Consider the following 57,671-nt stretch of genomic DNA (forward strand, 5'->3'; position numbering starts at 1 on the left):
ATTCCACCCGGCTCGGTGTGCGACTCCAGCCGCAGACCTGGGATATACCGGAGGAGGAACTACTCTGGCGCGTTAACCAAATTCCAGAGGTCAAAGCTGCTGGTACAGTCACCATAGATACGCAGGCAACGCGTCCACAAGTCAACAGGCCGGGGCATGAGGGCCAGCAAACGCTCCTCGCAGTCGTTTCAGAAGCAGGTTTGAAAGCACGAGGTGCGCACATTGTCGAAGGGCACTTTTCGGAGCCTGCCCGCGAGCGTCGCGGTGAGCCTACCGTCTATCTGGGTGTTGCCCTCGCGAAAGAGCTAGGGGTCAGTACTGAGCCCGGGCGGAATATGATTGAGGTCAACGGAATGCGAGCCTATGTGCTCGGCATTATCCGTGACGGCGGCAAAAACGCTGCTCTCAGTAGCGCTCTTATTCTGCCGACCACCTCCACTTTCTTGCCGCAAGCCCACACCCTGCAACGCGGTATGGACGTCATCGTGAATCCAGGAAGCGCAGATACGGTCGCGGAACAGCTCAAGCAGGTACTAGATCCGCAACGCGCCCCCGTTGATACAAACATTGAGATTCCACCTTCACCGGTGACTCTTCGTGCTTCTTTGACGAAAGACAGTCGAACTCTTACAACCATCATCCTGGTGGTTCTTATCGTCTCGACAAGCTTCGGCATTGTGATGACCATGCAGATTTCAGTCTGGGAACGCCGCCGGGAAATCGGCATCAACCGTGCATTAGGGTTGGGACGGCGAGATGTGGCGGTGAGTTTCCTCGCGGAGGCGGCCCTCCTCGGGGCTCTAGGCGCTCTTGGAGGCTTCATCCTCGGTATTCTCGGTTCCTGGGTTGTGTGCCTTCTCAACGGTTGGGTACTATCTCTACCACCCCTTATCTTAGGGATTCCTTTCCTCGGCTTGGCTGTGGGCATCGTGGCGGGTGCACTGCCCGCCTACGCGGCAACGAAGGTTCAGCCGCTTGAGCTCCTGCAATAAGTGCCCAGCGAATAAGGGCGGTGCCCCGGAAGGTCATTCTTCCGGGGCACCGCCCTTTAGCTATGTGGGGTTATGGGGTTGAGTGGCACATCCTAGCCGCGGTGCGCGTCTTCACCATGTACGTTCTCGCGGCACAAATCCTCGTGCAGAATATCCTGCGCCGGATGCTGCCGTGCCCGCTCTTCCGCAGCACGGTCAGACAGCGAATAAAACCACGTAATATGCTCACACACACGCTCATAGGCTGCCTGCTCATCGTGAGAGGTAATCGCCTCAATAATGCCGTAATGCTGCTGCTGCAACGTGCGCTTGACCGCCTCCCAGTCCTTCAAGAAAGGAACCGCCTCCTGCACATAACTCATCGTCGCCATGTGCAGAGAGTCAATTACCGTATCAAGAACAATATTGCCGCCGAGCTTCGACAGCTCATAGTGAAAACGCGTATCGCAGAAATGGAAACGCTCATTACTGATCTTCTTATCCATCTCTGCCAGATGCACGCGCGCCCGATCCAGCGCCGCTGCACGCTCCGGAGTGTCCGGCGCCGCTGCCGCCGCACGGGCCGCAGGGCCCTCCAACAGCAGGCGGGTTGAGACAACGTCCTTCACCGGCAGGCTACGGGTCGCAATGTGCATGCGTAGCGCCCAGCTGAGTGCATCCGACGGCTCCGAAATGATAATCGCACCGGACTTCGGGCCTGAACCGGTGCTGGAGCGAATCAGACCCAGCGCGTTCAGAACCCTCAAACCTTCACGGACTGAGGGTCGGGAAATGCCGTGTCGTGCGGCAAGTTCACGTTCGGAGGGGAGCTTATCGCCCACACGCAACTCACCCAGGCGCAGGCGCCGCTCAAAGTTCTCCAGGATGATGCTGTAGCTGCGGTCTGCCAGAATCGGTTGGCGGTCAACCGCAGGGGGCGCTTTAGCAGGCTGGGTATCGTCATGAGAATGAGGCATGGTCTCTCCTGATAACGAGGCGGATAACGAAAAAGACATACTCTGCGCCTGAGATATCTCCGAGATATTTCGGGCTATTCGTTGAGTGGTCAGGGCATAAAAAGCGGGGCGGCGGAACCGAGAAGGTTCGCCGCCCCGCCATGGCCTCCGGAAAATACCGGAGCGAATGTCCTATGGTCCTTGAGGTTTTCACCTCGAGAACTCTCTAAGGGGTGAGCCTCAGATTAGGGAACCAGGAAGGACAGCACGTTGGTCTGCAGGAAGACCAAGATGCAGACGACCACGAGCATACCGAAGGACCAGGGGAGGACAGCCTTGAGGATGTCGGATTCCTTGCCTTCCATGTCCACGGAGGTAGCAGCAATAGCCAGCGACTGCGGGGAGATCATCTTACCGACCACACCACCGGTGGTGTTAGCAGCCAACATGAGCTCGGGGGTTGCGCCGTGGATACCTGCGTGCTGCAGGTTCTCAGCAGCAGACACCTGCAGCTTGGAGAACAGTGCGTTCGCGCTGGTATCCGAACCGGTCACAGCGGTACCGATCCAGCCCAGAGCCGGTGCGAGGAACGCGTAGACGGTGCCCAGGCCAGCCAGGAAGGTACCCATAGCAATGGTCTGACCGGAGAAGTTCATGACGTATGCCAGCGCCAGAACCGAAGCAATGGTCAGGATGGACCAGCGCATGCGGTAGACAACCGAACCGAACTCGGTGAAGATTGCCGGGAACTTGAAGGCGTAGCGGCCCTTCTCGTTGAAGAAGAAGTAGACGACAGCAACAACCAGACCGGAGATAACCAGCAGGGTGCCGGGGTTGGACATCCAAGCGAAGTTGTAGACAGCGTCCTTGACGGGCTTGCCGTCAGCGGTGACGAGGCGGGAGCTCAGAGCCTGGATGTCAATCTTGATGACGAAGCTCTTCAGCCATGCCTTCAGGCCGGCGTGCAGGTTAGCAATACCGAAGATCGCGACAACGATGACGTAGGGCAGCAGTGCCATCCAGACGCGAACGGCGGGCAGAGCTTCCTTCTCTTCGGTCTGCGCGGGCAGGCCGTAGCGCTCACGAACGCCTGCGACGCCGCGGGGCTTCCAGAACTGCAGGAAGATAACAGCAACACCCATGGAAACGATGGAAGCAACAACGTCGGTCAGGTTGAATGCGGGGGTAGCAGCGGTGATCCACTGTGCGATTGCGAAGGAAACACCGATGACCAGTGCGGGCAGCCAAGCGTCCTTCAGGCCCTTTACGCCGTCGAGGATGACCAGCAGGATGAGGGGAACGAGCATTGCCAGGAACGGAGCCTGGTGACCAACGATGGTTGCAATAGTCATGGCGTCCTTGCCGCCAACGTCAGCTGCGGTGGTAATCGGGACAGCAACTGCGCCGAATGCCACGGGTGCGGTGTTAGCGAGCAGAACGATGATAGCAGCTTTGAGGGGCTTAACGCCCAGGGCGAGAATCATGGTTGCGGTAATTGCAACGGGAGCGCCGAAGCCAGCCAGTGCCTCGAGCAGACCGCCGAAGCAGAATGCGATGAGGATAGCCTGGATGCGCAGGTCGCCGCCGCCGAGGCGGTCGAAGACGCGACGGAGATCTTCAAAGCGGCCGGAGAGGACGGTGAGCTGGTAGAACCAGATTGCACCGAGAATAACCCAGCAGATGACCAGGCCGTAGATGCCACCGCGGACGGCGCCCAGACCGGCGAGGTCAGCGGGCATATGGAAGCCCAGGACTGCTACGAGGATAGATGCTGCCAATGCCACGAGTGCGGACCAGTGAGCGCGTGCCTTAACGCCCAGTAGCATCACAAAGAAGGTGAGGAGGGGAATGGTTGCCACGAGTGCGCTGAGGCCGAGGCTACCTCCCACTGCATTGGTTACAGCGGTATAAGTTTCCACTGGAACTCCTTTGGTTCAGGGTGTGTCTTGTGTGTGGTCAGACCATAGATAAGCCCCTTGGGGGAACGAGTCATTGTTTCCCATACGGGGATGTGGTCAGACCATTGATCGCATGTTTAGAAGGGTACCGGATAGTGCGGTGTTTCACCAAAAGTGACCTGACTCATTTTCGTATCAAAGGGATGCTTAGCGGGTTTGTATCCCGTGAATTTACCGAAATATTGCGACTCTGATAGTTAATTCCAGCTTCTGAAACTCGGATATTTCTGAAGGCGTAAAGAACTGGGTGCACGAGTGGCTACCTTGTCCAGCGGGGATTCTTCAGATGTCGGCACATTCTTGAAAAGAATGTTGCATTAAAGAGGAGTTGTCCCACAAAACAATCATAAATTCTTCAGAAAGGTGGATTTCTAGTCGGGTTTGTCTAGTGAAGGTGTGTGTTTGATAAACGTTCAATGGATAAAGAGGGGTGGGGGTAAAAAGTAGATGAGGTCATATATATCGAAAGGCGGGAAAGCATACCTTAAGGTCAGGGTAACCTAACCGATTATTTAACAAGGAAAGTATGCGCTATTTCGACTAGAGAAAAGCCGCACAACGGTGTTAAATGGCAAGGAAGATAAAAGACATCACCACGGTTTCTGATCCCACCGCATCCCACCTCCACTTGGGGCGCGCACACCAGCCGGAACCTACCGGCCCAGCTTCCCCGACTCAAAACATCTGAGTCGATTCTTCTGGAAGACCGAACGTGTTCGGACTGTGCCCCGCCTGCCCCAGACGCAGGCGGTGAGACCGAGAAACTCTGAACACAGAGGAAAGGACGGACAAGTCATGCGCATTGCACTCTTCTCCACGTGCATCGTTGACGGCATGTACCCCCGCGTAGCACGCGCCACCGTCGAAATTCTTGAGCGCCTGGGCCACGAGGTTGTCTTCCCCCCGAACCAGACCTGCTGCTCCCAGATGCACGTCAACTCCGGCTACTTCGATGACGGCTACGAAGTCATCAAGAACCACGTTGAAGCTTTCGACTCTTGGGACTGGGACGTTGCTGTTGCACCTTCCGGCTCCTGTGTTGGCTCCCTGCGTCACCAGCAGGCAATGGTTGCACGTAGCCGCGGCGACGAAGCACTGGCTCTGAAAGCAGAGCAGATCGCTTCCCGCACCTTCGAGCTCTCCCAGCTGCTGATCGACATCCTCGGTATCACCAATGCCGCTGAGCAGCTCGGCTCCTACTTCCCCGAGCACGTCACCTACCACAGCTCCTGCCACGGTATGCGTATGCTCGGCCTGGGCACCCGCCAGCAGGACCTGGTCCGCACCGTTGAGGGCATCAAGTACACCCAACTTGAGGGCATGGACCAGTGCTGCGGTTTCGGCGGTACCTTCTCCTTCAAGAACGCTGACGTCTCCGGCGCAATGGTCAACGACAAGGCAAACAACGTTGAAGCAACCGGTGCATCCGTCTGCACCGGCGGCGACTGCTCCTGCTTGATGAACATCGGCGGTGCGCTAATGCGTCGCGACTCGAACGTGCAGACCATCCACTTCGCAGAGATTCTCGCATCCACCAAGGAAAACCCGCTCAAGATTAGCTCTGAGCGCGTCGAGCTCTCGATCGCCTAAGGAAAGATAAGACCTCATGACTGCTATTCAGCTTGGTATGCCCAAGGTCGTTCACTACGGCGAGGGCAACATTTTCGAAGAAACCCCCTTCCCCAAGTACGCGAAGGAAGAGCTCAAGAACGAGCAGCTGCGCGCCAACCTGCGCTTCGTGACCCACGCGATCCGTAACAAGCGTGCCAACGTCACCAGCGAACTGCCCGACTGGCAGGAACTGCGCAACACCGGTGAGTCCGTCAAGAACTACGTTCTGGCGAACCTGCCCGAGCTGCTCGAACAGTTTGAGCGTAACTTCACCGCCGCAGGCGGTCACGTGCACTGGGCACGTAACGCCACCGAGGCAAACCAGATTGCTCTGGACCTGATCCGCGAGCAGGGCGTGGACGAAATCATCAAGATTAAGTCCATGGCAACCGCAGAGACCGGCCTGAACGAATTCCTCGAAGAAAACGGTATCAACGCTATCGAGACCGACCTCGCGGAAGAAATCGTCCAGCTCGGCCACGACCGTCCCTCGCACATTCTGGTGCCCGCAATTCACCGCAATCGTCGCGAAATCCGTGACATCTTCCTGCGCGAAATTGAGGGTATCAACCCGGACATCACCGATGAGCCGGCAGAACTGGCAGAGGCATCGCGTTACCGTCTGCGCAATAAGTTCCTGAACACCACCGTGGCAGTCTCCGGCACCAACTTTGGTATTGCCGAGACCGGTACCCTGACCATCGTGGAGTCTGAGGGTAACGGCCGTATGTGCCTGACCCTGCCCGACACCCTCATTACCTTCATGGGTATTGAGAAGATTCTGCCCACCTTCCAGGACTACGAGGCATTCCTCCAGCTGCTGCCCCGTTCCTCCACCGGTGAGCGCATGAACCCCTATACCTCCATGTGGACCGGTGTGACCCCCGGTGACGGCCCGCAGAACTTGCACGTCATCCTCATCGACAACGGCCGTACCGCCGTTCTGTCCGACGAGCTCGGTCGCCAGGCACTGCGTTGCATCCGTTGCTCCGCATGCATGAACGTGTGCCCCGTGTACGAGCGCGCAGGTGGTCACGCCTACGGCTCCACCTACCCGGGCCCCATCGGTGCAATCCTGTCTCCGCAGCTCTCCGGTATTGAGGCAGCAGAGAACAACTCCCTACCGTACGCATCCTCCCTCTGCGGCGCTTGCTACGAGGTCTGCCCCGTGAAGATCAACTTCCCCGAGGTCCTCGTGCACCTGCGCGCTAAGGATGTTGAGTCCAAGCACGCTGTCCGCGAGTTCGAGGGCAACAAGAAGGCTCCCTTCTCGCAGATGGACGGCATGATGCTCGGCGCGAAGAAGCTCTTCACCTCCGGTAAGATGATGTCGATTGCAGAGCGTGGTTTGCCCATGTCCCGCCTTATCAGCGGCCGCAAGCACAAGATCACCGCTGTTCCCGGTATCGTCGGCGGCTGGACCGCTTACCGCGACATCCCTGAGCCCCCCAAGGAATCCTTCCGCAACTGGTGGAAGAAGGAAAAGGGTCAGGTTCCGGCACGCGATAACGCTGAGCGCGTTGACATTCAGGCCCTCATCGAGGCAAACAAGGGTAAGGTCGCTGAGGCGGCAGCAAACGCCAAGGCAGCTATGGACGCCCAGGCAGCCCGTGAAGCTAAGGAGAACAACTAATGTCCTCTGCTAAGGAAGATATCCTCGCACGTATCCGCTCGTCTCTGGCTGACGCACCCGTCGCACCCGAGCCCGTACGTAACTACCGCCGCGTCAGTGAGCTGAACGAAGAACAGACCATTGAGATGCTCGTCGACCGCCTCATTGACTACAAGGCAAACGTGTTCCACGCGAACAAGGAGAACATCTCCGAGGTCATCGCAGAGCGCCTGGGTGAAAAGTCCACCTACGTGGTTCCAGAGGGCCTGAACATGGAGTGGCTGCCGGCTGACACCGCTGACCGCAAGCGTGTCACCGACTCCGGTAGCACCCTCAAGCCCGGCTGCCTGAGTCTGAAGGAACTGGATGCAGTCGACGCTGTGGTCACCGGTTCGACCGTCTCCTGCGCAGAGACCGGCACGATCTTCTTGAACACCAACCCTGACGAGGGTCGCCGAGCCATTACCCTGGTGCCCGACCACCACATCTGCGTGGTGCCCCGTTCCACCGTGGTGGAGCTGGTTCCCGAGTCGATTGAGCGTATCACCTACATCCGTCCCGTGACCATGATTTCCGGTCCGTCGGCAACCAGTGATATTGAGCTGATTCGTGTGGAGGGCGTGCACGGCCCCCGTACCCTGGACGTCATCATCTACGACGCCTAAGGTGCAGCGCCAGAAGGCAAATCTCTAAAGAAACCGCCCGAGAGCTAAAGCTCCCGGGCGGTTTCTTTATGCCCTCGCGGCTCTAGTCTTCTGAAGCATATGCATAAGTCATGAGGGTACAAAAACGGTGGCGGGCCCATGTTCCCGCCACCGTTCGGTGCTTTATATGGTTGCTTATCGATGCGTTACCTAGCGGAGTGCTGAAGGCTCTACTGTAGCGATGCCTCCGCGTGGGTGCTTAGGCTCGTGCGTCGAAGTGCTGCAGACCGGAGTCCTCGCGGCTACCGCCCTGGCCATCGCCAACATCGCGGTAATCCTTAATCCACTCAATCTTCTGAACCCACTTAACCATCTTGTAGCCGTGCATAGAGTCCGCACGCAGACGGAGCGGGCCACCGTACACATCCGGCAGAGGCTTATCATTCATGCCCCAAGCCAGGATGGTCTCATCCTCCATAGCCATGGAGATATCCAGGCACTCATAGTACGGTTCGGTCGGTCGGCCGTCGTAGGTGTGGCCCACGTGGCCGAAGGAAGTCACCATGACATAACGAGCGTCATCAGTCTTCTCAACCAGTGCGAGAACGTCGCGCAGACGCACACCCTCCCACTTGGCGATACCGGTCCAACCCTGCATGCAGGTGTGCATGGTGATGTTAACTTCCTTGCCCAACTGCTTGAGATCGTCAAGGCTCAGGGACTTGGATTCCTTCACCAGACCGCCCAGCTCCAGGCGGTAGTCAACGAACTCGTGCTCCTTCAGGAGGTTCCACTCGGTGCTCTCACGCTCTGTCGGCGGGCGAGTGTTAACCCAGTGGAAGGGAGAAATATCTGCATCGGTGAAGGTCTTCTTCTGCACCTGACGTGAGGAAATACGATCCAGCAGGACATTACGAATCGGCTGGGTCAGACCCCAAATGAAGGTCTGGGTGAATCGCAGGTCGCGCAGGGACCAGTACGAAGCAAAGAGCCACAGAGCGACGGCAAAGACAATACCGCCAATGAGCATGGTGACTGCCTGAGCGAACTGTGCTGCATCCACCTCGTTATAGGGCTTGTTAAGCATCATGTGAGCGATGTTGTACTGGGGGTGAACCACAAACACCAGAGCCACGTGAATAACAGTGAATACGCAGTAGAAGGCCATGCCCAGGAAGTGGATGGAACGTGCGGTCTGGCGGTTACGGAAGAGGCGCACGTAGCCGGGGAAGCGGCCGCAGAATGCCGGGCTCATAATCGGGCCGGTTGCAATCATCAGCGGTGCCACAATGAACACCACGGTGAAGTACATAATCTGCTGCAGAGCATCGTACGGCTGGAAATGCTCAATGGAGGGAATCTGGAAGCCAGCATAAATCTGGATGGATTCCCACGCCTGTGGGATGATGTCCCAGCTGGTTGGGACAATGCGGCGCCACTGGCCGGTCAGGAACAGCAAGGAGACGTAGACGAGACCGTTAGCAATCCAGATAAAAGTCACAAGAGCGTGCCATGCACGACCCAGACCAATCTGGCCGTTACCAGGTAGGGAGATAAGCGGCGACAGTCGACGCTGGTCGTCGCGGGCAGTGAACTCACCGGGGACAGTCGAAACCTTGTCCTTGGTGAACTTGAGCCATTCGGAACCCGGGGTGCAGTGGTTGTTCCAGTACAGACGGGGGTGAGAGGCGAGAACTTCCCAACCTGAACGAATCAGGAAGCCCATCATAATGAAGTTGATGAAGTGCGTAATTCGGAGCCATGACGGGAAGTCCAGCTCTACGCCACCAGTGCTCGCGGTGAGGAGTAGTTGGTGCATGATGTTTCCTTCAGAGATGACTGTGTGTGCAGACAATCGATAGGATTCAGTGCGAGGCCTTAAGATGTGAGGTTAGAAATAATTACCTTTCTGACCCATATGATCCTCCTCCGTGGTTGGGAGCCGCCGGGGTATCGTCGCGGATACTCCCGAAAGGGGCACCTCCCGTGTGTGAGGGGGAGATGCACCAGCTCCCGCTGGGGCGGAAGCGGCTCTGTGCATGTATGTTGGTTTATGTGTGTTTTAGGGAAATACCCTGTGTGCTTTCAATTTTATAGGACAAAGTGTCAGTCGAGAAAGCTAAGACACGTCATCTTCTGGAATATTTGCATAAAAAATCCGAATTTAAGGAAATTTTTTGTGCCTCCCCTATTTTATAAGGAGATTCAGAGGCAAAAACTCGCCATACCCTACGGTGAGGGCATGGCGAGTTTTGAGCCTATTTGTGGGATGCCTTGTGAAATTGAATAGCGTAGCTGCCTGTTATTATGTGGTTTTTGTCGGGGCAATCCCACATAAAGTCGATGTGACTGTATGCGGGGCACCTGCTCAAACTATTTCATTCTATGAAAGACCGAACCACCACATAGCCGCAGCTACTTCTGCGCAGCATCTGTATTCTTTACAGAGCCCCTGTGCTTCTTTGCTGCATCCCGAGACGCAGTACAGGAATCAGCCGAAGCAACCTCAACCTCGGCAGAATCAGATTCAGAATCAGCCTGAGACTTCAAACGAACCACCGGAATCATACCCGTAGTCAGCTTCGTCTGCGCATTACGCTGAGCCTTCAGAGCATTCATCTGCTCCTTACGGCTAGGGGCCTCCTGAACCGGCTCTGCATCACCAAATGCCTGACGAATGCCCAACGCCCACAGCGGGAACAACAACACCGTCAGGGCGCCGCCTGCAACCAGCAGCGAAGCTGTCGACTCCTCCAGAAGACCCGAACTGGTCGCAACCTCCGTCACCGCCACAATAATCGGCAGACCCGCAGCCGAATACAACGCTAACTGCGCCTTCTGTGCGCGAGTGGTCAACCCCGAACGGGTATCGAAGAAATGCTCCGCCAAAAGCACCGGAACACCACGGCACAGCAGAATACCCACCACCACGGCAAACAGACCCAAAGGCTTAGCCACCACAGCAGACACATCAATACCCATCCCGCTGACCACAAAGAACAGCGGAATCATGAACGTAAAACCAACCACCTCAAGGCGGTGAGTCATCATGTGCAAAGCCGCCGGAGGGGTCAGAGTACGCAGAATCAGACCCGCCGCAAAAGCACCGAGCACCGCATCCAAATCAAAAAGGGCGGTGCACATAATCAAGGTCGCCAGCAGGAACATCGCAAGACGCAAAATGGTCTGGCCGGTCGTATTCGCCTCCGCAGCCATAATCTGACGCAGACCCGGCACATGCGCAAACAGACGGTGAGGAATCAGCGCCACAATCACCGCAACCACCATAAACGCCAGCAACACCACAAATGCCATGCCCGGCGAACGCGAAGACAGCAGCAACGAAATAGCGAAAATCGGCAGAAGCTCACCCACAGCACCGTGCACCAGCACTGCATTACCCACCGGCGTACCGGCAGCACCGTGAGACTTCAACATCGGCAGCAGAGTACCCAACGCCGTGGAACTCAACGCCACACCCACCGCAATATACGTATTCATCTCGCGCGAGAACGACGTAATAACCGCCGCACCCGCCATACCCAGGGCAAAGCACACCACCCAGGTGGCAATAGCGCTATAGCCCTGACGGCTACGCAACGAGGACACGTTAATCTCAAAGCCCGCAATCAAAAAGAGCATGCCCAGACCAAGCTCCTTCAGCAGCGGGATACCGCCCTCACTGCTGGCAAGGTTGAGCATATTCGGGCCAATCAGCAGACCAAAAATGAGCAGGAAAACCACATCCGGGATCTTCTTACCCGTCAGCCGCGAAAGAATCGGCGACAGCAACGCAACCAACGTAATCCAGAAAATAGACACAAACTGGCCGCTATCGTGGCTCGACCCTTCCGACAGAGTCGTACCCGAAGCAAGAAGAGCACCAGACGCCCTCAAATCCGTCAAGAAAAGCGGGGAAAAAGTCGAAAACATAAAACCTCAACGTGGTGTGTGCAGGTGGGGCGCGTTTGGGACAGTAAAAGGAGCGAAATTATGCTCCCGCGGGATTGCCCCACCTTTAAGAACGTACCAATGGTACACACCCAACCTCGTGCAATAACACTTGAACAGCACTCACCAATAGGGCAAGAAGCTCCAGCCAGCAGCCGACAGAGAGGCAGCATGAGAGCAAAACCTCGGCGCCACCGCCGGACCAGACACAGCTTCCACCGTTACACTTAACACCTATGCCAGAGCATCCGGCACACACCACCGGATGCGGCAGATACCCTGGCAGCGCACATCCCCTGGCAGGGCACACACCACCGGCAGGGCGCACAGACTCTCAAACACGGCACTACAAGGAGCGAGGACATGGCAGCAGGGCGCACACAACCCATCCCCACCGTCAGCAGCGGGGCACGTGCCGCCTCCCTCGGAGGCACCCGACGTGACCTCGGGCTCGACCTCGCCCGCGCCTTCGCCGTGCTCAGCCTGCTCATCCCCTTCGGATACTGGCTGCAACTGATCCCGGTGTCCTGGAAGTTCTGGATCCCGCAGACCCTCGTACCGGCAGAGCCGCTCTTCGCCGCAATTCTGGGCGCAGCCGCCTGGCATTACGCACGCACCGCGAACTTCCCGCAACTCTTCGCCGGAACCATCGTGCGATTCCTCGCGCTGCTTCTGCTGGGTGTGGCACTCATGCAGGGTGCTACCTACCTGCCGCAAGCCGGCGTGACCGTACCGGCGCAGGGCTTCGCATACTCTCTGCCCTTCGACATGCTCGTGCACCTGGCGCTGCTTACCCTGCTAACCCTATTCGTCGTGCACCTGCCCCTGTGGGCGGTCGCCGTGCTGGCGGTGGTCACCAGCCCCTTCATCACCTGGACCTACACCCTCCTCATGGACGTAGCTGCACACGCCGATCAGTGGACCGCCATGCAGCTGCCGTTCCTCGCAAACCACGGCGTCAACCACGCGCAGAGCGCGCAACTCATCTGGGTCATGTGCCTGGGCATCGTGCTCGTGCGCCTCTACGACAACCTGCAGGCAAAGCTCGCAATCCCCGTAGTACTCGCTGTACTGGCGCTCGCCGTCTACCGCACCTTCAACCCCTACACCGAGCTCGGCTTCCTCAACAGCCCGCAGGTGCTGCTGACCCTAAACCTGGCGGCAACCCTGTACTTCTGGGCTGAATGCGCGCGCCTGCTCTCCGCGCAGGCCGGAATGCTCACCCCCATCGCCCGCCTGGGCCAGATGTCGCTGAGCGCCTCCATTGTGCTGAGCGGAATCATTATTTACGCAGGCCCCACCGTCAAGGCTCTCACCGCGGGCGAGCACTACGTCGCCACCGGAGGCTGGGGCACCGCCGTGTACTGGAGCGCCTTCCTGCTGCTCGGCGCTGTTATCGCCCTGGGCTTCTGCACCCTCTGGTCGCGCATGGTGCGCTTCATTGCCGGACGTGGCCCTCTGGAGGCAGTACTCGCCCTCATCTCCGGACGAGGCTAAGCGGCTGAAAACCAACAATCTAGAAAGCGGCCCCTCTGCCTGCGTATCTGCGCGGATAGAGGGTTGCTTCTATGCACTCAGCATCTGCAACAGAATCAGCTTGAGGGACATGCAGCATAAATACTGCGGGTACGACAAAGCCCCGGTCCAATGGACCGGGGCTAGTTGTCGGGATGACAGGATTTGAACCTGCGACCTCGTCGTCCCGAACGACGCGCGCTACCAAGCTGCGCCACATCCCGATGTTAACCTATCAGCAAATACCGTAGGCAACTCACCTAGGATAACCCAAAAAAAATTAGAACGCAACACAACGGCACGCCACCGGTTGGAGAGGGGCAGATAAAGTTTCTAGGCTTCAGTCTCCTGAACCTGATTCAGCTCATCCCAGGAGGCGTGCATCGCCGCAAAACGACCACCGGAGGCAATCAGGTGCTGCGGGGAACCATCCTCCACCACGGAGCCTTCATGAATCACCAACACACGATCAGCGCCCAGAACCGTCGAGAGGCGATGCGCAATCACCAGCGCCGTACGCCCCGCCAATACGGTTCGCAGTGCCGCCTGCACCGCGCGCTCACTCGGAATATCCAGCGAAGCCGTTGCCTCATCCAGAATCAGCACCCGTGGATTCGCCAAGAACACGCGAGCAAAGGACACCAGCTGACGCTGACCCGCCGACAGGGTAATACCGCCGCGACCCAGCTGCGACTCGTAGCCGTTACGCAGACGCTTAATGAACGCATCAGCTCCCACCGCCTTCGCGGCAGCCTTCACCTGCTCATCGCAGGCCTGCGGGTTACCCATGCGGATATTCTCCAGAATCGACGCGGAGAACAGGAACACCTCCTGGGTCAGCATGAGCACCTCATGGCGTAGCTGCACATCTGCCAGCTGACGAACATCCACGCCGTCAATACGCACCTGACCGGCTGAAACATCGTAGAAACGAGCTACTAGCTTAGCGATAGTCGACTTACCGGCACCCGTAGCACCCACCAGCGCCACGGTTGTACCCGGCTCAATGCGCAGGCTGGTCTCCTTCAATGCGTGACGATCCGACGTGTACCCAAAGACAGCTGAATCTAGCTCCACCAGGGCACCGTGAACCGTGCCGCTCATGCCACCAGAAACACCAGGAACAGACTCGGCTGCAGGCTCTACAGCGCGCTCATGCGGATGTTGCGGCTCAGCAACCTCCGGCTCCTCAGCCAAGAACGACGACAGCTTCTCCAGCGCGGACATCGCCGACTGGAACATGTTGTAAAACTCAGAGAGCTGCATGACCGGCTCAAACACGCGGTTCGCGTAAATCACCAGTGCCAACAGGGTACCAATCTGCATGGTGCCGCCCAGCACCGCATAACCACCCAGCACCAGCGCGCCGGCAATAAACACATTGCCCAAAAGCATCAGCACGGGCGAGTAGATGCCGAAAATCTTAATCGAATCCATCACCGCAAGACGGTAACGCTCCGACGCCTGAGCGTACTCAGAACGCTTCTGTGCCTCCGACCCAAAGGCCTTCACCGCGTGGATACCCGTAAACGTCTCCACAAAACGGCTCGTCAAATGCGCAGACTCGGTACGCATCGTGCGGAAAACCGGTACCGCGGTTTTCTGGAACCAACGCGTCAAGAAGTAAATTGGCACGCCCATGACCAGCATAAACAGGCCAATACGCCAATCCAGAAGGAAAATAGCGACCGCAGAAATCACCATGGACAGCAACGTAATCGCCAACTGGCTGATGCCGCTATCCAAGAAACTGCGGACCGTATCGATATCGCTAGTCAGACGCGAAATGACCTTACCCGAGGTGTACCGCTCATGGAACGACACGCTAAGCGACTGTGCGTGACGGAACACCCGCTTACGCAGGTACACCACCACACCCAGCGATACACGTACCGTGTACGCCACGTTGACCCACGAAAAGATCGCGGTCACCGCGGTAGCCGCCACAAAAAAAGCCAGCAGAGTCAGCAGGGGAGAAGCGTCACCCTGTCTGAGCGGTTCAATGGAACTATCTAAAACGCGGGCAATCAGAATCGGCACAACCGCGGCTGACCCCGACACCAAAAGTACCGAAATAATCGACAGAACCAACGCCCCACGGTGTGGGCGCAACATCTGGCGCAGCAGAGCCATCGAGCGTTCACGGGTCTCCGCGCGCTCTTGCGGGCTCATCTGCTCTCGTGGCTCCACCGGACGATAATGGGCCATTAGCCCTCCTCTATCGTCATGAGCTGGCGGTACTGTTCCGAAGAGTCCATCAGTTCAGCATGAGTACCCTCAGCGACCACGGAGCCGTCAACCATCAGTAGTACGCGGTCCGCTAACGCGACGGTGGAGGGGCGGTGCGCCGTCAGCAGGGTAGTAGCGCCGCCCAGGCCCTCCAGCCCCTCACGCAGGCCGGTAATAATACGTTCCTCGGTGTTCACGTCCAGCGCCGAGAACGGATCATCCAGCAGCAGCACGGAGGGGCGCTTCGCTAGGGCACGCGCCAAGGACAGACGCTGACGCTGACCACCCGAAAGGCTCAGACCCTCCTCACCAATGACGGTATCCAGACCCTGCGGAAGCTCCGCCACGAAATCGCACGCAGCCAGCTGCAACGCGGTCTGGAGGGTGGTCTCCAGCTCTTCTGCGGCGGGGTAATCCTCATCCTCGGTGCCGTGCTCGTACTGCTCGGCAACGCCCATCAGCACGTTCTCGCGGACCGTGCCGGAGAAGAGCACCGCCTCCTCAAAGACGAACGCGGTCTGGGCGCGCACCTCCTCAATAGACATGTCGGCGGTGTCTCGGGTGCCAAAACGCAGGGAGCCGGAGGTCGGCTCGTAGAAACGCGGAACCAGCGACAGCACGGTCGACTTGCCGCTACCGGTTGCACCCACCAGCGCCAGAATCTCGCCCGGGAAGACCTTGAAGTTTACGTCCTTCAGCACGGAAACCTCGGGTGCCTTTACCTCAGAGTTTGCACCGGCAGCCTCTGCAGGAACAGGTGCTTCGGCAGCATCGTAGCTGAACTGAACGTGATCGAAAGTGACAGATACTGCGCCACCGCTGGGGTACTGCATAGTTTCCTTCCCGGAGCCGCCCTCGGCAGACACTCCAGCTACTGTTGACGAATCAGAAGCACCCTGCGGATGCTCGGGCACAGACACAGCCGCGGAGCCACGAACCAGCGGCACCGCCTCAAAGCCGGGCTCGTCCATGACCTCGTTGTGGCGTTCCAATGCCACCTTATAGCTCAAATAGGCAGACATCAGCGCGGTCGAGCGCGTCACGTGGCTGAGCACGGTCGTCTGTACCGCAAAGTAGGCGGTCATCGCGCCTAGACTCAAGGTGCCCGCCGCAACCTGCGAAGCGCCCACAGCCAGCGCCACCGCCGTGGAGACACCCACAATCAGGCCCTGGTACAGGGCAACACGAGCCACCAGCATCGACCTGCCGTACTCGCGCGCCTGCAGGGCGTCCACCGACTTGGCATATTCCTGAATCTGCTCGGGGGAGCGACCCAGCGCCTTAATCACGCGGATGCCGCGTACAGACTCCTCAATACGGGTGGAGAGATCACCCGTCATCTGCTGAATCTCATGCGAGGCGCGGTAGTACTTGCGGGTGAAGTTCACCAGCGACAGCACCAGAATAGGCACGGTCACCACGAACACCAGCGCCAGCGACGGTGAAGAACGCAGCATGAAGAAGCCACCGACCAGGAACATCACCGCAATAGTCAGTAGCTGCACAATACCGAAGGACAACCAACGGCGAATCGTGCCCAAATCGCTCATGGAGCGGGTCAGCAACTGACCAGAGGGCCAACGATCCAGCAGAGAAAGCGGGGCGCTGAGCAGGCGGTCAAAGAAGTTCATGCGCATGGACAGCTCAATCGTGGAGGTCGGATCCACAATCAGCCAGCGCCTCCAGTACATGAAGGAGGCGTGCGCAATACCCAGCAGAAGCACCAGGCCACCGGCAATCCAGATGGCGCTCTCGGTGGTGCTCTGCGAGAGATGATCCACAATAATCTGCAGTACCTGCGGGATGGAAATCTCAAGGGCACCGGCACCGAACGCCACGAGCAGACCCACACCCCAGCGCACACGAATCGGACGCGCATACGCGGCGAGGGTGCGCGGGGCACGCTGACCGTGCGCGTAGTCAATCGGGTCGGGGGTCGGTTCGCTCGCCGTCTCCAAGAAGGGGTTGCGGCGGCGCTTAGTCGTGCTTGCTGTAGAAGCCTCAGACATTAGCGGCGGCCACCTTTCGAAGCGTCGGCTTCACCCTTATCGCGAGCCGTGAGGGTCACCAGGATTGCCTCCGGCGGGCAGAACAGACGCACCGGCGCAAAACGAGAGGTGCCCAAGCCGGCAGAAACCTGAACCGGAATACCGGACTGCTCACTGACACCCTTCGCACGCGAAGGCGGCAAATCGCAGTTGCTGACCAGGGCATGACCGCCGGGCAGGCAGACCTGACCGCCGTGCGTATGACCGGCAAAAATAGCCTGCGCACCGTCCTGCACGAAGCGGTGCAGGGTACGCATATAGGGGGCGTGCGCCACGCCGATACGAACGCTCGGCTCGTCCCCCTCATCGAAGGCGCCGGGGGCGAATCCGGGGTGCTCATCGTAACGCAGGTGCGGGTCATCCACACCGGAGAACTCCAGGCGCAGACCCTTGAGGTTCAGCGTGTTGTAGCGGTTGATCAGGCCCGTCCAGCCGCGCGACTCGAAGGCGTCGTGCATCCGCTCAATGGGCAGAGCTACACGCGAGCCTTCCTCAATCATCTGCGGGGTGCGAGGCTGCCACAGGTAACGTGCCGGGTTCTTGAAAACCGGCGCGAAATAGCAATTTGAGCCGGGCACAAACACGCCGGGGAAGTCCATGAGCGGGTCGAGCGCCTCCAGCAGCGGACCCATACCGTCCACGTGGGAGAGGTTATCGCCCGTGTTCATCACCAAATCAGGCTCCAGGGCAGCCAGCGAGTGCATGAAGTCAATCTTCTTCTGCTGACCCGGAATCATGTGCATATCCGAAATATGCAGAATCCTAAAGTCAGGGCTACCGGCGGGCAACACCGGCAGGGACTCGGTGCGGAGCTGAAAATTGTTCAGCTCAATAAAGTGCCCATACGCCGCCGTGGCGGCCCCCAAGGCTGCAGTGGCGGCTACCGCCCCCGCTACCTTCTTCAGGAGCGGGGAGGAGCCGCGTGCGCCGGGGACCGCCACGGGGACGCGGGCGTTGACTGCGTTTTCACACATAATCAATCGCCTTTCAGGCTTCAGCTGATGAGCTGTGATTCTAGCTGTACGACAGAATCTTATCGCTGGGGGTGGTGAAGTCCTTCGTGTTGTACTTCGGTGCAATCGTCTTCATGAACGACTGCCACTGAGCACCGGCGTAGGTCTCACCATCCACATAGTTCAGAACACGACCGTTAATGCCCAAACCGTTCAGGGAACGGAAGCCGAGGTTGTTAGAACCAACCCAAGACGCGGTGGACAGGCCACGAGTGTAGCCAACCTGCCAGGTCTGGGAGGAGTTATCGTTCGTACCGGTCTTCGCAGCCGAACCGTTCGGCAGACCAATACCGCGCTGAGAAGCGGAACCGCCGGGCTGGATAACGCCCTTCAGAACCCAGCTGACACCGTTCGCGATGTCCGGATCCAGAACCTGCTCACACTGGTTCTGGTATTCCTTCATGGTTTCACCGTTGGTCTTGGTGATCTTCTCAATCGGGCGCGGGGTGCAGTACTTACCCTCGGAAGCGAAGATAGCGTACATGGATGCGCTGGTTAGCGGGGAGATACCATACTTGGTACCACCAATGTTGGTACCCAGGTTGGGGATGCTGTGCAGCGGTTCGCCGGTACCGTCCAGGGCGTGCATCTTGATGGACAGGTCGTGCACATCGCACAGGTCAATCTGGGAGAGCATGCCGTACAGGTACGAGTTAAACGACTGGCGAATACCGTACGCCGCGGTGTTGTAGCCTAGGCCACCGTTGACTGCGTTCTTGTAGGACCAGCCGTTCGGCTGACCGGTGTAGTAGTACTTACCGCCCTCGTAGCACTTGGCGTTCCAACCGAAGCTGGTGGGCCAGAACAGCTGGGTACCGTTCACGGTAGCGTTAGCGCCGCGACCGCTGATGAGCCACTGTGCCAGAATAATCGGCTTGAACGTCGAACCGGGCTGGAAGCCAGGGGTACCACCGTACGCTACATCAACGTTGTAGTTGTACTCGGTCTTGGAGTGGTCGTTTGCGTCTGCGGGGCTACCGAGCTCGGTGTTCTGTGCCATTGCGATGACGCGACCGGTGCCGGGCTCAACACTGGTCAGAGCGGAGTTCACGTCGTTCCAGTTGGTTGCAGCCGGCTGGGTGGAGTCCACAGCCTGCTTTGCCGCGGTCTGAGCCTCGGGGTTCAGGGTGGTGATCACCTTCAGGCCGCCACGCTTAATAGCGGTGTTACGCAGCTCAGCGGTTGCACCGAGGGACTCATCCTGCAACAGGTAGTTGACCACGTAGCGGCAGAAGAACGCCTTGTCGCCTGCCAGGGAGCAACCCTGGGACTTGGGGTGGACGTTGAGCTTAATGTCGCTGGCGATGGCGTCGCTGTATTCCTTGTCGGAAATCTTGCCGTCGCGGAGCATGGTGCCCAGAACGATGTCGCGGCGTTCACGGGCGAGTTCGGGGTTCACGGTCGGGTCGTACACGTTCGGTGCCTGCACCAGACCAGCCAAAAGCGCGGACTGTGCCACGTTCAGGTCCTTAGCGGAAATACCCCAGTAGTACTGTGCCGCAGCCTCAACACCGTAGTTCGAACCACCAAGGTTCACGATGTTCAGGTAGCCTTCGAGGATTTCGTCCTTGGACTTGTTCTGCTCCATAGAAATCGCAAGCTTCATCTCGCGAATCTTTGCAGCGTAAGTCTTGTTACCGTTCAGGGTTGCGGTAGCGTCCTCACCACGAGCCACAGCGGAGTCAACAATGAGGTTGTTGACGTACTGTTGAGTCAGGGTAGATGCACCCTGACGGCGGCCGCTGTTGGAGTTAATGATGTTGTTCAGGAACGCACGACCGATACCGATAGCGGAGACAGCACCGTGATTGTAGAAATCACGGTCCTCAACCGAGACGATAGCGTCCTTCATCTGCTGAGAAATCTGATTCAGCTTGACCTGTTCACGGTTCTCTTCAAAGAAGGTCGCGATTTCGGTCTTACCGTCAGCAGCGTAAATAGTAGAAGGACGGGAAGAGATGCCATCGGCAATGTCATCAGGAAGGTCCTGGAACCATGACATCGACGCGTTCGTGACCATACCCAAACTCACGGCAGGGGGCACGATAATAATTGCCGCGAGGAAACCGGCAATCACGCTGAACGCGAGGAACTGCAAAAAATCTCCCGGACGGTGATGCGAACGGGTTTTCTTAGATGAAGCCATTCATTCAGTTTATCCCATGAAACTGTGAGAAGAAGCCCGTCTCGGCACCCTACAGGGAGCCGGATGCCTCAGCCCTGAGAATAAAGCCCCCAAAAGCGCCGGACATTGACCAAAACCATAGTGAATCCCTTTTACTTATTGGATACCGGGCGATAGTCTAGAGGGTATGAAGAAATGGGAATACGCAACTGTACCGCTGATGATCCACACGACCAAGGCAATCCTCGATAACTGGGGTGAAGACGGCTGGGAGCTCGTAACTGTTCTCCCCGGTGCATCTGCACCTGCTGGTGCAACCCCCGCGTCGAACATGGTCGCTCCGACTCAGGGCAACCCCATCGCCTACTTTAAGCGCGAGAAGGCTGACTAAGAGCAGCGTACCCGGCGGTCACCTCAACCCCACTTTTCCTCTACATATAGGGGAGGATGGGAATAGTTGAGGCAGACCGCCGGTTAGCCGTTTAACAGCTGTTTGAATATCAGTAGCGTTTAGATTGACGGCATTCCCCACATCACCGTTTGGGTGCCAGCACCCGCCATCCTTCTGGAGTAATCATGACTGAATCCCGTATTGAAGCACGTATCCGCGAACTCGGTTACGAACTGCCCGTAGCACCCGCCCCCGTTGCAGCCTACGTTCCGGCTGTTACTTCCGGCTCCTACGTGTACACCTCCGGTCAGCTGCCCTTCGTCGACGGTGCTCTGCCCGAAATCGGTAAGGTTTCCGACTCTGGCGCTGAAGGCTTCGTGACCCCCGAGGACGCTAAGAAGTACGCGGGTATCTGTCTGCTCAATGCTCTGGCAGCAGTCAAGTCCGTTATTGGCGACCTGGACCGCGTGCAGCGCGTGGTGAAGGTTGTTGGCTTCGTAGCATCCGAGGTGAACTTCACCGCTCAGCCCGCCGTCATTAACGGCGCCTCAGAACTGCTCGGCGAAATCTTCGGGGAGGCAGGCCAGCATGCCCGCTCCGCCGTGGGCGTTCCCGTTCTTCCCCTGGACTCGCCCGTAGAGGTCGAGATTATCGTTGAGTATGTCTAAACTGTACACCGGCGCTCTGCCACTATCTGCTATTCGTGCTGCCCAAGCTCAGCGGGCAGCGCAGGACGCTCCTGAGAAGACTGTACGTACCGAATCCGCACAGGACAACGGTACCGCCCAAAACATCAAGACTCTACCCCTGCCGGCGCAGGAACGCCGCTTCGGCACTCCCACCCCGGCTGAGGGCGTGCAGCGCCCCCGCATGTTTACCGGCCGCCAGTCAGGTCTGCGCACCGCAGCCATTCAGCGTCTCTACACGATTCCTGAGTTCATGCGCACCGCCGCCGAAAGCTGGCGTGCAGGCGGCAACGAATGCACCGTCGGCTGCACGATGCGTCAGGCTGCCTCCGTAATTTTTGTGCGCGATGGCGACAACGGCCTCGAAACGATTCTGACCTACCGCCCCGGCACCTCTCCGCTGGGGGTGGTGGCTTTCCCCGGCGGTACGGCTCTTCCCGGTGATGATGAGTCTGCCTCCTGGGTGGGTCCCGGCGCCGACTACTGGCAGGACCAATTCCACTTCTCCGATATTGCGCAGGCACGCCGCAGCGTCATGGCTGCCGTGCGTGAATGCTTTGAAGAGACTGGCATTTTGCTTGCCGGCGAGGACGAACAGGACGTAGTGGAGCGCTCTAGCACCCCTGAGCTCATGGCGTGGCGTGAAGCAGTTGCCAAGCAGGACAAGAGCTTCTCTGACTTCTTGACCTCCAGCGGTTTGAGCGTACGCGCTGATCTGCTACGCCCGGTCGCGCGTTGGCAGTCCCCGGATTTCTTCCTCAAGCGTTACGATATCGCCTACTTCACCACGGCGTTGCCCGTGGGCCAGGACCCGAAGCTACTGCTCGGTAAGGGTGTGTGGGGTGACTGGCTGAACGTGCGTGAACTGCTTGAAGCCAAGGACACCAGTGAACTGGGCGACCGCATCGGACAGTTCAACACGGTGGGCCGTACCCTCGACCAGCTTATTACCCCCGGGGTGATGTGCATGCTTGAATCGCTGGCGAAGGCACAGACTTCCGTGGCGTGGCTGTCCAAGCGCCGTAATATTGAGGTGAAGAAGCCCGTGCTCGTGACCCACAATGGTGCGTGCATGCTCTCCTTCACCGAGGTGGTTCCGGCAACCACCGGTAGCGTGTACACCGGTGCAATGGGTGTGTTCTAACGAACTGCCGCAATGCGCGCCCATACGATAAAGCGTGAAAGAAATCAGGAGCCGTTTCCCTCTACATGGGAAACGGCTCCTAATCTATTTAAGTCGCATGTCTTTCAATGAAGGCGCCCTAGAACGCCCTAACGCAAAAAGGCTTTAGCGGGAACGCTGGCGCAGGCGGGGCAGGTCGAGAATGACAACTGCGCGTGCCTCCAGGCGAATCCAGCCGCGGGAAACGAACTCGGCAAGAGCCTTATTCACGGTCTCGCGGGATGCGCCAACCAGTTGTGCCAGCTCTTCCTGAGTCAGCTCGTGAGCAACGAGCACGCCGTCGGTCGCGGGGCGGCCGAAGCGATCAGCCAAGTCCAGTAGTGCCTTAGCGAGGCGGCCGGGAACGTCGGAGAAGACCAGGTCAGCCAATGCCTCGTTAGCGTGGCGCAGGCGGCGAGCCAGAGTCTTAATAACCTGATCGGAGATAGTGGGATCGAGCTGCTGTGCACGCTTGAAGGACTCGTGCTTGATGGCAGCCAGGCGAGTCTCAGAGACAGCCACAGCGTTGGTCGAACGGGGTGAAGGATCGAAGAGAGCCATCTCGCCGAAGACGTCACCGGGACCCATGATTGCGACCATGTTCTCGCGGCCGTCAGCGGCGGTGCGACCCAGCTTGACCTTACCGGAGAGCACAGCGAAGAGCTGGTCGTCCTGGTCGCCCTCGTAGAAGAGGACCGCGTTGCGGGAGAGGTCAATCTCCTGAATATCATCGGTCAGCAGAGCGAAAGCTGCGTCGTCGAGGTTAGCAAAGAGAGGGGTACGACGGAGGATCTCGAGATCCATAAAGTTCTCCTAGATATGAGGTGATGAGCCGAAACTCATAAATGTTCAGTGAGTGAGCCCGAACCGATGTCATGCGTCTCAACATCTAAAATGTGAGAAGGGTCAAGCTGGTGTGACATATTCAACTGATATGAGCGTACCCTAAAAAAGCGCTTCACGCATTCCGATACAGCGAGCTTTGCAACAAAAGTTATTTCTTTCGAGTAAATTCAAAGCTTCCCCACAGGTTCACCACCTAATATCAGGCATTCAGGTGTGTACTTTTATCGGCACTAAGCATGCTGACGCCCTCATGACAAGGAAGCTACTGTCTCCACGCCCCGGGTATACCAGCTCGCCGCACCCACCACCGGGTGTTAACGCGCCACCACACTCACCGGGCACAGCCCACACCAACCACAATGAGCACACCGTGACCACTTCTACCCACCAAGGAGGCAATTAGTCATGACGACTGGCATCAACCTGCTTGATATTGCTATCCCCATCATCCTGCTGCTCTACTTCCTCGCCGGAGTCCGCAGCGGATTTTTCACCACTCTCGGAACCTTCCTCGGCCTGGGTCTGGGCGTCTGCGCCGCAGCCTGGCTCGTACCCCTCGCAGTAGCATCCGTGGGATCCCAGTGGAGCCTCATGACCGCCGTCAGTGTGCTCATCATCTGCCTGACCATCGGACAGTGGCTCGGTCTCCTTGCCGGACGTACCATCCGCCGCGTCACCGACATCACCCCGCTCAAGGGAATTGAACGCTTCTTCGGCGGCGTGCTGAACCTCGCCGCCTGCGCCCTGGTCATGGTCGTATTGACCATCTCCATGCGCACCGTACCCATCCCGCAGCTTAACACTGCGCTCAGCGACTCCAAGACCCTCTCCTGGATGGTCGCCTCCACCCCCGAGATTGTTAAGGACCGCATCAATACGGTACGCAATGATGTGCTCGCCTTCGGGACCATTCCGGAAGTCAGCGAGCTCATCGCTCCCGAAACCAGTGCCCCCACCCAGACCGTAGAATCCGCGGCACTGAATCGGGCGGCTGCCTCCGTGGTTGAGATTCTGGGCGCTGCCGAGCAGTGCGGCTACACCTCCACCGGCTCCGGTTTCGTAGCTGATAACGGCCTGGTCGTCACCAACGCACACGTGGTTGCCGGCGTAACCTCCCCGGTAGTACAGGACTCCCGCGGCCGCACCTGGCCCGGCACCGTCGTCTACATGGACAGCAAACAGGACATCGCCTTCATCAGCGTCCCCAAGCTGCCGCTCGAGCCGTTGAGCATCGGCAACAACGCCACCGCAGGTAGCCTCGTAACCTTTATGGGCTACCCCAAGGGCGGCCCGCTCAAAGCACTACCCGCTACCGTGCAGGGCATCGGCAACACCCAGACCATCGACGCCGACACCGGCCGCGCCAACGCCATGCGCCAGGTCTACCAGCTGGCAGCCGACGTGCAGCACGGCAACTCCGGTGGCCCCGTCCTCGACGATAACGGCAACGTGGTCGGCGTGATCTTCGGTAAGGCAACCACCGGTAAGGCCGGCTACGCCGTCACCGCAAGCACCCTCAAGCAGGCACTGGCTGAAGGGGGAGAGAACACCGCCGCAGTCTCCACCGGATCCTGCCGTAAGTAACCAGCCGCTAGATAGCGATAAAGGTTCAGGCTCCCGCCCTAAAGTAAGGAACGGGAGCCTGAACTATTTAACGAAAGGAGGCGGCGCGCTGGGCTATTCCACCAGATGCTGCACTGTTATTCCGCGAGGTGCTGTGACAGGAAATCAACCGCCATGACGTATCCGTACGCACCCGCACCGGCAATCACCGCAGTAGCCTGCGGCGACACGAACGAATGATGACGGAACTGCTCACGACGATGCACATTCGACAGGTGCACCTCAACCACCGGAAGCTCAGCGGCCTCCAGCGCATCGTGCAGCGCCACCGAAGTGTGCGTGTACGCCGCCGGGTTAATAATAATCGCCGCGCCACGAGTACGAGCACGCTGAATCTCATCTACCAGTGCCCCCTCATAATTTGACTGCATAAACTCAACGTCAAAACCATGATTCGCCGCGCGCTCACGCACCATACGCTCAATATCGTGCAGAGTGGTGTAGCCGTACACCTCGGGGCGGCGCTGCCCAAGCAGGTTCAAATTCGGTCCATTAAGCACAAAAATCGTATCTGACATAAAACCAGTGTGGCACAGCAGACGCCCGCTGAGCGATAGTCGACGCGAACTGCCCAGAAAAATGATGGTGAGCGAGCCAAGTACGGTGAACCTCGCTACCGCCCACGCACCTGAACCCGGTACCCTCGCGCTATGACCGAGAACGCCACCCAGCCCGCAGCAGACGTACAGAATACCGCAGCACGCAACACTGCGGCAGAGAATACCGAATCGCTCCTGCAGATCCGATTCGTTCCCGAATTCAAAGCCGCCGCCGCCGCCCGCCGTCTCAATGCACGCGCACCCGAAAGCCATCTCGCCACCGTGCGCCGTGCCCGCAAAATCAACCGCATCCTCGGCGAAACCTACCCCTACGCCGTCGCAGAACTCGACTTCGACAACCCTTTCGAGCTGCTCATCGCCACCGTGCTCTCGGCACAAACCACCGACGTGCGCGTTAACTCCGTCACTGGTGCACTCTTCGTATGCTATCCGGACGCTGCCGCGCTCGCCTCCGCACGTACCGAAGAGGTCGAACCCTACATTCAGTCCCTCGGCTTCTACCGCGCCAAGGCACGCTCCATCGTCACCCTCTCTCAGCAGCTCGTAGAACGCCACAACGGGCAGGTTCCCTCAACTCTCGAAGAGCTCGTAGAACTCGCCGGGGTCGGCCGCAAAACCGCGAACGTGGTCCTCGGAAACGCCTTCGACGTGCCCGGACTGACCGTAGACACCCACTTCGGCCGCCTCGCCCGACGCATGGGGCTCACCACCGCAGACACCCCCGAAAGGGTCGAAAAAGACGTCGCTGAACTCATCGAACGCAAGGACTGGACGCTTTTCTCACACCGCGTGGTCTACCACGGCCGCCGCATCTGCCACGCCAAAAAGCCTGCCTGCGGCGTATGCCCTGTCGCCGACCTCTGCCCGTCCTATGGAGCCGGGGAGACGAACGAACAAGCAGCACGTAAACTCATGAAATACGAAATGGCACCCGGTCGAGAAGACCTGCACCTGCGATTCCTGCAGGGGGCAACCCGCCGCGAACTCATGGCAGAAGGCTACCCGCTCAGCGCCTAACGGCGACTGAACCGAACCGGAATGCAGCCGCGCAGAAGAGAGGTACACAGATGAGCGCACCCGAACAGGCGGTACAACCCGAACAGGCGGAGCAGGATGCACAGCACCCCGCCCAGCAGGCACTGGCGGCTCTCGCAGAGGGCGGCGTGGAATTCGACGTCCAAGCCCTGCTGCGCAGTGCACCCGCCAGCCCTTTGAGCAAAGAAGCTGCCGTGCTGATTCTCTTCGGCGTGCTCGACAACTCGCCCTCCACCGGCGAATTTGAAGGCTGCCCCGAGAACGTTAGCGCCGACCTGGATGTACTGCTCCTCGTGCGTGCCGCAACCCTGCGCTCACACGCCGGTCAGCCCGCCTTCCCCGGCGGTAAAATCGATCCCGAAGACTACGTACTCGCAGCAACCACCGGCGAACCCGTCGCCCACATAGCCGCCCTGCGCGAGGCGGTCGAAGAAACCGGGCTCGACCCCGCCGGCGTGCAGATCCTCGGCCAGCTGCACACCCTGCCGCTACCCATCAGCAACTTCATGGTCACCCCCGTCATCGGCTGGTGGAACAGCCCCGTGCCCGTCGAAGTCGTCGACCACAACGAGTCCGCGCTCATCGCCCGCGTGCCCGTGCGTGACCTGCTCAACCCCGCCAATCGGCACACCGCCTACGTCAAACGCGGCCGCACCTCATACCGCACCCCCGCCTTCGAGGTGCATATGCCCGGCGGCGAGGAATTCACCGTGTGGGGATTCACCGCGATTCTGCTGGACCGGATCTTCGACTCGCTCGGCTGGACCGTGCCCTGGGATACAAAAAAGATGCGCCCGGCACCCGGCTATGAGGAATAAAAATCGAGTGGAATAAAAACCGACTGGAATAAGTGCCTGACCAGCGGATATTAGGGTGCAGAATAGTGCGCATATAGGGGCGGCAGATAGCTTGGATGAAGCTACTTACCGCCCCTATTTTCACCCTTGTATGGTGCCGCTTATGTGCGGCTGATTATTTACCGCTGATTATTTACCATCTGCATAGTTGCGCACCCGAGCCACCGACACCGGAAAATCAACTGGAACCCGACCGAAAAGCAGACGTGCTGCCTCCGCAGCGCCCTCACGCACAATACGTTCCACACGATCGGCCTCCAGCTCGGGACCGCACAGCAGAAGCTCATCGTGCAAAAAATACACAATGCGGGTGCGCATCGGCATACCAAAAATCCGCTCCGACAACAGACGAGAACGTACCGCGCCCATCCAACACAGAGCCCACTCAGCTGCTGTGCCCTGCACAATAAAATTGCGGGTCATACGCCCGTGAGCACGCGCAGTCGACACTGCACGCGACTCAGCCGCAGGTGAAGACCGATCAGACACAATCTTACGGAAACGCTCATCCACCGGTGGGGATGTACGACCCAAAAAAGTCGTCACCTGACCGCCCGCCTCGCCAATACGAGCCGCACGCTCCGTAAACTCCATCGCCTGCGGAAAAAGCTCCGCCACATGCGGTAACAGGGCACCAATCTCACCGCTGCGTCCGCCGTACATAATCGCCAGCATGCCCACCTTCGCGTGGGAACGCTCCGTCAAACCCACACCCTTCATACGTGCCAACTCGGCAATACCCGCATACAGGTCAGCGCCACGACCCGCCGAAGCGAGTGCCTCATCACGGCTCAACGCCGCCAGAATACGCGGCTCAATCTGCGAGCCATCCGTCACAGTCAGTACCTGACCCTCCGGCGCCTGCACCGCCTGACGAATCTCCGCAGGTAGCTGCAACGCACCACCGCCGGAAGCACCCCAGCGCCCGGTCGCGGCGCCACCCACCTCAAGATGCGGACGGAACGCGCCCTTAGAAACCCAGGTATCAGCCCACGTCCAGCCGTTAGCAGTCCAAATACGGTATAGCTTCTTATAGCGCAGAATCGGGTCAATCAGCGCCCAACGCTTTTCCCGCTGAGCCGGAATCGCATCCGCCCAACTCTTCAACTCCCACGAGCGCGTAGACTTCACCGAAACCCCCGCAGACTGCAGAGCGCGCAAAAGATCCTGCGGCGAATCCGGGTTCAACGACGGCATAAATAGCATGCGCTGAATCTGCTCCGCCAACTCCTGCATCTTCTGCGGACGCTCCCCAAGCACCGGGCGCGGACCCAACAACTCGCACAGATGCTCATGATGCGCCTGCACATTAAACGGGATGCCGTAATAGCCAATCTCAGCCGCCACCAACGCGCCGGCAGACTCAGCCGCCGCCAAAAGACGCAGCCGATCCGGGTGCCTCGACGCACCGATAGCGCGTGCCTGCGCCAGCCACTCACGCATCAGCACGCGCACCACCGGATGTTCCGGAAGCAGAGTCACCGGGCCCGCCGCCAACTGCGGGGCAAAAGGCTCATGAGGCGCCGCCTCAAGGAAATCCGGGGAGGAATCTGCGGGGGACTGGGTGGCGTTGGTAGCGGGTGCACTCAAAAAATCAGCACCGAACAGCTCCTCCTGACCCTGAATCTGCCGCGCCACCGGCAGATACCCCTGAGGCTCCACCACCTCACACACATCAGAAAGATCCAGCACCGGGCTGTACTCCACAAAACCGCTAGGATGTGTAGCGGCAGTCACCAAAATTCGCTGCACCAAACGCAAATCATGGCACAGATGCACCCGCACCCCGCGGCGCAGAAGCAACGGGTTAACGTGGCGGGTATCAGCCCAAATCCAGCGGGGAAAACGCCCCTGTGCTGAATCTGCCGCCTGCCGCTCTACCTCTCGAACATACGCCGGAAGATTCGCCGTGCTTACTCTGTCAGCGCGCGTAATCCGCGGAATAAAGGTCGGGTCCTGCAACTGCTCAGCGGTCGGCGCCGAAAAATGAAAAGCACCCCACGAGGTTACCGGCTGAGCACCGTGCGAAGACGCACCCGCGGCAATAGCTGAGGTGACCGGGTGCTCGGGAGTGCCGGTCTGGGCGGTAATACCCGCGCCGGTGGCAGGACTGAGCAGAATGTACATTCTTCCATTATCGAGGATGTGTCGGTAGAACGGGTGGTGCGTGTCCAACACCAGAATTTACAGGCGGTTTGTCATAAAAGCGTCGGATGCCTGCGTTTTGTTCGTTTGAGGTGCGTGCATCGTGGATAATTCGGGGTGCATGAGAAGTTATCCACAGAACGCTCATTCTCTTAAAAATTGAGGCGGGCGCAATGCTCTCCTAGAGTCATGAACCCCTCCAACAATCCCGCCGAGCACACAGCTAGCCACACCGCAAACCCTAACGGCTACCCGACCCGCACCGCGCAGAGTCCAACCATGTATGCGCCGGATACCCGCGCGCACTCGCTGCCTGCCCTGCTCATTCCCGAAGACTATCGCGCCCGCGCCGTGGCCCTGCACGCCCGCGAGCTGATCCTGCGATCGCCGCAGATGAGCGCTATAGCTCTGGGTGGTTTGAGCGCCGGGCTCAGTGCTGGTGTTGAGACTGCAGGGGAGCGCCCACCTGTAGAGGGGGGAACTGCCGCAGGCAGCTCAAACACTGCGAGTGCCGCGGACGGTGGATTACTCCAAGAACCCCAACCCCTCAGTGAGATTCTCGAAAACGCCGTGGACGAGGCAATCTGCACCATCGATGGCGGATACCTGGGGAACGCGAGCAAAGAGGGAACGGGGGTAGTGAAGCCCCGAAAGTTCCGCGCCAAAACGGTGCAAGCCGCCCCCGTCTCCTGGAGCTACCCCAGCGTGGAATACGTGCCCGTCAACCGGCAGACCGCGCTGCGCTACCTCGCTACGGAACTCTACGGCCTCGGCGCCCTCGACTTGCTCCTTGAAGAGGGGCAACGCGCCGGAACCATCACCGATATCTACGTGAATTCGCCTTGCGATATCTGGATGGGCATCAACGGAACCACCCGCCCCGTGGCGCTGAGCCTCGGCAATGAGCGGCGCGTGCGTGAGCTCGCTGAGCGGCTCATCCGCAGGTACGGCGGGCAGCTGGATGCCACGCATCCGGCGGCTGACATTAGCGACGAGCACGGCAGGCGCATCCATGCGATTATCCCGCCGCTGAGTGAACGCACCCGGCTCTCCGTGCGCCTACCCGCCCGCGAGCGTCCCACCCTAGCGCAGCTACAGGCCGGTGGGCTGTGCGATGAGGCGACTGCCGCCTACCTGCACCGCATGATGACCGAACGCCGCGGATTCCTCATTAGCGGAGGTACCGGTACCGGCAAAACCACCTTACTCAACGCCCTGCTGGGGCTGTGCAAGCCGCAGGAGCGCCTCATCCTGCTCGAAGACACCGCAGAACTCGCGCCGCAGCATGAGCAGGTTATTGCCCTCAAAACCCGTGCCGCCAACTCCGAAGGGGTCGGTGAAATTGGGTTGGGTGAGCTGATTGTGCAGGCGCTGCGTATGGGCCCGGATCGGCTCGTGGTCGGCGAGTGCCGCGGTGCGGAGGTGGTGCACCTGCTGACCGCCATGAATACTGGTCACCGCGGTGCTGGAACGACCCTGCACGCCAATAGCGCGCAGGCGGTGCCCTTGCGTTTGTGCGCCCTGGGTGCGCTCGCCGGACTGGACAGTAGAACGGTCGCTCTACATACGGCGACGGCTTTTGAACGCATTATCCACCTGGAACACCGGGACGGACGCCGCCGTATCGAGGGCGTCTACAGCCTGCACCCCGCAGTTGAGGGGAGCGAAGAGTATCTGCAGGTCAGGCGTATTTCTGTGGGTTCTGAAGTTGGCTACTAACTCCGTAAAGGGGAAACAAAAAATGTGAAAGGAGGAAGCAATGAAGCAGAACGAGAAGAGTAACGGAAGCCTTCACGAACGCTGGGCTGAGCGCTGGGCTGAGCGCCTAGCTGGGCCAGCCAGCGCCGAGGAAATGCGCATGTGGCCGCTCATGCTACGCACCCTCGCCCTGAACCTACGCGCCGGTATTCCCCTGCAGGAAGCGGTGCACGCCAACCCGGGCTCCGGACAGTTTGCGCAGTTCGGACAGAATGAACCGGTGCCGGATGCAGGGAAAACGCACGCGAAGAAAACAACCGTCCGGAAAAGTGCCCGGAAAAGTGCCAGGAAAAGCGCCCAGACTCGACGGGTACGAGGTCTCTCTTTCGAAGACTACGAGCATAAGCGCTGTGCCGAAGATATCCGCCGTTTCACGCAGACGCTTGCCACGGTCACCTCTTGGGGCGCCCCCGCACACCTTGCCTGTGCGCAGCTACTTGAAAGTAACACTCGGATGCGTCCGCACAGCCGCGAACGCCTGCATGACCTGCAGCTGAGCCTGCGTATGAGCGAGAGCGCCGGCGCGCCGCTCGCCACGAGCCTGGAACGCGCCGCCGAACACGCCGAAGAACGCATTGATGCGCTCCTGGGGCGGCAGAGCGCTCTCGCCGCGCCGCGTGCCACCGGCAGGATCCTCTCCTGGCTACCGTTGCTCGGGCTGGGGTTGGGTGTGCTCATGGGAAATGACCCCGTGGGCGTGCTGACCAGCTCCATTCTCGGGGTGCTCACCGGTTTGCTCGGGCTGGGGCTCGCCTTCGCCGGGCGCCGCTGGACCGCCGCGCTGGTGCATCGGGCGGAGGTGGAGAGTGTGCGGACAGCGAATGCTGAATCTGAGACGGAAAAGCTTGCCTCACCAGCCGATGCCGTGCCCATTGATACCGCTCTTGTGCTGGAGCTACTTGCCGCGCAGTTGCGAGCTGGGCTTGCGCCGCTTGCCGCCCTGGGCACCCTTGCCGAGGCACTCAATAGTCGACCTCTGCACACGGTCTGTCAGCGCCTACAGATGGGCAGCGGCTGGGGGAGTGCCTGGTCAGGCTCCGCCGCGGGAACCTTCGGCGAGCTGCGGGATGCGCTTGCCCCCGCCTACACGGGTGGTGCACCCAGCACGGCGCTGCTGCTCTCCCTTGCTGATGCGCACCGCCTCAGCGAGCGCCGTGCGGCAGAACGCGCCGCTGGAAAGCTCTCAGTAGCGCTCGTGGTGCCCCTCGGGCTGTGTTCGCTGCCCGCCTTTATTTGCTTGGGCATTGTGCCCATCCTCATTTCGCTACTGCCCACGCTGACCGGCTAAAGAACCATGCGTATAAGCGCTGTTGGCTAGCTGAAATGCCCAAAAGTTTAGACCCTCGCCCATCTGCCGTCAACGCGGATGAGCACCCGCCCCGCCCCGAATATTCAGGGCGTAACGAAAGGAAAACCAATGACGAACACCCTCTGCGAAGCAATCCGCCACGACCTGCACACTGTCGGCGCTCCGGTAAATACTCCGGTCGGCGCTCCGTCTGAAATTCAGCCCGCCGTACCCGATGCAGAAACGCAGACCATTCTGGGTCCCGTACCGCTGTCCATTGCCATCGCAACCACCATGAAGCAGCTGCGCGAAGAATGCCCTGAGCTTTTTAGCGATGCTGAGCTGAACCACACCGGCCCTAAGATTGACCCTCACGAAATGGAGATTGATATGAACACGAACAACCTGAACCCCGAGCAGGCGCTGACTATTGCCCGCGCGCTCGCCGAGGGCTGCACCCTGGACGAATGTGGCGCCATCTGCCGCAGTCTGGGTGAGCACGCGCCCGGCTGCGCCGAACATGTACCCGCTGGGAGCGGCGACAAAGTGCTCAAAGAGTACGCCCCGACGGGGGATCCTGAGGAAGGTGCCTCCACAGCAGAGTACGGCATTGTGATGCTTGCGGCGGTCGGTTTTGCGGGTCTGCTGGTGCTGATTCTCAAGTCAGATGAGGTGCGTTCCATGCTCCTGGATATTGTGCGTAACGCCCTGTCGATTGCGGGCAATACGGGACTGTTCTAGGGGTATCAGAAAACCCTCCGTAGGGTTTTGCTCTAGATGCTAGGTTCTTTGGAAAATCAAGTCAGAAGGGAGGAATAAAGAATGAACGATCATGTGAATTTGGGTGCTTTGTGGCGCACCTGCTCCGCGGGGAAAGCCGGGGCGGAACCGGCACCCTCGACCCCGCGTAAGAGCCCCGCAGAGGAGGGCGTGATTACCGCCGAATTTGCGGTCGCCCTACCCGCCGTGACGGTGGTGCTCGCCCTCTGCCTGGGTGCTGCCTCCACGGGCGTTGCGCAGATCAAGGTAGAGGAGTCCGCGCGAACGGCTGCACGAGCTGCCGCCCGCGGAGATTCCGAGGCGCAGATTCGCTCCGCCGTCAGTCGCGTCGACCCCGCGCAGAGGGTGCAGATTTCCGTTTCTCCTGATGCTGCCGCTTCTGATGGTGTGGTCGCCACGGATGTGGGTCGAGTCCGAGAAGTGCACGTGCGGGTGAGCCGCCCCGCCCCCGGCTTGATCGGGTCAGCAACCGGCTGGGTACTGCGGGCGGACGCCCACGCCCGCGTTGAAGGTGGCGCCAGCAGCGAAGAAAGTACCGGCGATGATGGTGAATAAAAGCTCGGTCCTTGCCCGGTACGCGGAAGAACACGCCGAAGAGGGTAGCGGCACCGTCCTCGCCCTCACCATTATTGCCGCGCTACTGGTTCTGACCGTGGTGATTGCCGGGCTCATCGGGGTGGCGTCCGCGAACCGCAGGGCGTCCGCAGCCGCTGATTTGAGTGCGCTTGCGGCGGCGGACGCCTACCGCGGGCTCACTGAGGGGGACCCGTGTGCGGTTGCTGCGAATCTTGCCGAACGCTACGGCGCGCAGTTGGAATCCTGCACTTTTCCGGATCGCCCCGAAACGGTGGAGGTGACGGTCGCCGTCCCGGTTGCAGGCCCCATGGGCACGCTGGGTCCGGCGAGGGTGCGTGCCCGCGCTGGGGCTGAGTACATCGAAGAAGGACGCCCCGAAGAAGAACACGCGACGGGGAGCACGGAGGAGCTGAGTTCTGCGGAGGTTGCCGATCTGGAGGAAGAGCTGGAAGCTGAGCAGAACTCAGCCCCCGAACCTCCCGAGTCAGAAAACCCGCCTGCGCCAGAAAGCATAGCCGACTAGGCTATTTACGCTCATCGGTAGTTGTCATCCCAGTACGCCTACGCCTCCTGCAGTAACCTACGCCTCCACAATGCTCTGCAGCATCGCCGTCAGTAGCGCCCGTGCGCCGTGCTTGCTGAGCGGCTCGTTGCGGTTGCCGCATTTGGGCGAGTGCACGCAGGAAGGGCAGCCGTTTTCGCATCCGCAGCTTTCAATCGCTTCGAGGGTTGCGCTCAGCCACTGCGCAACCGCGTTGAAGCCGCGCTCGCTAATGCCCGCGCCGCCGGGTGCAGCATCGTAAACGAAAATGGTGGGCCTGCCGGTGTCCACGTGAAGCAGCGTGGAGAGTCCGCCCAAGTCCCAGCGGTCGCTGGTGGCGATAAGCGGCAGCAGTCCGATGGCGGCGTGCTCGGCGGCGTGCAGGGTGCCGGGGCCGTCCTCTTCGGTCACGCCCGCGCCGAACAGATAGCTGGGCTCGAAGGTGAACCAGACCGCCTCGGTCATGAGTACTTCCGGTGGCATGGGTTGTGCCTCTTCACCCAGGTATTCGCCGCCGTAGACGGAGAATCGCCGGTAGCCGGTGACCTGGTCGGTGACCTGAACCTGCCCGCGGTGCATGGTGAGCGGGGCGAGCTGCTGCGTGTCAATCTCGGGGATAGAGATTTCGGGAATATGCTCTCCAGGAGTGGGCTCACCGGGAGCAGGTTCGCCGGGAACCGCTTTCCCAACATTTTGCGTACCGTAACTAACCCGCGCACGCTCTGCCAGAATACGCACCTCGGTGCTCTCAATGGCGCGCGTGTAGTAGTCCGGGCAGACGCGGCTGAGCAGAATCACGCGCTCGCCCTCGCTGAGGGACTCGACCACGTATTGCGCGCTTTGGTGAATGTAGATTGCGCCCGGGTGCCCCTGACTCATGGCGTGTGCGGCGTCCATGGTGCCAACCACGGTGCCGTCTTCGGTGTCGATGAGCTGGTAGGGTCCGCCGCCGGTGCCGCGGATATCGACCAGGTCAGCGGCTGATTCGGCGTGCGTCCAGTACCAGCCGTCCGGGCGGCGACGCAGGTACCCCTGCTGTACCAGTCGATCAAGCAGGGCGGCGGTGTGCGGCCCGAAGAGGGACAGCTCTTCGGCGCGGATGGGTGCCTCCTGCGCGGCGGCGCACAGTTGCGGGGAGAGCACGTACGGGTTCGTCGGATCGAAAACGGTTGCCTCAACCTCCTGCCCGAAAATTGCCTCCGGGTGGTGCACCAGGTAGGTGTCGAGCGGGTTGTCGTCGGCAATGAGCACGGCGAGCGCGTCCTGACCGCTTCGACCCGCGCGGCCCACGCGCTGCATGAAGGAGGCGCGGGTGCCCGGCCAGCCCGCCACGAGTACAGCGTCCAGTCCGGAGATGTCAATGCCCAGCTCCAGTGCGGAGGTGCTGGCCAAGCCGAGCAGTTCGCCGTTGCGGAGTTTGCGTTCGAGTTCGCGGCGCTCTTCGGGGGTGTATCCGGCGCGGTATGCAGCGACGCGGTGGGCGAGGCCCGCCTCCACCTCGTCGAGGTAGCGTTGGGTCTTCTGTGAGAGGTTTTCTACACTGCGGCGCGAACCGGCGAAAACCAGGGAACGGGTGCGGGAAAGCACCAGATCGGTGAGCATTTGCGCGCCCTGCTCCACGGGGGAGACACGGCGCGGCGCCTCCTGCTCGGCCTTCGACTGGACCGCCTGCTGCTGGGTGCTGCGGGCATCCTTGGCGAGCTGATCGTGCGCCTTGGGTGGCATGAATTCAGGCTCCCAGAGCGCGACGGTGGTTTTACCGCGTGCGGAGGTGGACTCGGTAATGGCTGTGACCGCCTGCTGTGGCACGCCAATGAGCTTGGAGAAAGACTCGACCGGGTTGGAACTGGTTGCGGAGGCGCCGTAGAACACGGGTACGGTACGGTAGAGTGCGCAGACGCGGCGCAGGCGGCGCAGTAGGTTGGCGATATGCGCACCAAAAACGCCGCGGTAGCTGTGCGCCTCGTCAAGCACCACGTAACGCAGTCCGCGCAGGAAGGACGCCCACTGCCGGTGATTGCTCAGAATTGAGTAGTTGAGCATGTCCGGGGTGGTGAGAATGAAGTTGGCGTGTTCGCGGATCCAGCGGCGTTCGCCGATGGGGGTGTCCCCGTCGTAGCTTGCCGCGTGGAGTCCGGGTAGGTTGTAGGAAGTGAGGGCGGTGAGCTGGTCGGCGGAGAGTGCCTTCGCCGGCGAAATATAGAGAATATTCGCTCTATTATTAAGGTTTTCCACCCCAGAATACGAGGAAGTTGAGCTCACCGGCTCACCGTACGATGCGCGATAAATAGCGTCCAGAGTGGGCATCAGGTAGCTCAGGGTCTTGCCCGAGGCGGTACCCGTCGCCACAATCACGTGTCCGCCGCTGCCTGCACTTTTTGCGTCTTCGGCGTGCGGAGCCTTCGCCGACCCCTCAATACGCTCAGCTTCGATGCGCCCCGCCTGCCAGCCGTATCGCGCCGCACTCGCCGCCAGCGCCGCATCGAGACCGGCATGGGCAGCGTTCGCTGCCTGCACCTGGTGGGCGTAGGGCTCGGCAATGCCGAGTGATTCAAAAGTCTCCACCACACGCGGATGCAACCACTGCGGCCACGGTGCGTAGCTCGCCTCCCTAGCGGCGATAGTGTGAATATGGGTTACCTGCTCGGGCAGGGTTCCGGTGTGTTCCGCCTCCGGCAGGAGGGGCGCCAGCAGCTGCTGTGCACTCGTGGGCAGCTCACGGTAACGGAGCGTTTTTGGGCGCGCCGCATGCCCCTGCTCGGGCTGGTGCGTGGGCTGCTGTTCGGGGTGCTGGTTGGTGTTCTGCGAAGGGGTGCTGTGCGGCATGGGTTCCATTGTAGAGCGGCCGGCTACACCCCGACCTGCCTCTGGTCATGCACTGCCCTGAACGACGGCTCGGAATCTGGCGCTGAATCCGCTCGGCTCCTGCCCCGACCCCGAGCCTAACTCTGAGCCCGAATCCCGCCCCGGTACCGCTTTTGTGTTGCCGACCCCGTAGCCAGCGCGCATGTATCAAAAAATCTGCATGCTTTAGGCGTATATGACGATAAAATAGTTTCGTGGCTCAAAATAAGATTATTCTGTATTACCAGTTCGCCCCCATCGCCGACCCACAGGCGGTCATGCTCTGGCAGCGTGCCCTCTGCGAGAAGCTCGGCCTGCGCGGGCGCATCCTCATTTCCAAGCACGGTATTAACGGCACCCTCGGCGGCGAAATCAACGCGGTCAAGGCGTACACCAAGGAAACCCGTAAGTACCCCGGCTTCAAGAACATGGAGTTCAAATGGTCCGAGGGTGGCGCGGAAGACTTCCCCCGCCTGTCCGTGAAGGCACGTGATGAGATTGTGGCTTTCGGTGCTCCCGACGAGCTGCAGGTGGACGAGAACGGTGTCGTTGGCGGCGGCGTGCACCTGAAGCCTGAAGAGGTTAACAAGCTTGTTGAAGAGCGCGGCGACGACGTGGTCTTCTTCGACGGCCGTAACGCGTTCGAGGCGAAGATCGGCAAGTTCAAGAACGCTATCGTTCCCGACGTGCGCACCACCCACGACTTCATCCGCGAGATCGAGTCCGGCAAGTACGACCACATTAAGGACAAGCCGGTCGTCACCTACTGCACCGGTGGTATTCGCTGCGAGATTCTCTCCGCGCTCATGAAGAACCGCGGCTTCAAGGAGATCTACCAGATTGACGGCGGCATCGTGCGTTACGGCGAGAAGTACGGCGATAAGGAACTCTGGGAAGGCTCGCTCTACGTCTTCGACAAGCGTATGCACATGGAGTTCACCCCGGACACCGTCACCATCGGCAAGTGCGAACAGTGCGGCGCTCCATCTAATAAGTTCGAGAACTGCTCCAATGACTCCTGCCGCGAGCTGGTTCTGCTCTGCCCCGAGTGCGCAGCTGATGACGCGAAGCGCCACTGTGTGCCCGAGTGCTCGGTGGACCGTGAATCAGCTGAGGTGAATGCCTAATGGCATTCGCTAAGGGCGGTGCGATTCAGATTTCTGAACCTCGCATTGAGGAGCACCCGGCGCTGGTTGTTGCCGGGGTTTCGCAGGTGTTCCCCCTGGATGGCGACTTCTCCTCGCTGTGGGATGAGCTGAATCAGAAGGCGTCCCCGGCGATGCTGGATGTTCTGAATGTGACCCAGTACCTGGGTGTGTGCACTCAGCCGAACCCGAAGGGGCAGGTCCGCTACACTGCGGGCTTCCTGGTGTCGGAGCCGGCGAGCGCGGTGAAGCTTGGTCTGGGCGTGTTGGAGTTGCCTGCGAGTACCTATGCGGTGGTTGAGGTGACCGGCCCGATTTCGGAGTCCATTCCGGCTGGTTTTGCCAGCTTTGAGGAGGCGTTCTTCGCGAAGAATCCGCAGTACCGCCCGGTGGGTGGTCTTGAGGTGTACGGTCGCGGCGATATGCAGGCGGCTGATTACCGTATGGAGCTGTGGGTCCCGTTGGCGAAGTGTTCCTAGGGCAGTTTGTTTCTGTCGTTATAGTTGCAGTTTTAGCTGTTGATTAGGAAGGGCCCGGTGGTGCGATGTGTTCGTGCTGCGGGGCTTTTCTGTGTCCCTTTTTTGGGTTTGGGATGGGTGATACGTGCGGTGAAGGGGAGCGCTGCTCTGTGCGTAATACTCCGCAATAAATACTTGACTTGTAAAGTATTGGGGTTTAAATTTAAACCACCAGCCCGGTACTACGTAAGCCCGAGCGCAACCCACAAAGGAAAAACTATGAACAACCCCGGCACTCCGCAACTCGACCCGCAGCTCGACGAATCCATTCGCATCAGCCACCTCGAACCTAAGCGCGGCGACGAGAAGAAGCTCGGCTTCCTCTCCTTCGGCCACTGGGCTGAGGTCCCCGGCTCCCGTGTACCCTCCGCCGCAGAATCACTGCACCAGGCAATCGACCTCGCCGTAGGTGGCGAAGATATCGGACTGGACGGCGCGTTCTTCCGCGTGCACCACTTCGACCAACAGCAGGCAACTCCCTACCCGCTACTCTCTGCAATCGCGGCCAAGACCGAACGCATTGAGCTCGGCACCGGCGTCATTGATATGCGCTACGAAAACCCGCTCTACATGGCGGAACTTGCCGCTACAGCAGACCTCATTGCGGCGGGCCGATTGCAGCTGGGTGTCTCCCGAGGTTCGCCCGAATCCGTCATCCGCGGTTTTGAGAGCTTCGGCTACTACCCGGTAGAAGGCGAAAACGAGAGCGATATGGCGCGCCGCCACCTCGATATTTTCCTCAAGGCAATTGAGGGTGAGGGCATGGCCCCCAGTGCTCGCGTGGCGGGTAAGTACGCCCCCGTCCAGCCGCAGTCGCCGGGGCTGCGTGACCGCATCTGGTGGGGTTCAGGCACTGATAGCACCGCCGTGTGGACCGCGCAGAAGGGTCTGAACCTCATGTCTTCAACCCTGATGCTGGAGGATAAGGGCATTCCTTTCGATCAGCAGCAGGCGCAGCAGATTCGCCTCTTCCGCTCCGAGTGGGTGAAGGCGGGTAATTCGGGTGTTCCGCGTGTTTCGGTGTCTCGCTCGGTGCTGCCCATTATTGATGAAATCTCGGCACGCTACTTTGGTCGCCGCGCCGCGGAGGACTCGCAGGATTATACCGGTATTATCGACAACAGCTTCTCTCGCTTTGGTCGTAGCTACATTGGTGACCCGGCGGATATTGCCGAAGAACTTGCCCGTGATGAAGCGGTTCAGGCGGCGGACACCGTGCTGCTGACCATCCCAAACCAGCTGGGCGTGGACTTCAACCTGAAAATGCTCGAGGCAATCGTGAAGGAGATTAAGCCCGCGCTGATCACCAAGTAAGGAATCGAAAGTATTGAATGAGGGTATAGATAACTTTAGAAAATTTACTGGTTAATACTGCTTAATAAAGGGGCGCAAAATGATGTGAAAGAAGCAGGCTGCATGGGATATTATTTGCCGCCTGTATGCAGATCTGCGTGTTGCACCCTTGCGTTTTGCATTCTGAATCAATTTTTCTTGATGAAAGCCGCCCTCGGAGCCGAGATTCCGGGGCGGCTTGCGTGCTATTGGGGCGGTTGAATGGTCGGGTGAGGGTTGAAGATGTATGGGAAATGGGTCAGGACTACAGGGGGGCTTGATCCTGTTATGACATGCCCTTGAATCATTTAAAATAGGGAGTAGGTTATGCTTCATAAAGTTATCTGACTTGGTGATTGAGTGATGTAGGGCAAGCTTGTTGAAGGATGTTAAACTTCAACAGGTGGTAAGTGATGAATATCATAGAGATAGAAAAAGTTTCCCCCTTTACTTAAAAGTCAATGTTGGTTTTCTGGGGGGATGGGGGGCGGTTTTGTGGGTTTATTTGGGTTTAGGTTCCTGGTGAGGGCTGTTATGTATTGCGTGTCAGATTAAAGCCACACATCTTCCCTGGTGAAAATAAATCGCTCAAGGTGCGTAATGCAAATTATTTTCACCAACACATCATCATGCACTTTCAATATCGTTGGATTTTGTCTATTGTTAATACGCCACCCAGGATTCTCCAGCGATAATCATGCATCGCGGAGTGGGTAAGCCAGACGCTCACCTAAGGATAAAAATGATCTTGCGGGCGAGCATTTCTTCCTACGGTTGCCCTTCGGAGCATCTCCGGTAGCGCATCGTGAATTATCACTCAACGTACAAGATTAAGGACTACTCCTCATGACCCTTGAAAAATCGTCCACCGAGGCTCAGCAGTCCGGTCTGAGCCGTCGCCAGTTGGCTGCCGGTGCAGCCTGGGCGACCCCCGTTATCGCTGCATCCGCCGTCGTTCCGGCATACGCGGCGAGCACCGGTAACACCGCTGGCAGTGAATACGGTCTCTTCGTGACCACTATCTGTAACGGCGGTTTTGTCGGTTATTCTCAGAGCGATGACGGTCCTTTTAACGGCCCCACCAGCCCTGAGGCATACTGGGCTAACGGTGGTACCTACACCCCGACCATGAACGTCAATTCTAACGGTTGCGCCGCCAATGGCCAGGGGAAGGTTGGTGCGGGTAGCTACACTCCCGTGACCAACAGTGGTAGCGGTGTTAACGGTGGTTATGTTAGCTCGACCGGCTTCTGGTTCTCTGTGCCCACCACTGCGGTAAAGACCGGTACCGGTTACGTGCCCGGTTCTAAGGCGGTTCTGAAGGCAGGCGCACGCTTTAGCACCCAGGTGACCGTAGTGGTCCCGACCACCGGCTACTGGCAGTATACCCTCAAGGACATTGGTCTTGGGCGCTATACCCAGAAGTGGACTAAGGCTCTTACTGGCCGCTCGGCCGATTTGCCGGCACCCACTGCTACCTACCTGGATAACGCGAACGTGGCTGGCACTTGGGCTGCTTCTGCACCCACCGTCAAGGATAACGGCGACGGTACCGCAAGCCTTACCGGCACCATTACCTACACCACCAGCAAGGACTACACCCTGACCCAGCGCGGTACTAAGTACTACGGCCAGGTCCTTATTCTGCCCGGTGTGATTCAGGTTAACGGTGCATACGGTTTCAATAGCTTCACGCTGACCTCGCAGGTGGATTCGGCTACCATCACCTACTCGGGTGCTGAGGTGCCGGCCGTTCAGCTGAATAACGAGCTGCAGACTACCTCGACTATTCGTCACTGCTAATCCAGAGGGTACATCCTCTACATTAGGGCGACTGAAGAGAATACAACAGGGAATATATTGGAGCCGACGTTCGGCGCAGACAGTAATTAACGATCTGTCAGATTACGCGCAAACATAATGGTTTTCAAGCCCTGTACCTTCACACTCAGTCGATAGGGTCCGGATGCATCGCGTGTCATACGTGACTTGCTCCGGCGCTACCCGGTGTAGTAGACAGCACTCTGTTGCCATCGTAAAAGCCCCGCCCCCATCGTTTGGGAGCGGGGCTTTACCGCGCTTTAAAAGCTTGTGCAAAGGTTTTTAGATGCAGAAGTTCTAAGTCCCCCTGTCTAGAAAGCCTTCGTCTTTTCCCAGGGCTCAATAGCGCCCGGAACCACCTCGAAAAGCGGATGCGCACACGCTGCCAGCTCACTGCGCGCCGCCGTCGCTTCCGTGATGGGCGGTGGTTGCTGATGAGCGCGAACTCTGCCGCCTCCCGAGGGCAAGGGCGCGGAGCGCGTGCGGCAGCCCGCACAAGTGGACGATTGGTCAGTAATCACTGTATAGTTATCGTATGCTGACTATTGCTTCACGCCTCGACGTCATGAACCGGCTCGGCCGCGCCATGGCCGACCCGACACGTTCCCGGATTCTGATGACCCTCCTCGGCGGCCCGAGCTATCCAGCCGTGCTCTCGCGCGAGCTGGAGCTGACCCGCTCGAACGTGTCCAACCACCTGACTTGCCTGCGCGATTGCGGAATCGTCGTCGCCGAGCCCGAGGGCCGCCAGACGCGCTACGAGATCGCCAACCCGCACCTCGCCGCGGCACTGACGTCCCTGATCGACGTCACGCTCGCGGTGGACGAGGCCGCGCCGTGCATCGGCCCGGCATGCTCGGTGTCGGGCTGCTGTGGAACGGCGGCGGGAGCATGAGCGAGACTCTGACCACCGCACGCCGCGCGATGCTGCACCGGCGCGTCCGCTTCATCGTCGGCTTCACGATCACGTACAACGTAATCGAGGCAATCGTCGCAGTCTGGGCAGGCGTCCTCGCCTCGTCCGCGGCGCTCATTGGCTTCGGGCTCGACTCGGTTGTCGAGGTACTCTCGGCCGCGGCCGTCACCTGGCAGTTCACCCGCAAGGACCCTGAGCGGTGGGAAACGGTCACCGTCAAGGCCATCGGCATCGCGTTCTTCGCGCTGGCGGCCTACGTCTCGATCGACGCGGTGCTGGCCCTGGTCGGTCAGGAGGGCCCCGACCACAGCCCGCTGGGTCTCGGTATCACCGCGCTGAGCCTGGTCGTCATGCCTCTGCTGGCGTGGATTGAGGTCCGCACCGGGCGGGAGCTGAGCTCCAAGAGCGTGATGGCCGACGCCAAGCAGCTCATCCTGTGCATCTACCTCTCCGGTGCAGTGTTCATCGGCCTCGTCCTCGACAGCCTGTTCGGCTGGTGGTGGGCTGACTCGGTCGCGGCGCTGGTCGTGGCGGTGCTCGCGGTGCGCGAAGGCCTGGAGGCCTGGCGCGGCGACGTCGAGTCGCCGTTCGAAGTGCTAGAGGACCTCGAAGACGAGGACGACTGACCCGTCACCCGACGATGAAGAGCCAGTGCTGCAACCCAGATATGCGCTACGAAAACCCGCTCTACATGGCTGAACTTGCCGCCATGGCCGATCTCATTGCGGCGGGTCGACTGCAGCTGGGTGTGGACTTCAACCTGAAGATGCTTGACGCAATCGTGAAGGAGAATAAGCCCGCACTAACCACCAAGTAAAGACTCTGAGGTGAAGGTCCTGGGGTAAAGACCCTGAGGTAGACCCCGTGCCAAGCTGTTTCCAGCGCTCTGTAATGCGCTGAGATGCTTGTTTCCATACAGCTTAGCCACACATACAGCGATGCCCCGGCAGGCCCCCGCAAGGGTTCCGCCGGGGCATTACTATGCTCACCTTCTTAGAAATCCTTCTGTCTAAAAGTCCTTCGTCTTTTCCCAGGGCTCAATAGCGCCCGGAACCACCTCGAACAGCGGATGCGCACACGCCGCCAGCTCGCCGCGCGCCGCGAGGCGCTTGTTCAACCGGTGCTCCCACTCGGGGTCGCGCCCCGCCACCTTGTGCAGCAGAAAGGCAAGCTCGTACTCCAACTGACCCAAAGGAACGGGAATCAGTGCGACCGAAGCGTACGGGCTTTCTGTCTTGTCGGCGCTGTTTTTATCAGTGCCTTTGTCAGCACAGTTTTTGCCTGTGCTATTTTCATCTGAGCTATTTTCGCCCGCATCATCTTTACCCGCACCAATCAGTGCGCGGTTGAACGAGTAGCCGCGGGCATCCGCCTCATCCGCCAGTCCGGACAGGTAGGCGGCAACCGCCTCCAGCGGCTGCGGATGGGCACGAAAACGAATCAGCTGCGGATGGTTCGTGTACCCGCGAGTCAGACCCCGCAGAACCTTCTGCGCCAGCAGGGTTTCACGCCAACAAGCGACCAGGGCGCGCCGATCGAGCAGGCAGGGGTGAAGGGACCAAATACGCACGCTTAGCCCTGCATTTCTGCCGCATGTACCTCAGCGGCATTTTCATCGGTTGATTCTGCGCCCGCGTGCTCGTCACTAAAGTGCAAGAAGCTCTTGAGCACCAGCTCACGCACCGCGTGCAGCAGAGTGTCGCGCGGATGCTGCTCCTGCGTACCGCGTGCCGCGGCGGCAGCCTCATCGTATTCGGGCCATGACAGTAGCATGGCAAGAGCCGCCACAATCTGACCCACGGCAAGCTCACCATCGCTCGCCGAAGCAAAGCCCGCCGTCTCGGTGGAGAGCAGCTGGGTGCGGCACAGACCCGAACCAGCACGCAACAAAATGACGCTGGGATGCTCGGCGCCGGGGCGGCCGTGGCGTTCCTCAGTGACGTCCTCGGCGACCTCCAGGTGTGCGGTGAGGATTGTCTCATCGTCCATAGCGGCGAGACGGTCGTAGCGGCGCACAGACTCAGTGAGGGCGAGGGCGATGGGCTGCTGAATCGGGTAGGTAATCTCCTCGAAACGCTGCAGTGGCTCGGTCAGGCCTGCCGCGGTCGCCTCGGTCGGGCGGCGCAACCAAATCATGCCGAAACCAATAGAATGAACGTTCCTGGAAGCGAAATCGTTCAGATACGCCACATAGGTCTGCTCGTAGTGGCTACGGTCGCGGTTCTCGCTCGCATCCTTCAACCAGGTCTCTGCGTAAGCACCCGGTGCCAGCGACTCACGCTGAATAAACCACGCCTCTGCACCGCCGTCAGTAACCCAGGCGCGCGGGCGCTCATCCCACGGACGCGGTGCTTCCGGGTCCTCAGAATCACGAATAATCTCCCAATTACCCAGCATCTGCGCGCGACCACCGGGCACCAGCACCGACGGCAGCTGACGCACCAGCGTGCTCACAATTTCGTCACCGGGCAGGCCGCCGTCACGGTAGGTGAACTGCTCCTGTGCGTTCTCACCGGCAACACGCGGGGTAATCACGAACGGCGGGTTCGACACCACCAGATTGAAAAGCTCACCGGCAACCGGCTCCAGCAGGGAACCTTCACGCAGGCTCACGCGCGCCTGCAGGTTCTGCGGATCAATGTTCAGCGTCTGCGCGTTCAGCAGCAGATTAAAACGGGTGAACGCCAGGGCACGCTCCGAAATATCGGTGGCGGTCACATGCTCAGCGTGGGCGAGCAGGTGGAAGGTCTGAATACCGCAACCGGTACCCACATCCAGAGCACGCTTGACGGGGGCGCGCTCGGTAATCTGCGCAAGAGTCAGGGAGGCGTGACCAATGCCGAGCACGTGATCCTTACGGAGGATGCCGGGGCGCTGATGCGCAGCCAGGTCAGCGGCAACAAAGATTTCGGTGCCGTCATCGGCGGCGTGCGGGCGCACATCAACGCTTGCAGTCCAGCGGGCAGAATCCGCAGTGTCGCGCTCAATCAGCGCGGCATCCTCGAAATCAACCAGAGCCTTGCCGAAAACCTCGGTTGCCTCAGCCTCAGTGAGCGGGCGAGCCAGCAGGAAAAACGCCAGCAGGCGCGACAGGTTCTTCTCCTCCACGCTGTAATCGCCGCGCAGAATCTGCTCCACACGCCACAGGCCCGGCACCACCTGGTCACGAGCCAATGCCTCAGCCGCCTCAACGCCCAGTAGCTCCTGCACAGCGTCATAGCTGTAGTTCAACGCCAGCAGGCGTTCACGGATGCGGGTCAGGCGGGCGTAATCATCGCTGCGGGGAGCATCCGCAACAGCGGCGTACTCGGGAGCGAAAGTGGCGGCAGAAATAGTCATGCACACCATTCTACGCACTCGAACAGCGCTCCACTTGCTGACCAAAACTGTAACCTACTCCAAGAGCAGTCACCCCATCGCATACACTGAAACCATGAGTAACCTGTACCCCGATGAAAGTATTAGCGTCGACAAGTGTTGGGAGCGTCTGCACGCGAACACTCTCGGCCGCCTCATCCTCACTGACGGACAGCACGTCGATGTGCTGCCCGTGCTCTACGCCGTTGCCCACCAAGACGACAAACAGGAAATCTACATCCGCACCACCCGCGGTAACAAGTTCTCCTCCGTGGTGGTCAGCCGCCGCGTCGCCTTCGAAATCGACGAAACCCTCGAAGACGGCATCCGCTCCGTCATCGTGGTCGGTATAGCCCACTGGCTGCCGCCGGAAATGACCCCGCAGATTGTGCGCACCTTCGACCTGCCCGACTCCGAAACCCACGAAATGCAGTGGGTGCGTATCGTGCCGCAGACTGTGTACGGCCGCGAATACCCGCTGCTGCCCGCATACCTGGACGGAACCCACCCAGACTCTGACACCCTCACCAGCTAGAAGCGCAGGTAAGCGGGTGCGGTGCGCTCCAGTGCCCGTGCACACACCACCGCTCCGGTACCGTATGATGTACCGAGTACCCCGCGCACTCATGCAAGCTCAACACTCCCGGCCCACATAAACCAGAACCGGGTCAGCTAGCCTCGCGCCGGGACACCGCGCGCTCGCCGCATGAAATGCCCCGAACGCACCACATCAACTCAACACAAACTACATCCCCACCCACCACTCACCCACGTACATCACAACCTGCCGACGCTCACAAGCGCCAGCGTAGGTTATGGTTGAATATGTAGCTTTTCAACACACAGATAGAGGAGTGCCGTGCCCGCTCAGGCAAAGACCGGAAAAGCCCTGCTGATTGTGGAGTCTCCCTCCAAGGTCAAAACCATTAGCAGCTACCTCGGCGAGGACTACCTTGTCGACTCGTCCATGGGCCATATCCGTGACCTTCCGCAGCCCTCCGAACTGCCCGAAAACCTCAAAAAGAGCCCCGTGGGCAAGTTCGCTGTCAACGTTGAAGAGGACTTCGAACCCTACTACGTGGTCAACCCCGATAAAAAGAAAAAGGTCGCCGAACTCAAGCGCAAGCTCAAAGAAGTAGATGCGCTCTACCTGGCAACCGATGGTGACCGCGAAGGTGAAGCCATTGCGTGGCATCTGAAGGAAGTCCTCAAGCCCAAGGTACCCGTCTACCGCATGACCTTCCCCGAAATCACCCGGGAAGCCATTCAGCGTGCCTTCGGTGAACTGCGCGACATCGACCTGCACCTGGTTGACGCACAGGAAACCCGCCGTATCCTCGACCGAATCTACGGTTACGAAATCTCCCCCGTGCTCTGGCGCAAGGTCGGCCGCGGCCTCTCCGCAGGTCGCGTGCAGTCCGTCGCAACCCGCCTCGTTGTTGAGCGCGAACGCGAACGCATGGCATTCGTCGCCGCCAACTACTGGAACCTGTCCGGACGCTTCCTGACCGCATCCTCCGAAGGCTTCGACGCCAAGCTGGTCGCTGTAGACGGCAACCGCATCGCAACCGGCAAGGACTTCGCCGACGACGGCACCCTCAACACCTCCAAGGTCACCCACCTGAACGAGGAAGCCGCCCGCGCGCTCGCCGCAGCCCTGCAGCCCGCCGCGTTCTCGGTGCGTTCCGTTGAGACCAAGCCGTACAAGCGCCGCCCGGCAGCGCCGTTCACCACCTCCACCCTACAGCAGGAAGCCGCACGTAAGCTGCGTTTCTCCTCCCGCGTGACCATGCAGGTGGCGCAGCGCCTCTACGAAAACGGTTACATCACCTACATGCGTACCGACTCGGTGGCACTGAGCGAGCAGGCAATCTCCGCCGCACGTCGCCAGGCATCCGAGCTGTACGGCGCCGAGTTCGTGCCCTCCGCACCGCGCGTGTACACCTCCAAGAGCAAGAACGCACAGGAAGCCCACGAAGCAATCCGCCCCGCGGGTGACACTTTCCGCACCCCGGACGCTGTGCGCGGCTCCCTGTCCAACGATGAATTCCGCCTCTACGAACTAATCTGGAAGCGTACTGTCGCCTCCCAGATGGCTGACGCGACCGGTTCCACCGCCTCCGTACGCCTGGGCGCCGTGGCATCTAACGGCCAGGACGCCGAGTTCGCCGCATCCGGTACCGTCATCACCTTCCGCGGCTTCCTTGCCGCCTACGAGGAGGGCGTTGACGCATCCCGCGTGGCTGAGCGTGAGGCGAAGGACGCTGAGAAGCGCCTGCCGAACCTGACCACCGGCGAGGCACTGACCGCCGAGGCGATTGAGCCCGCCGGTCACGAGACCCTGCCGCCCCCGCGCTACACCGAGGCGTCCCTCGTGAAGACCATGGACGAGCTGGGCATTGGCCGCCCGTCCACCTACGCGGCGGTTATCTCGACCATCATGGACCGCGGATACGTGAACGTTCGTTCTGGTTCGCTGATTCCATCCTGGATCGCGTTCTCCGTGGTGCGCCTGCTCGAATCCAGCTTCGGACCCTACGTGAACTACGAGTTCACTGCGCAGATGGAAGAAGACCTCGACCGCATCGCCCGCGGCGAAGAATCTCGCGTCGAATGGCTGGGCGAGTTCTACTTCGGCGGTGGCTCCAAGCGCGGCCTGAAGCCCATCGTCGACAACCTCGGCGAGATTGACGCACGCAGCATCAACTCCATCCCGATTGCGGAAGGCATTGTGCTACGTGTGGGCAAGTTCGGCCCCTACCTGGAAGCCGAAGGCACCCTCGACACCGAGACCGGCGAACTGACCGAACCAATCCGCGCGAACGTACCTGCCGACCTGGCACCGGACGAACTGACCGAAGCGAAGGCACGTGAACTGCTCGAACAGGGCAAGTCCGACGGCCGCGTGCTCGGCGTGGACCCCGTCTCCGGCAACCAGATTGTGGCACGCGACGGCCGCTACGGCCCCTACGTCACCGAAGTTATCGAAGAGATGACTGAGGAGCAGATTCAGGCGTACCTGGACGCGCAGCCGACCGAATACTACAAGAACGGCAAGCCCAAGCCGAAGAAGAAGCCGAAGCCCGCCAAGCCGCGCACCGCGTCCCTGTTCAAGTCCATGGACCTGGCGACCGTGACCCTCGAGCAGGCACTGCAGCTGATGAGTCTGCCGCGCGTACTCGGTACCGACGCTGAGGGCGTGGAGATTACCGTGCAGAACGGCCGCTTTGGCCCGTACCTGAAGAAGGGCACGGACTCCCGCTCGATTGGCAGCGAGGACGAGATCTTCACGATTACGCTGGAGCAGGCGCTGGAGATTTACTCCCAGCCGAAGCAGCGCGGTCGTGCGGCGGCTAAGCCTCCGCTGGCTGAGCTGGGCGTGGACCCGGTCAGCGAGAAGAAGATCGTGGTGAAGGACGGCCGCTTTGGCCCGTACATCACCGACGGTATTACGAACATTACGGTTCCGCGTGCGGAGTCGGTGGAGTCTCTGACCCACGAGCGTGCGGTGCAGCTGCTTGCTGACAAGCGTGCGAAGGGCCCGGTCAAGCGTAAGACCGCCGCGAAGAAGACCACTGCCGCTAAGAAGACGACTACCCGCAAGACTGCGGCGAAGTCCACTACCGCGAAGAAGACGACCACTCGTAAGACCGCGGCGAAGAAGACCGCCGAGTAGCCGAGCGTGTTCTATCTGAACTGAAAGCGCAGGATGCGCCCCTGATTCCCCGCGTAGGGGTGGGGCGCCTCCTGCGTCTTTTGCATGCCCGGGGAACGGATACCCGAGGAATGGGTGCCCGGCGTGTTCGCAGGTTCGGCGCGTTTTGTGCCCGCGCTGTATTTCTTGTGCCCGCGCTGTGCTGATGCTGGGCATCCGTTCGGATTGTTTGCGGAGTGAGCGGCGCCTCTGACAGACTGGAAGAGGCGCCGCACCTGCGGTACCGCGCACAGACAATATCCCGCCGCGGGGCGGGGGAGGGGAGCGCATCGTGCGCCTGGGAGTTCTGGATGTCGGGTCGAATACGGTCCACCTGCTACTGATTGACGGCAGCCCTGGAGCGCGCCCCGAACCGTACGCGTCGCACAAGATTCCGCTGCAGCTCGTGCAGTACCTCGACGCTGAGGGCAATATTTCGCAGGAGGGCGCGGACGCGCTGACCCGCTTCGTGACCAGCGCCCGCGACTTCGCGATCGAGAATGAGGCGGAGGACCTGCTGGCGTTCTCCACGAGCGCTATCCGTGAGGCGGGTAATGGTGCGGCGGTGCTGCATCAGGTGCGTGAGCAGGCCGGTGTGAGCCTGAACGGTATTTCGGGTGATCAGGAGGCGGCGATTACGTACTTTGCGGTGCGCCGCTGGCAGGGCTGGGGTGCGGGTCGCATCCTTGATTTTGATATTGGTGGCGGCTCTTTTGAGTTCTCGACGGGTACGAATGCGTTGCCGGATGCGGCGATGAGCGTTCCGTTGGGTGCGGGCCGTTTGACGCGTGAGTTTTTTGATGAGCAGCCGCCGAGCCCGAAGCAGGTGAAGCGTCTGCGTAAGTATGTGCGTGAGCAGATCGCCCCGGTGGCGGAGAATCTGTTGCGTTATGGTGCGCCGGATATGACGGTGGGTACGTCGAAGACGTTCCGTTCGTTGGCGCGTATTTGTGGTGCGGCGCCGTATTCGGCGGGCCCGCATGTTAAGCGTGAGATGCATCTGCAGGATTTGCGCCTGTGGACTCGTCGTATGGAGGCGATGACTGTGGAGGAGCGTAGCGATTTGCCGGGTGTTTCGAAGGCACGTGCGGAGCAGATGCTGGCGGGTGCTATTGCTGCGGAGGCGGCGATGGAGGCGTTCGGCATTGAGACGATGCGCGTGTGCCCGTGGGCGCTGCGTGAGGGCCTGATCCTGAAGCGTATTGAGCACCTGGCGGAGGGTACGGGTACTCCGGTCAACCCGAAGACCCTCCTGGGTGAGTAGAACATGATGATGAACCCCGCAGGCTGGTGCGTAATGGGCACCCGCCTGCGGGGTTCATGATGTTATTTATCATTTCGTGATAATCTGTGAACGCTGACAGCTGCACAACGATGTAAAATGCGGCTGTCTAGGAAGTTTATCCACCCACAAAGTTGTCGGAAAGGGACGAATAAGGAATATGAATCTCATACTATTGGCGCATTTGTTTGCTGATGGGAATCAGGACGCTAAAGCAACGAGTGCGCCGCTGTGGGCGGCTTGGGTTCCTGCTGTAATTGCTCTTCTTGGAACGCTCCTTGTTGCTTGGCGGAGTGGTCGGAAGACTGACAAACAAATGGAACTGTCTAAACAAGCTACTCCACCAGAGCTGACTCGATATAAGACCTGGCTCGAAGTATCCGAGAAGTATAAAGGGCTTGTTAACCTTGAGAATGTAGATGCGCTTTCTATAGCTTCGGGAGAATATAGGGAGATTGAAGCATCTCGGAGAATTGCTCTTGAGAGAGCTGTATGGGAACGGAAGGTTATTTCTGAATGTTCTAATATTCAGGCACAAAAACTTGTAATGGAACTTCCAGAGTCGAAAATATATGAAATCAATAACCCGGATATAAATCGAGGAATTGAGCTTTCTGTAGATGATTATATTAGGCCAAAATCTTCTTTTATTACATGGTTTATTTACCTAATTATAATTATAGTTTCCTTAGTTCCGGTCTTGATAAATGTGCTTTCTGGCATCCCTTGGGAAGAAGCATGGGGTGCTCTTGCTTTTTCAATAATTGTAATCGTTCTTTTGGGACCTATGTTTCTTAATATTTTTCCAAACCGTGATAGCGGGGTTCTTGAAGCAAATTTTTGCATAAGAAAGATGCGTGTTGGATTCCTTGAAAATAAATATAAATTGCTAGGTAAAAATTATGATCCTTCTTCTTTGAAGACGAATGAATACTGGGAAAAAAAGCTCATGACAGAAAGACTGCGATATTCGATATTGTTAGATGAGTGGGCAGATTATGTGCATTGTCCTTGGGCGGGCAAGGGGTGGTTTAAGAAGAGGTGGCATAAATTCTGGTGCTACTTCTGCCCTGGGCATTATGTGAGGCGTAGTTTGAAAGGTAAGACTAAAGTTTTATGGGGTTCGTATAAAGACGATAAATTGAATGGTGATTTGAAGGGGAAAATTAAATTGAAGAAAAAGTTTGGAGAAACCTTGGCTGAGTTCTTGAAAAAACTGGAGCTTGAATAATATTTTTTACTGTCCTCTCAGCTCAGGTTATCTCTAAATGTGCTGAGTGGAGATATGAGAAGCCACATGTGTTTCTAACAGCCATATCATAGGTGGCTTCTCGAAACACATGTGGCTTTTCGCTATGAGGGAGCTGTACCCCCCCCCGCAGAATTTGTGCCATGGTTTAGTGTCTTCTGCCATGGTTTTTAACTACGACCAAAGACACTAACCTATCGAAAACCTCGGTCTAAAAAGCGGACGGCCCCGGATGCACACACGCATCCGGGGCTGCCCGCCACCTGTCAGAACCTACTTCTTAGCGCCGAACGCCCGCGTCCAAGCCCAGCGGGTCAGCACCGCCGTGCCCACCGCAACCGCCATCGGCAGCCACGCACTCGCACCCTGACCCGTAAAACCAATCAACAACGCCAACGCAGACAACGGCGCATTCATTGACACACCCAAAAACGCCGCCGTACCCGTCAATGCCGCCGCATACAACACCATCGACGCGCCACCCGGCACCCCGCCCAAACCCGGGAAGGCCCACAGTACCAGCGCCGCCATGCAAAATGCGGCCGCCGCACCCAACGCCAACCCCGGCGTCAACGTACCGCCATACGAACCCGAACGCAGGCTCAACACCACCACGGCAGCCTTCGCAACAGTCAATGCCGCCACATAACCCACCGCCCCAGCACCCAGGCCGCCCGCCAGTGCCTCATTAAAAGTGTGCTGAGTCAGCAGACGACCATTACCCAAAATCTCTGGAAGCCACAGCGAAACCACCGCGACCAGCGCAAACGCCACCGGAATACGCCACAAAAGAGAACGGTCTTTCGCCTTAATCTTCTCCGCACGCTGCGACAACGCCCTAAAACCCAACGCCAACGGAGTCAACACCACACCCGTCAGCGCCGCCACTGTCAACGTCGTCGCATCCAACGGAAGCTGCGGCACCGGGTACGTCGGCTCATTGACAATCACCAGATTCGCCGTGACCGTCGCCGTCCACACCGTCACCGCACCCACATACAGCGACCACAGGCTCAAACCAACAGCCATCGCCTCCACGAGGTACACCACGCCACCAATCGGAACCTGATACACCGCCGCCAAACCGGACGCCGCACCCGCCGCCACCAGCAGACGACGCTCACGAGCACCCAGCAGCGGGGCACCATCCGGGCGAGTACTACCCATACGTTCCAGAAAACACGCGCACCGACCCGCAGCCAGCGCACCCAGCTCACGAGGCGCGACCTCCTTACCCACCGGGGAACCCGCACCCACCGCAACAATCTGAATCACCGAATGCGAAATCTGCTGCCACAGCGAAGGGGTACGGTCCTCCTCGGTAGCACCGGCAATCTGCGAATTCACGCCGACTACACGCCGACCGCCCGACTGCAGGTAGTACCACACCAACGCCACAAACGGGCCCAATGCCGCCAAAATCAAGGCGCGGCGTGCCGGGTCAGCGCCGTCAGTGACCATCGGGTGATGTCCCTCGGCCTGACCGAAAGTCAGCTCCTGCATAAAGTCCAGAACATAGTGCAGGGCAATTGCACCCAGACCGCTGAACACGCCCGTGACCAGTGCGGCAAGGGTCAGCCCCATCAGGAGGCGAAACGAAAAAGAGTGGGAACCCGCAGGAATATGCGGGCTATTTGAGGAGGAAGCAGTATGGGAAGACATAGAAAAATGAGGGGTGTCGTGTGTTGGTTGGGCGCTTCATACCCGGCACAAAACTGCTGCCGCTGAAGCTGCTTTCATTCTACGCCCGCGCGTTCTACGGCTCGTGGGCGGGCCACAAGCTGAGAAACGGGGCGGTACATGGTGGGGCACGCAGAGTGAGTCTGCCGCCCAGAAAAAGCACCAGAAACACGAGCCAGGTCACATGCCCGTAGCCGTACCCGCTATGCTGGAAGGGTACGTCTCCACGCGCCCGCCGCGCACCGAACAGTAGCCCCGGAACACACCGGCGGCACGCATGCCGGCACCCGGCGCAGGCACCCCATTAGGAAGGATCAACGATGACCGCAACTATTGCTTTTCTCGGCACCGGCTCCATGAACGGCTCCATCGCCGCAGGTCTGCTCGCTGCAGGCCACGACCCCGCCCACATCCGCGCCACCGTGCGTAGCGAAGAATCTCGCGCCGCCCTCGCACAGCGCCTTGGCGACAAGGTCGAAATCATCACTACCGGCGGCGAAGCAGACGGCAACCACAAGGCAACCGCCCACGCAGACGTCGTGCTGCTCGGCGTGAAGCCCTACGGCATCGTCGAGCTTGCCCGCGATATTGCGCCCGCCCTCGCACCGAATACTGTCGTGGTGTCCGTTGCTGCTGGTGTGACCCTCGAAACCCTCGCCGCGTGCCTTCCTGCAGGTCAGCCCATTATTCGCTGCATGCCGAACACCCCCTCCTCCGTGGGCAAGGGCGTGCTAGCGATCTCCACCACCGAATCCGTGAAGGATGAGCAGAAGAAGCTCGTCGAAGAGATCCTGGGAACTGTCGGTCTGGTCGTTGAGGTTCGCGAGGACCAGATGGATGCGGTCACCGCTGTCTCCGGTTCCGGTCCGGCATACGCGTTCCTGCTCGCGGAGGCGATGGCTGCCGCGGGCGCGGAGCTCGGTCTGGATCATGAGACCGCTCTCAAGCTTGCCAGCGCAACCGTCGCCGGAGCGGGTTTCTTGCTCGATACCAACCCGGATGCGCCCGCCCTGCGTCGCGCCGTGACCAGCCCGAACGGCACCACCGAGCGTGCACTGAACACCTTCGTGGACGGTGGCCTCTTCCAGCTGACCAATGATGCGATGCGCGCTTGCACCACCCGTTCGGCGGAAATGAGTCAGCTGTACACCGCTGACGAGGACTAATCAGCGGGAATTAACCAGCGGGGACTAATACTGCCCGGTAGCATCCCTCTGATTGGGTAAAACTATAGAAAAAACAGCCTCCTCCCGGCAGAACGGGAAGAGGCTGTTTTCTGTGTCTATTCGCGGGTTGCTCAAACGCGGGCTCCTCAAGGTAGCGAGGAAAAATATTCTTAGGGGCGTGCCGCGAAACGCTCAATCAAATCCACCTGGCCGGACACAATCAGAATGTCGTGCGAGTGAATGCTGGTGGTCGCGTCCGCGTAGGTGAAGTCCTCACCGGGGGACTTAATGCCGACCACGGACACGCCGTACTTGGAGCGGATATCCGACTCGGCGAGGGTGAAGCCGTGGGTTTCCTTCGGCGGGCGCATCTTCGCAATCGCGAAGTCGTCATCAAACTCAATGTAGTCCAGCAATCGACCCGAGACGAGGTGCGCGGTGCGGCGGCCGGCATCCGCCTCCGGGTAGATCACGTGGTGTGCGCCAATACGTTCCAGAATCTTGCCGTGTGCGGGGGTGATAGCCTTCGCCCAGATACGCTCCACACCAATGTCTACGAGGTTTGCGGTAATCAGCACAGACGCCTCCACGGAGGTGCCCACACCCACGACGGCGGAGCCGAACTCGTCAGCACCCAACTGGTGCAGGGTGTTGATATCGGTCGCGTCTGCGGAGACCACGTGGGTCAGCACGCCGGACCATTTCTGTACCAGTTCGGGGTCCTTCTCGATGGCGAGGACCTCTTTATTCTGCACACGCAGCTGCGCGGCAACAGCAGCACCGAAACGGCCCAAACCGATCACGAGGACGGGGGCGTTATGTGCACTAGCCAATGGTGGGCCTTTCTTCGGGGAACTTGTAGAGGCGGCGGCGTGAACGCATCGCCAAGCCGGTTGCGGCGGTGGTCGTGCCGATACGGCCAATAAGCATGAGCACGCTGAGCACGTACACGCCCGCAGGTGGCAGGCTTGAGGAGAGCCCGCTGGATAGGCCGCAGGTGCCAAAGGCGGAGATGACCTCGAACATGACTTCCTTGAGGTCTGCGCCGCTAATCATAACCAGAGTCGCTGCGCCGATACACACCATGGTAGCGCTCATAACAAGCACCGAGATAGCAATGCGTAGGGATGACTCGGGGATGGTGCGGTTGAACGCGACGACCTTCTGGTCGCCTCGCGCTTCGGCAAGGATGGACAGAGCAATCACGGCAATGGTGGTGACCTTCACGCCGCCCGCGGTCGAGCCGGAGCCGCCACCAATAAACATGAGCATGTCCGTCAGCAGGGTGGAGACGGGCGTGATGGTGTCCATATCAACTAGGTTGAACCCGCCCGAACGCATCATCACGGAGGCAAAGATGGCGTTGAGGATTTTATCGCCGGGGGAGTAGGAGCCGATGGTTGCGGGGTTATTCCATTCGAAAAGACCCCAGAAGAAGGCGCCAAGACCGAAGAAGAAGAGGGTTGTGACCACGGTCAGTTTTGCGGTCAGCTGCCAGCGTGAGGGGTGCAAGGGGCTACGCTGAATCGCAATGAATACGGGGAACCCGAGTGAACCCAGGAATACGGCGGCACAGATGGGTCCGAGAATGAACAGGTCGTGGCCGTAGGGTACGATACCGTCCGAGTGTGGGGTAAATCCGGCGTTGTTGAAGGCGGAGATGGCGTAGAAAACGCCGTGCCATAGAGCCTCGTGTGGTGCTTCACCGAGCGCGAGGAAGCGCGGGGTGAGGAGCATAGCAATGAACGCTTCGATGGAGAAAGATGCGTACGCTACTGCTTTGACG

General features: G+C 59.5%; 44 protein-coding genes, 1 tRNA gene and 1 pseudogene (2 of these 46 only partly in view). 28 read left to right on the forward strand and 18 right to left on the reverse strand.

Annotation, left to right across the window (positions count from 1 at the left end):
* Positions 1–992, forward strand: the 3' portion of a protein-coding gene (locus QFX07_RS01255; protein WP_279754764.1) for an ABC transporter permease. It extends 166 nt beyond the left edge of the window; only the last 992 of its 1,158 coding nucleotides appear in the window; the start codon falls outside the window, past its left edge; its stop codon occupies positions 990–992.
* Positions 993–1,084: 92 nt separating this feature from the next.
* On the opposite strand, the gene QFX07_RS01260 is transcribed toward QFX07_RS01255, so the two are convergent.
* Both QFX07_RS01260 and QFX07_RS01265 read right to left on the reverse strand, forming a co-directional pair.
* A complete protein-coding gene (locus tag QFX07_RS01260) occupies positions 1,085–1,948 on the reverse strand; it encodes a FadR/GntR family transcriptional regulator (RefSeq protein ID WP_279754766.1) in 864 nt (287 codons plus the stop codon).
* A gap of 224 nt (positions 1,949–2,172) precedes the next feature.
* Positions 2,173–3,846 (reverse strand): L-lactate permease, encoded by a 1,674-nt coding sequence (locus QFX07_RS01265; RefSeq protein ID WP_279754767.1) that lies wholly within the window; start codon positions 3,844–3,846, stop codon positions 2,173–2,175.
* 834 nt (positions 3,847–4,680) lie between these two features.
* Here QFX07_RS01265 and QFX07_RS01270 point away from each other — a divergent pair.
* Genes QFX07_RS01270 through QFX07_RS01280 form a run of 3 tightly spaced genes read left to right on the forward strand, consistent with a single transcriptional unit; the run spans position 4,681 to position 7,773 of the window.
* A complete protein-coding gene (locus QFX07_RS01270; RefSeq protein ID WP_279754768.1) occupies positions 4,681–5,475 on the forward strand; it encodes a (Fe-S)-binding protein in 795 nt (264 codons plus the stop codon).
* A 16-nt stretch (positions 5,476–5,491) separates the two neighbouring features.
* Positions 5,492–7,129 (forward strand): lactate utilization protein B, encoded by a 1,638-nt coding sequence (locus QFX07_RS01275; protein ID WP_279754769.1) that lies wholly within the window; start codon positions 5,492–5,494, stop codon positions 7,127–7,129.
* Complete coding sequence (locus tag QFX07_RS01280; protein ID WP_279754770.1) at positions 7,129–7,773, forward strand: LutC/YkgG family protein; 645 nt, start codon at positions 7,129–7,131, stop codon at positions 7,771–7,773. The genes QFX07_RS01275 and QFX07_RS01280 overlap by 1 nt, the downstream gene beginning before the upstream one ends.
* Before the next feature lie 238 nt (positions 7,774–8,011).
* On the opposite strand, the gene QFX07_RS01285 is transcribed toward QFX07_RS01280, so the two are convergent.
* Both QFX07_RS01285 and QFX07_RS01290 read right to left on the reverse strand, forming a co-directional pair.
* Positions 8,012–9,571, reverse strand: a complete 1,560-nt coding sequence (locus QFX07_RS01285) for a molybdopterin-dependent oxidoreductase (protein WP_279754771.1) — start codon at positions 9,569–9,571, stop codon at positions 8,012–8,014.
* 596 nt (positions 9,572–10,167) lie between these two features.
* Positions 10,168–11,685 carry a cation:proton antiporter gene (locus QFX07_RS01290; protein WP_279754772.1) on the reverse strand — a complete coding sequence of 506 codons (1,518 nt, stop codon included), beginning with the start codon at positions 11,683–11,685 and terminating at the stop codon, positions 10,168–10,170.
* Positions 11,686–12,066: 381 nt separating this feature from the next.
* Between QFX07_RS01290 and QFX07_RS01295 the strand changes: the two genes are divergently transcribed.
* Positions 12,067–13,200 carry a hypothetical protein gene (locus QFX07_RS01295; RefSeq protein ID WP_279754773.1) on the forward strand — a complete coding sequence of 378 codons (1,134 nt, stop codon included), beginning with the start codon at positions 12,067–12,069 and terminating at the stop codon, positions 13,198–13,200.
* 168 nt (positions 13,201–13,368) lie between these two features.
* Here QFX07_RS01295 and QFX07_RS01300 read toward each other — a convergent pair.
* The 5 genes from QFX07_RS01300 to QFX07_RS01320 form a co-directional block, all read right to left on the reverse strand.
* A tRNA-Pro gene (locus QFX07_RS01300) sits at positions 13,369–13,442 on the reverse strand.
* Positions 13,443–13,551: 109 nt separating this feature from the next.
* Positions 13,552–15,426, reverse strand: coding sequence for an ABC transporter ATP-binding protein (locus QFX07_RS01305; protein ID WP_279754775.1), 1,875 nt, complete (start codon positions 15,424–15,426; stop codon positions 13,552–13,554).
* Complete coding sequence (locus QFX07_RS01310; protein ID WP_279754777.1) at positions 15,426–17,456, reverse strand: ABC transporter ATP-binding protein; 2,031 nt, start codon at positions 17,454–17,456, stop codon at positions 15,426–15,428. Before QFX07_RS01310 ends, QFX07_RS01305 begins: the two co-directional genes overlap by 1 nt.
* Complete coding sequence (locus tag QFX07_RS01315) at positions 17,456–18,469, reverse strand: metallophosphoesterase (RefSeq protein WP_279754779.1); 1,014 nt, start codon at positions 18,467–18,469, stop codon at positions 17,456–17,458. The genes QFX07_RS01310 and QFX07_RS01315 overlap by 1 nt, the downstream gene beginning before the upstream one ends.
* A gap of 40 nt (positions 18,470–18,509) precedes the next feature.
* Entirely contained in the window at positions 18,510–20,654 is a 2,145-nt protein-coding gene (locus tag QFX07_RS01320) for a transglycosylase domain-containing protein (RefSeq protein ID WP_279754780.1), read from the reverse strand.
* 166 nt (positions 20,655–20,820) lie between these two features.
* On the opposite strand from QFX07_RS01320, the gene QFX07_RS01325 reads away from it, so the two are divergent.
* The 3 genes from QFX07_RS01325 to QFX07_RS01335 all read left to right on the forward strand — a co-directional run bounded on the left by QFX07_RS01325 (position 20,821) and on the right by QFX07_RS01335 (position 22,854).
* Positions 20,821–21,024 (forward strand): DUF4177 domain-containing protein, encoded by a 204-nt coding sequence (locus QFX07_RS01325; RefSeq protein ID WP_005504647.1) that lies wholly within the window; start codon positions 20,821–20,823, stop codon positions 21,022–21,024.
* Between the two features lie 185 nt (positions 21,025–21,209).
* Positions 21,210–21,692: a RidA family protein gene (locus QFX07_RS01330; RefSeq protein WP_279754781.1), complete on the forward strand. Its 483-nt coding sequence runs from the start codon at positions 21,210–21,212 to the stop codon at positions 21,690–21,692.
* On the forward strand, positions 21,685–22,854 hold the full coding sequence (locus QFX07_RS01335) for an NUDIX hydrolase (RefSeq protein WP_279754782.1): 1,170 nt from the start codon (positions 21,685–21,687) through the stop codon (positions 22,852–22,854). Before QFX07_RS01330 ends, QFX07_RS01335 begins: the two co-directional genes overlap by 8 nt.
* A gap of 144 nt (positions 22,855–22,998) precedes the next feature.
* Here the strand turns inward: QFX07_RS01335 and QFX07_RS01340 are convergent, their stop codons facing one another.
* Positions 22,999–23,676 carry a Crp/Fnr family transcriptional regulator gene (locus QFX07_RS01340; protein WP_012902921.1) on the reverse strand — a complete coding sequence of 226 codons (678 nt, stop codon included), beginning with the start codon at positions 23,674–23,676 and terminating at the stop codon, positions 22,999–23,001.
* Positions 23,677–24,123: 447 nt separating this feature from the next.
* On the opposite strand from QFX07_RS01340, the gene QFX07_RS01345 reads away from it, so the two are divergent.
* Positions 24,124–25,302: a MarP family serine protease gene (locus QFX07_RS01345; RefSeq protein WP_279754783.1), complete on the forward strand. Its 1,179-nt coding sequence runs from the start codon at positions 24,124–24,126 to the stop codon at positions 25,300–25,302.
* A 116-nt stretch (positions 25,303–25,418) separates the two neighbouring features.
* Here the strand turns inward: QFX07_RS01345 and aroQ are convergent, their stop codons facing one another.
* Positions 25,419–25,859 carry a type II 3-dehydroquinate dehydratase gene (gene aroQ, locus QFX07_RS01350; RefSeq protein WP_279740854.1) on the reverse strand — a complete coding sequence of 147 codons (441 nt, stop codon included), beginning with the start codon at positions 25,857–25,859 and terminating at the stop codon, positions 25,419–25,421.
* 132 nt (positions 25,860–25,991) lie between these two features.
* Between aroQ and nth the strand changes: the two genes are divergently transcribed.
* Positions 25,992–26,918, forward strand: coding sequence for an endonuclease III (gene nth / locus QFX07_RS01355; protein ID WP_279754784.1), 927 nt, complete (start codon positions 25,992–25,994; stop codon positions 26,916–26,918).
* A gap of 50 nt (positions 26,919–26,968) precedes the next feature.
* Complete coding sequence (locus QFX07_RS01360; protein ID WP_279754785.1) at positions 26,969–27,754, forward strand: NUDIX hydrolase; 786 nt, start codon at positions 26,969–26,971, stop codon at positions 27,752–27,754.
* A 168-nt stretch (positions 27,755–27,922) separates the two neighbouring features.
* On the opposite strand, the gene QFX07_RS01365 is transcribed toward QFX07_RS01360, so the two are convergent.
* Positions 27,923–29,920 carry a bifunctional 3'-5' exonuclease/DNA polymerase gene (locus QFX07_RS01365; RefSeq protein WP_279754786.1) on the reverse strand — a complete coding sequence of 666 codons (1,998 nt, stop codon included), beginning with the start codon at positions 29,918–29,920 and terminating at the stop codon, positions 27,923–27,925.
* A gap of 207 nt (positions 29,921–30,127) precedes the next feature.
* On the opposite strand from QFX07_RS01365, the gene QFX07_RS01370 reads away from it, so the two are divergent.
* From QFX07_RS01370 to QFX07_RS01390, 5 genes are all read left to right on the forward strand, one after another.
* Positions 30,128–31,657 carry a CpaF family protein gene (locus tag QFX07_RS01370; protein ID WP_279754787.1) on the forward strand — a complete coding sequence of 510 codons (1,530 nt, stop codon included), beginning with the start codon at positions 30,128–30,130 and terminating at the stop codon, positions 31,655–31,657.
* A 40-nt stretch (positions 31,658–31,697) separates the two neighbouring features.
* Positions 31,698–32,984 carry a type II secretion system F family protein gene (locus QFX07_RS01375; RefSeq protein ID WP_279754789.1) on the forward strand — a complete coding sequence of 429 codons (1,287 nt, stop codon included), beginning with the start codon at positions 31,698–31,700 and terminating at the stop codon, positions 32,982–32,984.
* Between the two features lie 129 nt (positions 32,985–33,113).
* The gene (locus QFX07_RS01380) at positions 33,114–33,725 is read left to right on the forward strand and encodes a DUF4244 domain-containing protein (protein ID WP_279754790.1); all 612 of its coding nucleotides are present in this window, start codon (positions 33,114–33,116) and stop codon (positions 33,723–33,725) included.
* An 81-nt stretch (positions 33,726–33,806) separates the two neighbouring features.
* Positions 33,807–34,319, forward strand: a complete 513-nt coding sequence (locus QFX07_RS01385) for a TadE family type IV pilus minor pilin (RefSeq protein ID WP_279754791.1) — start codon at positions 33,807–33,809, stop codon at positions 34,317–34,319.
* Positions 34,306–34,863, forward strand: a complete 558-nt coding sequence (locus QFX07_RS01390) for an Rv3654c family TadE-like protein (protein ID WP_279754792.1) — start codon at positions 34,306–34,308, stop codon at positions 34,861–34,863. The genes QFX07_RS01385 and QFX07_RS01390 overlap by 14 nt, the downstream gene beginning before the upstream one ends.
* Before the next feature lie 57 nt (positions 34,864–34,920).
* On the opposite strand, the gene QFX07_RS01395 is transcribed toward QFX07_RS01390, so the two are convergent.
* Positions 34,921–37,716, reverse strand: coding sequence for a DEAD/DEAH box helicase (locus tag QFX07_RS01395; protein WP_279754794.1), 2,796 nt, complete (start codon positions 37,714–37,716; stop codon positions 34,921–34,923).
* 224 nt (positions 37,717–37,940) lie between these two features.
* Between QFX07_RS01395 and trhO the strand changes: the two genes are divergently transcribed.
* The 7 genes and pseudogenes from trhO to QFX07_RS01430 form a co-directional block, all read left to right on the forward strand.
* Complete coding sequence (trhO, locus tag QFX07_RS01400; RefSeq protein WP_279740835.1) at positions 37,941–38,852, forward strand: oxygen-dependent tRNA uridine(34) hydroxylase TrhO; 912 nt, start codon at positions 37,941–37,943, stop codon at positions 38,850–38,852.
* Positions 38,852–39,349 carry a GyrI-like domain-containing protein gene (locus QFX07_RS01405; protein ID WP_279754796.1) on the forward strand — a complete coding sequence of 166 codons (498 nt, stop codon included), beginning with the start codon at positions 38,852–38,854 and terminating at the stop codon, positions 39,347–39,349. Before trhO ends, QFX07_RS01405 begins: the two co-directional genes overlap by 1 nt.
* A gap of 258 nt (positions 39,350–39,607) precedes the next feature.
* Entirely contained in the window at positions 39,608–40,702 is a 1,095-nt protein-coding gene (locus tag QFX07_RS01410; protein WP_279754797.1) for an LLM class flavin-dependent oxidoreductase, read from the forward strand.
* An 864-nt stretch (positions 40,703–41,566) separates the two neighbouring features.
* Positions 41,567–42,523, forward strand: coding sequence for an amino acid oxidase (locus tag QFX07_RS01415; RefSeq protein WP_279754798.1), 957 nt, complete (start codon positions 41,567–41,569; stop codon positions 42,521–42,523).
* 553 nt (positions 42,524–43,076) lie between these two features.
* Positions 43,077–43,436, forward strand: coding sequence for a Cd(II)/Pb(II)-sensing metalloregulatory transcriptional regulator CmtR (gene cmtR, locus QFX07_RS01420; protein ID WP_279754799.1), 360 nt, complete (start codon positions 43,077–43,079; stop codon positions 43,434–43,436).
* Positions 43,433–44,083, forward strand: coding sequence for a cation diffusion facilitator family transporter (locus QFX07_RS01425; protein WP_279754800.1), 651 nt, complete (start codon positions 43,433–43,435; stop codon positions 44,081–44,083). The genes cmtR and QFX07_RS01425 overlap by 4 nt, the downstream gene beginning before the upstream one ends.
* Before the next feature lie 38 nt (positions 44,084–44,121).
* Positions 44,122–44,208 (forward strand): annotated as a pseudogene (locus tag QFX07_RS01430) (luciferase); the annotation flags it as partial.
* Between the two features lie 258 nt (positions 44,209–44,466).
* On the opposite strand, the gene QFX07_RS01435 reads toward QFX07_RS01430, so the two are convergent.
* Complete coding sequence (locus tag QFX07_RS01435) at positions 44,467–45,027, reverse strand: pyrimidine dimer DNA glycosylase/endonuclease V (protein ID WP_279754802.1); 561 nt, start codon at positions 45,025–45,027, stop codon at positions 44,467–44,469.
* A gap of 2 nt (positions 45,028–45,029) precedes the next feature.
* Positions 45,030–46,796 carry a DUF7059 domain-containing protein gene (locus tag QFX07_RS01440; protein ID WP_279754803.1) on the reverse strand — a complete coding sequence of 589 codons (1,767 nt, stop codon included), beginning with the start codon at positions 46,794–46,796 and terminating at the stop codon, positions 45,030–45,032.
* Positions 46,797–46,890: 94 nt separating this feature from the next.
* Between QFX07_RS01440 and QFX07_RS01445 the strand changes: the two genes are divergently transcribed.
* The 4 genes from QFX07_RS01445 to QFX07_RS01460 all read left to right on the forward strand — a co-directional run bounded on the left by QFX07_RS01445 (position 46,891) and on the right by QFX07_RS01460 (position 53,021).
* Complete coding sequence (locus QFX07_RS01445) at positions 46,891–47,349, forward strand: pyridoxamine 5'-phosphate oxidase family protein (protein ID WP_279754805.1); 459 nt, start codon at positions 46,891–46,893, stop codon at positions 47,347–47,349.
* 324 nt (positions 47,350–47,673) lie between these two features.
* On the forward strand, positions 47,674–50,490 hold the full coding sequence (gene topA, locus QFX07_RS01450; RefSeq protein ID WP_279754806.1) for a type I DNA topoisomerase: 2,817 nt from the start codon (positions 47,674–47,676) through the stop codon (positions 50,488–50,490).
* A gap of 310 nt (positions 50,491–50,800) precedes the next feature.
* Positions 50,801–51,772: a Ppx/GppA phosphatase family protein gene (locus QFX07_RS01455; protein WP_279754807.1), complete on the forward strand. Its 972-nt coding sequence runs from the start codon at positions 50,801–50,803 to the stop codon at positions 51,770–51,772.
* A 178-nt stretch (positions 51,773–51,950) separates the two neighbouring features.
* Positions 51,951–53,021, forward strand: coding sequence for a hypothetical protein (locus tag QFX07_RS01460; RefSeq protein WP_279754808.1), 1,071 nt, complete (start codon positions 51,951–51,953; stop codon positions 53,019–53,021).
* A gap of 291 nt (positions 53,022–53,312) precedes the next feature.
* On the opposite strand, the gene QFX07_RS01465 is transcribed toward QFX07_RS01460, so the two are convergent.
* The gene (locus QFX07_RS01465) at positions 53,313–54,701 is read right to left on the reverse strand and encodes a chloride channel protein (protein ID WP_459741179.1); all 1,389 of its coding nucleotides are present in this window, start codon (positions 54,699–54,701) and stop codon (positions 53,313–53,315) included.
* A gap of 338 nt (positions 54,702–55,039) precedes the next feature.
* On the opposite strand from QFX07_RS01465, the gene proC reads away from it, so the two are divergent.
* Positions 55,040–55,885 (forward strand): pyrroline-5-carboxylate reductase, encoded by an 846-nt coding sequence (proC, locus tag QFX07_RS01470; RefSeq protein ID WP_279740811.1) that lies wholly within the window; start codon positions 55,040–55,042, stop codon positions 55,883–55,885.
* Positions 55,886–56,055: 170 nt separating this feature from the next.
* Here proC and QFX07_RS01475 read toward each other — a convergent pair whose 3' ends face one another.
* Positions 56,056–56,718 (reverse strand): potassium channel family protein, encoded by a 663-nt coding sequence (locus tag QFX07_RS01475; protein WP_279740809.1) that lies wholly within the window; start codon positions 56,716–56,718, stop codon positions 56,056–56,058.
* Positions 56,711–57,671: the 3' portion of a TrkH family potassium uptake protein gene (locus tag QFX07_RS01480; protein WP_279754811.1), read on the reverse strand. The gene runs 665 nt beyond the window's last position; 961 of the gene's 1,626 nt are visible here — the last part of the coding sequence; its start codon lies beyond the right edge, outside the window — the gene reads right to left on this strand; it ends in the stop codon at positions 56,711–56,713. Before QFX07_RS01480 ends, QFX07_RS01475 begins: the two co-directional genes overlap by 8 nt.

This window comes from Rothia similimucilaginosa (assembly GCF_029850985.2).
GTDB lineage: Bacteria > Actinomycetota > Actinomycetes > Actinomycetales > Micrococcaceae > Rothia.

Coding starts and splice junctions, on each gene's coding strand:
- QFX07_RS01260 (WP_279754766.1), bottom strand. CDS start 1,948: ATGCCTCATTCTCATGACGATACCCAGCCTGCTAAAGCGCCCCCTGCG.
- QFX07_RS01270 (WP_279754768.1), top strand. CDS start 4,681: ATGCGCATTGCACTCTTCTCCACGTGCATCGTTGACGGCATGTACCCC.
- QFX07_RS01275 (WP_279754769.1), top strand. CDS start 5,492: ATGACTGCTATTCAGCTTGGTATGCCCAAGGTCGTTCACTACGGCGAG.
- QFX07_RS01280 (WP_279754770.1), top strand. CDS start 7,129: ATGTCCTCTGCTAAGGAAGATATCCTCGCACGTATCCGCTCGTCTCTG.
- QFX07_RS01285 (WP_279754771.1), bottom strand. CDS start 9,571: ATGCACCAACTACTCCTCACCGCGAGCACTGGTGGCGTAGAGCTGGAC.
- QFX07_RS01290 (WP_279754772.1), bottom strand. CDS start 11,685: ATGTTTTCGACTTTTTCCCCGCTTTTCTTGACGGATTTGAGGGCGTCT.
- QFX07_RS01295 (WP_279754773.1), top strand. CDS start 12,067: ATGGCAGCAGGGCGCACACAACCCATCCCCACCGTCAGCAGCGGGGCA.
- QFX07_RS01305 (WP_279754775.1), bottom strand. CDS start 15,426: ATGGCCCATTATCGTCCGGTGGAGCCACGAGAGCAGATGAGCCCGCAA.
- QFX07_RS01310 (WP_279754777.1), bottom strand. CDS start 17,456: ATGTCTGAGGCTTCTACAGCAAGCACGACTAAGCGCCGCCGCAACCCC.
- QFX07_RS01315 (WP_279754779.1), bottom strand. CDS start 18,469: ATGTGTGAAAACGCAGTCAACGCCCGCGTCCCCGTGGCGGTCCCCGGC.
- QFX07_RS01320 (WP_279754780.1), bottom strand. CDS start 20,654: ATGGCTTCATCTAAGAAAACCCGTTCGCATCACCGTCCGGGAGATTTT.
- QFX07_RS01325 (WP_005504647.1), top strand. CDS start 20,821: ATGAAGAAATGGGAATACGCAACTGTACCGCTGATGATCCACACGACC.
- QFX07_RS01330 (WP_279754781.1), top strand. CDS start 21,210: ATGACTGAATCCCGTATTGAAGCACGTATCCGCGAACTCGGTTACGAA.
- QFX07_RS01335 (WP_279754782.1), top strand. CDS start 21,685: ATGTCTAAACTGTACACCGGCGCTCTGCCACTATCTGCTATTCGTGCT.
- QFX07_RS01340 (WP_012902921.1), bottom strand. CDS start 23,676: ATGGATCTCGAGATCCTCCGTCGTACCCCTCTCTTTGCTAACCTCGAC.
- QFX07_RS01345 (WP_279754783.1), top strand. CDS start 24,124: ATGACGACTGGCATCAACCTGCTTGATATTGCTATCCCCATCATCCTG.
- aroQ (WP_279740854.1), bottom strand. CDS start 25,859: ATGTCAGATACGATTTTTGTGCTTAATGGACCGAATTTGAACCTGCTT.
- nth (WP_279754784.1), top strand. CDS start 25,992: ATGACCGAGAACGCCACCCAGCCCGCAGCAGACGTACAGAATACCGCA.
- QFX07_RS01360 (WP_279754785.1), top strand. CDS start 26,969: ATGAGCGCACCCGAACAGGCGGTACAACCCGAACAGGCGGAGCAGGAT.
- QFX07_RS01365 (WP_279754786.1), bottom strand. CDS start 29,920: ATGTACATTCTGCTCAGTCCTGCCACCGGCGCGGGTATTACCGCCCAG.
- QFX07_RS01370 (WP_279754787.1), top strand. CDS start 30,128: ATGAACCCCTCCAACAATCCCGCCGAGCACACAGCTAGCCACACCGCA.
- QFX07_RS01375 (WP_279754789.1), top strand. CDS start 31,698: ATGAAGCAGAACGAGAAGAGTAACGGAAGCCTTCACGAACGCTGGGCT.
- QFX07_RS01380 (WP_279754790.1), top strand. CDS start 33,114: ATGACGAACACCCTCTGCGAAGCAATCCGCCACGACCTGCACACTGTC.
- QFX07_RS01385 (WP_279754791.1), top strand. CDS start 33,807: ATGAACGATCATGTGAATTTGGGTGCTTTGTGGCGCACCTGCTCCGCG.
- QFX07_RS01390 (WP_279754792.1), top strand. CDS start 34,306: ATGATGGTGAATAAAAGCTCGGTCCTTGCCCGGTACGCGGAAGAACAC.
- QFX07_RS01395 (WP_279754794.1), bottom strand. CDS start 37,716: ATGGAACCCATGCCGCACAGCACCCCTTCGCAGAACACCAACCAGCAC.
- QFX07_RS01405 (WP_279754796.1), top strand. CDS start 38,852: ATGGCATTCGCTAAGGGCGGTGCGATTCAGATTTCTGAACCTCGCATT.
- QFX07_RS01410 (WP_279754797.1), top strand. CDS start 39,608: ATGAACAACCCCGGCACTCCGCAACTCGACCCGCAGCTCGACGAATCC.
- QFX07_RS01415 (WP_279754798.1), top strand. CDS start 41,567: ATGACCCTTGAAAAATCGTCCACCGAGGCTCAGCAGTCCGGTCTGAGC.
- cmtR (WP_279754799.1), top strand. CDS start 43,077: ATGCTGACTATTGCTTCACGCCTCGACGTCATGAACCGGCTCGGCCGC.
- QFX07_RS01425 (WP_279754800.1), top strand. CDS start 43,433: ATGAGCGAGACTCTGACCACCGCACGCCGCGCGATGCTGCACCGGCGC.
- QFX07_RS01440 (WP_279754803.1), bottom strand. CDS start 46,796: ATGACTATTTCTGCCGCCACTTTCGCTCCCGAGTACGCCGCTGTTGCG.
- QFX07_RS01445 (WP_279754805.1), top strand. CDS start 46,891: ATGAGTAACCTGTACCCCGATGAAAGTATTAGCGTCGACAAGTGTTGG.
- QFX07_RS01460 (WP_279754808.1), top strand. CDS start 51,951: ATGAATCTCATACTATTGGCGCATTTGTTTGCTGATGGGAATCAGGAC.
- QFX07_RS01465 (WP_459741179.1), bottom strand. CDS start 54,701: ATGTCTTCCCATACTGCTTCCTCCTCAAATAGCCCGCATATTCCTGCG.
- proC (WP_279740811.1), top strand. CDS start 55,040: ATGACCGCAACTATTGCTTTTCTCGGCACCGGCTCCATGAACGGCTCC.